Source organism: Salarchaeum japonicum (assembly GCF_020614395.1).
GTDB lineage: Archaea > Halobacteriota > Halobacteria > Halobacteriales > Halobacteriaceae > Salarchaeum > Salarchaeum japonicum.
The window spans coordinates 433,047-484,718 of record NZ_CP085324.1; the positions used below are offsets into that span (position 1 = coordinate 433,047).

63 protein-coding genes and 3 tRNA genes (2 of these 66 running past the window's edge) are annotated in these 51,672 nt (G+C 67.8%); 35 read left to right on the forward strand and 31 right to left on the reverse strand.

Annotation, left to right across the window (positions count from 1 at the left end; all coding sequences use genetic code 11):
* The 7 genes from LI334_RS02425 to cofG form a co-directional block, all read left to right on the forward strand.
* Positions 1-661 carry the 3' portion of a complex I NDUFA9 subunit family protein gene (locus LI334_RS02425; RefSeq protein ID WP_227261583.1) on the forward strand. The gene continues 218 nt to the left of window position 1, outside the view, so the window shows 661 of its 879 coding nt (coding positions 219-879); the start codon falls outside the window, past its left edge; the stop codon is at positions 659-661.
* The gene (locus tag LI334_RS02430; RefSeq protein WP_227261584.1) at positions 658-855 is read left to right on the forward strand and encodes a hypothetical protein; all 198 of its coding nucleotides are present in this window, start codon (positions 658-660) and stop codon (positions 853-855) included. Before LI334_RS02425 ends, LI334_RS02430 begins: the two co-directional genes overlap by 4 nt.
* Before the next feature lie 132 nt (positions 856-987).
* On the forward strand, positions 988-2,172 hold the full coding sequence (locus LI334_RS02435; protein ID WP_227261585.1) for a tubulin/FtsZ family protein: 1,185 nt from the start codon (positions 988-990) through the stop codon (positions 2,170-2,172).
* Positions 2,150-2,959 (forward strand): hypothetical protein, encoded by an 810-nt coding sequence (locus LI334_RS02440; RefSeq protein WP_227261586.1) that lies wholly within the window; start codon positions 2,150-2,152, stop codon positions 2,957-2,959. Before LI334_RS02435 ends, LI334_RS02440 begins: the two co-directional genes overlap by 23 nt.
* Positions 2,959-3,573 carry a 2-phospho-L-lactate guanylyltransferase gene (cofC, locus tag LI334_RS02445; protein ID WP_227261587.1) on the forward strand — a complete coding sequence of 205 codons (615 nt, stop codon included), beginning with the start codon at positions 2,959-2,961 and terminating at the stop codon, positions 3,571-3,573. The genes LI334_RS02440 and cofC overlap by 1 nt, the downstream gene beginning before the upstream one ends.
* Positions 3,574-3,598: 25 nt before the next feature.
* On the forward strand, positions 3,599-3,997 hold the full coding sequence (locus tag LI334_RS02450; RefSeq protein ID WP_227261588.1) for a hypothetical protein: 399 nt from the start codon (positions 3,599-3,601) through the stop codon (positions 3,995-3,997).
* Positions 3,998-4,036: 39 nt separating this feature from the next.
* The gene (gene cofG / locus LI334_RS02455; RefSeq protein ID WP_227261589.1) at positions 4,037-5,119 is read left to right on the forward strand and encodes a 7,8-didemethyl-8-hydroxy-5-deazariboflavin synthase subunit CofG; all 1,083 of its coding nucleotides are present in this window, start codon (positions 4,037-4,039) and stop codon (positions 5,117-5,119) included.
* Here the strand turns inward: cofG and LI334_RS02460 are convergent.
* Both LI334_RS02460 and cofH read right to left on the reverse strand, forming a co-directional pair.
* The gene (locus LI334_RS02460; RefSeq protein ID WP_227261590.1) at positions 5,116-5,652 is read right to left on the reverse strand and encodes a metal-dependent hydrolase; all 537 of its coding nucleotides are present in this window, start codon (positions 5,650-5,652) and stop codon (positions 5,116-5,118) included. The two genes, cofG and LI334_RS02460, sit on opposite strands and share 4 nt — an antisense overlap.
* A 4-nt stretch (positions 5,653-5,656) precedes the next feature.
* Positions 5,657-6,991 (reverse strand): 7,8-didemethyl-8-hydroxy-5-deazariboflavin synthase subunit CofH, encoded by a 1,335-nt coding sequence (cofH, locus tag LI334_RS02465; RefSeq protein ID WP_343749995.1) that lies wholly within the window; start codon positions 6,989-6,991, stop codon positions 5,657-5,659.
* A 137-nt stretch (positions 6,992-7,128) separates the two neighbouring features.
* Between cofH and LI334_RS02470 the strand changes: the two genes are divergently transcribed.
* Positions 7,129-8,157, forward strand: a complete 1,029-nt coding sequence (locus LI334_RS02470; RefSeq protein WP_227261592.1) for a phosphoribosylaminoimidazolesuccinocarboxamide synthase — start codon at positions 7,129-7,131, stop codon at positions 8,155-8,157.
* On the opposite strand, the gene LI334_RS02475 is transcribed toward LI334_RS02470, so the two are convergent.
* Complete coding sequence (locus LI334_RS02475; protein ID WP_343750112.1) at positions 8,154-9,089, reverse strand: formyltetrahydrofolate deformylase; 936 nt, start codon at positions 9,087-9,089, stop codon at positions 8,154-8,156. The genes LI334_RS02470 and LI334_RS02475 overlap by 4 nt on opposite strands.
* 142 nt (positions 9,090-9,231) lie before the next feature.
* Between LI334_RS02475 and LI334_RS02480 the strand changes: the two genes are divergently transcribed.
* The 3 genes from LI334_RS02480 (at position 9,232) to purQ (ending at position 10,771) form a co-directional block, all read left to right on the forward strand.
* Positions 9,232-9,780, forward strand: a complete 549-nt coding sequence (locus LI334_RS02480; RefSeq protein ID WP_227261594.1) for a hypothetical protein — start codon at positions 9,232-9,234, stop codon at positions 9,778-9,780.
* A gap of 65 nt (positions 9,781-9,845) precedes the next feature.
* Positions 9,846-10,100: a phosphoribosylformylglycinamidine synthase subunit PurS gene (purS, locus tag LI334_RS02485; protein WP_227261595.1), complete on the forward strand. Its 255-nt coding sequence runs from the start codon at positions 9,846-9,848 to the stop codon at positions 10,098-10,100.
* Positions 10,097-10,771, forward strand: coding sequence for a phosphoribosylformylglycinamidine synthase I (gene purQ, locus LI334_RS02490; protein ID WP_227261596.1), 675 nt, complete (start codon positions 10,097-10,099; stop codon positions 10,769-10,771). The genes purS and purQ overlap by 4 nt, the downstream gene beginning before the upstream one ends.
* Here purQ and LI334_RS02495 read toward each other — a convergent pair whose 3' ends face one another.
* The 7 genes from LI334_RS02495 to LI334_RS02525 form a co-directional block, all read right to left on the reverse strand.
* Positions 10,772-11,095, reverse strand: a complete 324-nt coding sequence (locus tag LI334_RS02495) for a hypothetical protein (protein WP_227261597.1) — start codon at positions 11,093-11,095, stop codon at positions 10,772-10,774.
* Between the two features lie 40 nt (positions 11,096-11,135).
* Positions 11,136-12,203, reverse strand: a complete 1,068-nt coding sequence (locus tag LI334_RS02500) for an archaeosine biosynthesis radical SAM protein RaSEA (RefSeq protein WP_227261598.1) — start codon at positions 12,201-12,203, stop codon at positions 11,136-11,138.
* Positions 12,203-12,637 carry a VanZ family protein gene (locus LI334_RS13120; RefSeq protein WP_406675865.1) on the reverse strand — a complete coding sequence of 145 codons (435 nt, stop codon included), beginning with the start codon at positions 12,635-12,637 and terminating at the stop codon, positions 12,203-12,205. The genes LI334_RS02500 and LI334_RS13120 overlap by 1 nt, the downstream gene beginning before the upstream one ends.
* Positions 12,541-13,002, reverse strand: coding sequence for a DUF5813 family protein (locus LI334_RS02510; RefSeq protein WP_227261600.1), 462 nt, complete (start codon positions 13,000-13,002; stop codon positions 12,541-12,543). Before LI334_RS02510 ends, LI334_RS13120 begins: the two co-directional genes overlap by 97 nt.
* Before the next feature lie 260 nt (positions 13,003-13,262).
* Positions 13,263-13,347 (reverse strand) — tRNA-Leu (locus LI334_RS02515).
* A gap of 40 nt (positions 13,348-13,387) precedes the next feature.
* Positions 13,388-13,726 carry a ferredoxin gene (locus tag LI334_RS02520; RefSeq protein WP_227261601.1) on the reverse strand — a complete coding sequence of 113 codons (339 nt, stop codon included), beginning with the start codon at positions 13,724-13,726 and terminating at the stop codon, positions 13,388-13,390.
* A gap of 156 nt (positions 13,727-13,882) precedes the next feature.
* Positions 13,883-14,398, reverse strand: coding sequence for a peptidylprolyl isomerase (locus tag LI334_RS02525; RefSeq protein WP_227261602.1), 516 nt, complete (start codon positions 14,396-14,398; stop codon positions 13,883-13,885).
* Positions 14,399-14,476: 78 nt separating this feature from the next.
* On the opposite strand from LI334_RS02525, the gene LI334_RS02530 reads away from it, so the two are divergent.
* Entirely contained in the window at positions 14,477-14,953 is a 477-nt protein-coding gene (locus LI334_RS02530) for an NUDIX domain-containing protein (RefSeq protein WP_227261603.1), read from the forward strand.
* 19 nt (positions 14,954-14,972) lie between these two features.
* Positions 14,973-15,155 (forward strand): hypothetical protein, encoded by a 183-nt coding sequence (locus LI334_RS02535; RefSeq protein ID WP_227261604.1) that lies wholly within the window; start codon positions 14,973-14,975, stop codon positions 15,153-15,155.
* Here LI334_RS02535 and LI334_RS02540 read toward each other — a convergent pair.
* Together LI334_RS02540 and LI334_RS02545 are read right to left on the reverse strand one after the other, a co-directional pair.
* Complete coding sequence (locus tag LI334_RS02540) at positions 15,152-16,189, reverse strand: PAS domain S-box protein (RefSeq protein ID WP_227261605.1); 1,038 nt, start codon at positions 16,187-16,189, stop codon at positions 15,152-15,154. The two genes, LI334_RS02535 and LI334_RS02540, sit on opposite strands and share 4 nt — an antisense overlap.
* Positions 16,190-16,374: 185 nt before the next feature.
* Positions 16,375-17,430 (reverse strand): anthranilate phosphoribosyltransferase, encoded by a 1,056-nt coding sequence (locus tag LI334_RS02545; protein WP_227261606.1) that lies wholly within the window; start codon positions 17,428-17,430, stop codon positions 16,375-16,377.
* An 81-nt stretch (positions 17,431-17,511) separates the two neighbouring features.
* Here LI334_RS02545 and ahbB point away from each other — a divergent pair, with 81 nt between their 5' ends.
* Positions 17,512-18,597 carry a siroheme decarboxylase subunit beta gene (gene ahbB / locus LI334_RS02550; protein ID WP_227261607.1) on the forward strand — a complete coding sequence of 362 codons (1,086 nt, stop codon included), beginning with the start codon at positions 17,512-17,514 and terminating at the stop codon, positions 18,595-18,597.
* On the opposite strand, the gene LI334_RS02555 is transcribed toward ahbB, so the two are convergent.
* Both LI334_RS02555 and LI334_RS02560 read right to left on the reverse strand, forming a co-directional pair.
* Positions 18,594-18,848 carry a hypothetical protein gene (locus tag LI334_RS02555; RefSeq protein WP_227261608.1) on the reverse strand — a complete coding sequence of 85 codons (255 nt, stop codon included), beginning with the start codon at positions 18,846-18,848 and terminating at the stop codon, positions 18,594-18,596. The two genes, ahbB and LI334_RS02555, sit on opposite strands and share 4 nt — an antisense overlap.
* 30 nt (positions 18,849-18,878) lie before the next feature.
* Entirely contained in the window at positions 18,879-19,469 is a 591-nt protein-coding gene (locus LI334_RS02560) for a DUF7504 family protein (protein WP_227261609.1), read from the reverse strand.
* A gap of 89 nt (positions 19,470-19,558) precedes the next feature.
* On the opposite strand from LI334_RS02560, the gene LI334_RS02565 reads away from it, so the two are divergent.
* The gene (locus tag LI334_RS02565) at positions 19,559-20,035 is read left to right on the forward strand and encodes a cupin domain-containing protein (protein ID WP_227261610.1); all 477 of its coding nucleotides are present in this window, start codon (positions 19,559-19,561) and stop codon (positions 20,033-20,035) included.
* Between the two features lie 27 nt (positions 20,036-20,062).
* Here LI334_RS02565 and LI334_RS02570 read toward each other — a convergent pair.
* Both LI334_RS02570 and LI334_RS02575 read right to left on the reverse strand, forming a co-directional pair.
* Positions 20,063-20,136, reverse strand: a tRNA-Ile gene (locus LI334_RS02570).
* Positions 20,137-20,206: 70 nt separating this feature from the next.
* Positions 20,207-20,737, reverse strand: coding sequence for an FxsA family protein (locus LI334_RS02575; protein ID WP_227261611.1), 531 nt, complete (start codon positions 20,735-20,737; stop codon positions 20,207-20,209).
* 89 nt (positions 20,738-20,826) lie between these two features.
* Here LI334_RS02575 and LI334_RS02580 point away from each other — a divergent pair, with 89 nt between their 5' ends.
* From LI334_RS02580 to LI334_RS02590, 3 genes are read left to right on the forward strand one after another with little or no spacing between them, the layout of a single operon-like run.
* The gene (locus LI334_RS02580) at positions 20,827-22,413 is read left to right on the forward strand and encodes a DUF255 domain-containing protein (RefSeq protein WP_227261612.1); all 1,587 of its coding nucleotides are present in this window, start codon (positions 20,827-20,829) and stop codon (positions 22,411-22,413) included.
* Between the two features lie 41 nt (positions 22,414-22,454).
* Complete coding sequence (locus LI334_RS02585) at positions 22,455-23,255, forward strand: TrmB family transcriptional regulator (protein ID WP_227261613.1); 801 nt, start codon at positions 22,455-22,457, stop codon at positions 23,253-23,255.
* A gap of 41 nt (positions 23,256-23,296) precedes the next feature.
* Complete coding sequence (locus LI334_RS02590; protein WP_227261614.1) at positions 23,297-23,572, forward strand: hypothetical protein; 276 nt, start codon at positions 23,297-23,299, stop codon at positions 23,570-23,572.
* A 20-nt stretch (positions 23,573-23,592) separates the two neighbouring features.
* Here LI334_RS02590 and LI334_RS02595 read toward each other — a convergent pair whose 3' ends face one another.
* The 3 genes from LI334_RS02595 to LI334_RS02605 all read right to left on the reverse strand — a co-directional run bounded on the left by LI334_RS02595 (position 23,593) and on the right by LI334_RS02605 (position 26,334).
* Positions 23,593-24,162 carry a hypothetical protein gene (locus LI334_RS02595; RefSeq protein WP_227261615.1) on the reverse strand — a complete coding sequence of 190 codons (570 nt, stop codon included), beginning with the start codon at positions 24,160-24,162 and terminating at the stop codon, positions 23,593-23,595.
* 371 nt (positions 24,163-24,533) lie between these two features.
* Complete coding sequence (gene mptA / locus LI334_RS02600; protein WP_227261616.1) at positions 24,534-25,463, reverse strand: GTP cyclohydrolase MptA; 930 nt, start codon at positions 25,461-25,463, stop codon at positions 24,534-24,536.
* 49 nt (positions 25,464-25,512) lie between these two features.
* Positions 25,513-26,334 (reverse strand): NAD(+)/NADH kinase, encoded by an 822-nt coding sequence (locus LI334_RS02605; protein ID WP_227261617.1) that lies wholly within the window; start codon positions 26,332-26,334, stop codon positions 25,513-25,515.
* An 87-nt stretch (positions 26,335-26,421) separates the two neighbouring features.
* On the opposite strand from LI334_RS02605, the gene LI334_RS02610 reads away from it, so the two are divergent.
* The 4 genes from LI334_RS02610 (at position 26,422) to LI334_RS02625 (ending at position 30,472) form a co-directional block, all read left to right on the forward strand.
* On the forward strand, positions 26,422-27,267 hold the full coding sequence (locus LI334_RS02610) for a helix-turn-helix transcriptional regulator (protein ID WP_227261618.1): 846 nt from the start codon (positions 26,422-26,424) through the stop codon (positions 27,265-27,267).
* 89 nt (positions 27,268-27,356) lie between these two features.
* Complete coding sequence (locus LI334_RS02615; RefSeq protein ID WP_227261619.1) at positions 27,357-28,526, forward strand: ABC transporter substrate-binding protein; 1,170 nt, start codon at positions 27,357-27,359, stop codon at positions 28,524-28,526.
* A 6-nt stretch (positions 28,527-28,532) separates the two neighbouring features.
* Positions 28,533-29,645, forward strand: coding sequence for a FecCD family ABC transporter permease (locus LI334_RS02620; protein ID WP_227261620.1), 1,113 nt, complete (start codon positions 28,533-28,535; stop codon positions 29,643-29,645).
* The gene (locus tag LI334_RS02625) at positions 29,642-30,472 is read left to right on the forward strand and encodes an ABC transporter ATP-binding protein (protein WP_227261621.1); all 831 of its coding nucleotides are present in this window, start codon (positions 29,642-29,644) and stop codon (positions 30,470-30,472) included. The genes LI334_RS02620 and LI334_RS02625 overlap by 4 nt, the downstream gene beginning before the upstream one ends.
* A 6-nt stretch (positions 30,473-30,478) precedes the next feature.
* Here the strand turns inward: LI334_RS02625 and LI334_RS02630 are convergent, their stop codons facing one another.
* The 3 genes from LI334_RS02630 to LI334_RS02640 all read right to left on the reverse strand — a co-directional run bounded on the left by LI334_RS02630 (position 30,479) and on the right by LI334_RS02640 (position 31,756).
* On the reverse strand, positions 30,479-30,850 hold the full coding sequence (locus tag LI334_RS02630; RefSeq protein WP_227261622.1) for a metal-dependent transcriptional regulator: 372 nt from the start codon (positions 30,848-30,850) through the stop codon (positions 30,479-30,481).
* Between the two features lie 97 nt (positions 30,851-30,947).
* Positions 30,948-31,316 (reverse strand): hypothetical protein, encoded by a 369-nt coding sequence (locus LI334_RS02635; RefSeq protein ID WP_227261623.1) that lies wholly within the window; start codon positions 31,314-31,316, stop codon positions 30,948-30,950.
* Positions 31,316-31,756, reverse strand: a complete 441-nt coding sequence (locus tag LI334_RS02640; RefSeq protein ID WP_227261624.1) for a DUF2240 family protein — start codon at positions 31,754-31,756, stop codon at positions 31,316-31,318. Before LI334_RS02640 ends, LI334_RS02635 begins: the two co-directional genes overlap by 1 nt.
* A 95-nt stretch (positions 31,757-31,851) precedes the next feature.
* On the opposite strand from LI334_RS02640, the gene LI334_RS02645 reads away from it, so the two are divergent.
* Positions 31,852-32,226 carry a 30S ribosomal protein S8e gene (locus tag LI334_RS02645; protein ID WP_227261625.1) on the forward strand — a complete coding sequence of 125 codons (375 nt, stop codon included), beginning with the start codon at positions 31,852-31,854 and terminating at the stop codon, positions 32,224-32,226.
* Between the two features lie 217 nt (positions 32,227-32,443).
* On the opposite strand, the gene LI334_RS02650 is transcribed toward LI334_RS02645, so the two are convergent.
* Complete coding sequence (locus LI334_RS02650; RefSeq protein ID WP_227261626.1) at positions 32,444-34,666, reverse strand: CDC48 family AAA ATPase; 2,223 nt, start codon at positions 34,664-34,666, stop codon at positions 32,444-32,446.
* 111 nt (positions 34,667-34,777) lie between these two features.
* Entirely contained in the window at positions 34,778-35,506 is a 729-nt protein-coding gene (locus LI334_RS02655; protein ID WP_227261627.1) for a hypothetical protein, read from the reverse strand.
* A gap of 80 nt (positions 35,507-35,586) precedes the next feature.
* Between LI334_RS02655 and radB the strand changes: the two genes are divergently transcribed.
* Entirely contained in the window at positions 35,587-36,273 is a 687-nt protein-coding gene (radB, locus tag LI334_RS02660; protein ID WP_227261628.1) for a DNA repair and recombination protein RadB, read from the forward strand.
* Positions 36,274-36,545: 272 nt separating this feature from the next.
* Positions 36,546-37,058, forward strand: a complete 513-nt coding sequence (locus tag LI334_RS02665) for a GNAT family N-acetyltransferase (RefSeq protein ID WP_227261629.1) — start codon at positions 36,546-36,548, stop codon at positions 37,056-37,058.
* A gap of 197 nt (positions 37,059-37,255) precedes the next feature.
* Here the strand turns inward: LI334_RS02665 and LI334_RS02670 are convergent, their stop codons facing one another.
* The gene (locus tag LI334_RS02670) at positions 37,256-38,416 is read right to left on the reverse strand and encodes a CBS domain-containing protein (RefSeq protein ID WP_227261630.1); all 1,161 of its coding nucleotides are present in this window, start codon (positions 38,414-38,416) and stop codon (positions 37,256-37,258) included.
* 173 nt (positions 38,417-38,589) lie between these two features.
* On the opposite strand from LI334_RS02670, the gene LI334_RS02675 reads away from it, so the two are divergent.
* Both LI334_RS02675 and LI334_RS02680 read left to right on the forward strand, forming a co-directional pair.
* Positions 38,590-39,462, forward strand: a complete 873-nt coding sequence (locus LI334_RS02675; RefSeq protein ID WP_406675866.1) for an FAD-dependent oxidoreductase — start codon at positions 38,590-38,592, stop codon at positions 39,460-39,462.
* A 35-nt stretch (positions 39,463-39,497) separates the two neighbouring features.
* Complete coding sequence (locus LI334_RS02680; RefSeq protein ID WP_227261632.1) at positions 39,498-40,031, forward strand: DUF1684 domain-containing protein; 534 nt, start codon at positions 39,498-39,500, stop codon at positions 40,029-40,031.
* A gap of 315 nt (positions 40,032-40,346) precedes the next feature.
* Here LI334_RS02680 and LI334_RS02685 read toward each other — a convergent pair.
* Positions 40,347-40,421, reverse strand: a tRNA-Val gene (locus LI334_RS02685).
* A gap of 130 nt (positions 40,422-40,551) precedes the next feature.
* Here LI334_RS02685 and trpD point away from each other — a divergent pair.
* Genes trpD through trpG form a run of 4 tightly spaced genes read left to right on the forward strand, consistent with a single transcriptional unit; the run spans position 40,552 to position 44,337 of the window.
* On the forward strand, positions 40,552-41,550 hold the full coding sequence (gene trpD, locus LI334_RS02690) for an anthranilate phosphoribosyltransferase (RefSeq protein ID WP_227261633.1): 999 nt from the start codon (positions 40,552-40,554) through the stop codon (positions 41,548-41,550).
* Positions 41,547-42,188: a phosphoribosylanthranilate isomerase gene (locus LI334_RS02695; RefSeq protein ID WP_227261634.1), complete on the forward strand. Its 642-nt coding sequence runs from the start codon at positions 41,547-41,549 to the stop codon at positions 42,186-42,188. Before trpD ends, LI334_RS02695 begins: the two co-directional genes overlap by 4 nt.
* A gap of 32 nt (positions 42,189-42,220) precedes the next feature.
* The gene (gene trpE / locus LI334_RS02700; protein ID WP_227262345.1) at positions 42,221-43,753 is read left to right on the forward strand and encodes an anthranilate synthase component I; all 1,533 of its coding nucleotides are present in this window, start codon (positions 42,221-42,223) and stop codon (positions 43,751-43,753) included.
* On the forward strand, positions 43,750-44,337 hold the full coding sequence (gene trpG / locus LI334_RS02705) for an anthranilate synthase component II (RefSeq protein WP_227261635.1): 588 nt from the start codon (positions 43,750-43,752) through the stop codon (positions 44,335-44,337). Before trpE ends, trpG begins: the two co-directional genes overlap by 4 nt.
* Here the strand turns inward: trpG and LI334_RS02710 are convergent.
* On the reverse strand, positions 44,315-44,506 hold the full coding sequence (locus tag LI334_RS02710; RefSeq protein ID WP_227261636.1) for a hypothetical protein: 192 nt from the start codon (positions 44,504-44,506) through the stop codon (positions 44,315-44,317). The two genes, trpG and LI334_RS02710, sit on opposite strands and share 23 nt — an antisense overlap.
* Positions 44,507-44,769: 263 nt before the next feature.
* On the opposite strand from LI334_RS02710, the gene LI334_RS02715 reads away from it, so the two are divergent.
* The 3 genes from LI334_RS02715 to LI334_RS02720 are packed head-to-tail and all read left to right on the forward strand — an operon-like array spanning position 44,770 to position 48,503.
* Entirely contained in the window at positions 44,770-47,937 is a 3,168-nt protein-coding gene (locus tag LI334_RS02715) for an adenosylcobalamin-dependent ribonucleoside-diphosphate reductase (RefSeq protein WP_227261637.1), read from the forward strand.
* A 42-nt stretch (positions 47,938-47,979) separates the two neighbouring features.
* A complete protein-coding gene (locus tag LI334_RS13095; RefSeq protein ID WP_319799820.1) occupies positions 47,980-48,096 on the forward strand; it encodes an HVO_2523 family zinc finger protein in 117 nt (38 codons plus the stop codon).
* 50 nt (positions 48,097-48,146) lie between these two features.
* Entirely contained in the window at positions 48,147-48,503 is a 357-nt protein-coding gene (locus LI334_RS02720; RefSeq protein WP_227261638.1) for a DUF7347 domain-containing protein, read from the forward strand.
* 84 nt (positions 48,504-48,587) lie between these two features.
* On the opposite strand, the gene LI334_RS02725 is transcribed toward LI334_RS02720, so the two are convergent.
* From LI334_RS02725 to LI334_RS02740, 4 genes are all read right to left on the reverse strand, one after another.
* On the reverse strand, positions 48,588-49,343 hold the full coding sequence (locus tag LI334_RS02725; RefSeq protein WP_227261639.1) for a glucose 1-dehydrogenase: 756 nt from the start codon (positions 49,341-49,343) through the stop codon (positions 48,588-48,590).
* A gap of 126 nt (positions 49,344-49,469) precedes the next feature.
* Positions 49,470-50,132, reverse strand: a complete 663-nt coding sequence (locus tag LI334_RS02730; RefSeq protein ID WP_227261640.1) for an archaeal proteasome endopeptidase complex subunit alpha — start codon at positions 50,130-50,132, stop codon at positions 49,470-49,472.
* Entirely contained in the window at positions 50,133-50,819 is a 687-nt protein-coding gene (locus LI334_RS02735) for an Ntn hydrolase family protein (protein WP_227261641.1), read from the reverse strand.
* A gap of 47 nt (positions 50,820-50,866) precedes the next feature.
* Positions 50,867-51,496: a TVP38/TMEM64 family protein gene (locus LI334_RS02740; protein WP_227261642.1), complete on the reverse strand. Its 630-nt coding sequence runs from the start codon at positions 51,494-51,496 to the stop codon at positions 50,867-50,869.
* A gap of 58 nt (positions 51,497-51,554) precedes the next feature.
* Here LI334_RS02740 and LI334_RS02745 point away from each other — a divergent pair, with 58 nt between their 5' ends.
* A protein-coding gene (locus LI334_RS02745; RefSeq protein ID WP_227261643.1) for a DUF5830 family protein crosses the window boundary here: on the forward strand, positions 51,555-51,672 show its beginning. Its footprint extends 233 nt past the window's final position; 118 of the gene's 351 nt are visible here — the first part of the coding sequence; the start codon lies at positions 51,555-51,557; the stop codon falls past the right edge of the window.

Consider the following 51,672-nt stretch of genomic DNA (forward strand, 5'->3'; position numbering starts at 1 on the left):
GCTGTTCAAGCCGTCGGGCGGCGACGAACGCCACCTCGAAGTCCACTACGGCGGCACGCAGAACGTCGTCGAGGCCGCCGAGGAACACGGCGTGGACAAACTCGTGCAGATGAGCGCGCTCGGCGCTGACCCGACCGGCCCGACCGCGTACATCCGCGCGAAGGGACTCGCCGAGGACGCCGTCCGGGACGCCGCCCTCGACGCCACCATCATCCGGCCGTCGGTGGTGTTCGGCGAGGGCGGGGAGTTCGTCTCCTTCACGAAACTCCTCACGACGCCGTACGTCACGGGCCTCCCGGGCGGCGGGAAGACGCGCTTCCAGCCCATCTGGGTGGACGACCTCGTGCCGATGCTCGCCGACTCCCTCGACGGCGAGCACGACGGCGAGACGTACGAACTCGGCGGCCCAGAGAAACTCACGCTCGCCGAGGTCACGAAACTCGTCTACCGCGCCGAGGGCAAGTCCACGAGCGTCCTCCCGATTCCGATGGCGCTCGCGAAAATCGGTCTCTCCGTCGCGGACGTGGTGCCGGGCGCGCCGATGGGGTCCGACCAGTACCGCTCGCTCCGGTTCGACAACACCGTCTCCGAGAACGACGTGGACGCGTTCGGCGTCTCCCCGGACGACCTCCGGACGTTCGCGGACTACCTCGGGGTGTGAGACCGCACGAACGCCGCGGCGTCGCGTTCGGCGCGAGTACGGTCGTCCTCTACGCGCTCCTCGTCGCCGCGCCCGCCCTCGGATTCGCCCTCCCGCTCGGGTTCTCCATCACCGTGGGGTTGTTCGCCACGGCGTGCGGTCTCTGTAGCGCGTACTTCCTCGCGCGCGCCCTCGGCGAACGCCTCGCGGCCTGAACACCCACCCGTAAACGACACGTTTAGACCCGTTCAGGACGCTGTATTCGGGCGTTTCAGCGCGTAATCCTCGTTGACCCCATCAAAAGGCTTATCTCCGCCTTTGCTCTCTTATTGGCAAAGGTAGCCACCATGAAACTCGCAATGATCGGGTTCGGCCAAGCCGGTGGGAAAGTACTCGATAAGTTCCTCGAGTACGACGAGAAACACGGCTCCAACATCGTTCGGGCCGCTGTTGCCGTCAACACCGCGAAGGCCGACCTGATGGGGCTCGACCACGTTCCGGAAGAGAATCGCGTCCTCATCGGGCAGTCCCGCGTGAAGGGTCACGGCGTCGGCGCGGACAACGAACTCGGCGCGGAAATCGCGGAGGAGGACATCGACGAAGTCCAGGGAGCCATCGACAGCATCCCCGTCCACGAAGTGGACGCCTTCCTCGTCATCGCCGGTCTCGGCGGCGGCACGGGGAGCGGCGGTGCGCCCGTGCTCGCGAAGCACATCAAGCGCATCTACACCGAACCCGTCTACGGCCTCGGCATCCTGCCGGGCGGCGACGAGGGAGGGATTTACACGCTCAACGCCGCACGGAGCTTCCAGACGTTCGTGCGCGAGGTGGACAACCTCCTCGTGTTCGACAACGACGCCTGGCGGAAGACCGGCGAGTCCGTGCAGGGCGGCTACGACGAGATTAACGACGAAATCGTCAAGCGATTCGGCGTCCTGTTCGGCGCGGGCGAAGTCGAGCAGGGCGGCGAGGTCGCGGAGTCCGTCGTGGACTCCTCGGAGATCATCAACACGCTCGCGGGCGGCGGCGTCTCCACCGTCGGATACGCCTCCGAGACCGTGGAGAACTCGGGAGGGTCGGGCGGCGGCCTGCTCTCCAAGTTCACGGGCGGGTCGAAGAGCCAGCCGGAGGACTCCGCGAACACCACGAACCGCATCACGAGTCTGGTTCGGAAGGCGGCGCTCGGCCGTCTCACGCTCCCCTGCGAGATCGACGGCGCGGAGCGCGCGCTCCTCGTCACCGCCGGCCCGCCCGCCTTCCTCAACCGGAAAGGCATCGAGCGCGGGAGGAAGTGGCTGGAGGAGCAGACCGGGTCGATGGAGGTTCGCGGCGGCGACTACCCCGTGCCGAACTCGGGGAACGTCGCCGCGGTCGTCCTGCTCGCGGGCGTGACGAACGTCCCCCGCATCAAGGAGCTCCAGCAGGTCGCCATCGAGGCCCAGGAGAACATCGACGAGATCCGGGACGAGAGCGAAGAAAACTTGCAGAACCTCGTCGAAGACGACGACGATGAACTCGAATCGCTCTTCTAGAGCGTTCGTCGCCGTCCTCGGTCTCGTGCTTCTCGTCGCGGCAGTCGCGCCCGCGGCGGCCGCAGTCCCGTCTATCGACGGGAGCGCGCCCGACACCGCGGAGGTCGGGACGACCGTCGACCAGACGTACGAACTCACCGACCTGTTCACGGAGTACAACGAGTGGACGCTCGCCGGGGAGACCGACCTCTCCGAGGTGACGTGGACGGTGACGACGTACGACAACACGGGTCAACAGATAGCCCAGGAGACGTACACGGGCCAGGCGTTCGAGCACGCGCTCGTCGCGAGTGATGGCGCGGTGCGCGCGACCGTTCGCCTGCAGGCGACCGTGACCGAGGTGTCGGACTCCCTCTGGAGTTACGACCCGCCCCAGCAGTACACGGTCGCTGAGTTCGCACAGACCCAGCAGGGCGGTTCCAGCACGACCATCAGCGAGTACCTGACGCGGCCGTACACGCAGGAGTCGAACGAGGCGCGTTCGGCTATCAACGACGCGCAGGCCGCGATTCAGGACGCCGAGTCGGAGGGCGTCGATGTCTCTGACGCGCAGTCGACGCTCGACAACGCGGTCTCGGCGTACGACAACGCGAACTTCCCGAACGCGCTCGACCTCGCCGAGCAGGCCGAGGAGAACGCCGAGTCCAGCCTGGAAGCGGCCGAGTCCTCGGAGCAGACGACCCAGTACCTGATGTACGGCGTCGCGGCGCTCGTGGTCGTCCTGCTCGCCGCGGGTGGCTACCTCCTCTACCGGCGGAACCAGGGCTCGCAGGACAAACTCGCGTAGTGCGCGTCCTCGTTCCGTTCGACGGCCGAACCCCTTGTTCTCGCCTCGCGCCGGTGCTCGATAGCGACGAGCGCCGCGTCCTCGCCGCACGCCTCCGCGACGACGTGCTGGACGCGGTGCGGCGGGCGGGCGGTCGTCCCGAACTCCTCGCCACCGCGCCCGTCGAGGCGGACGTTCCCGTGACGGTGGACGACCGCTCGCTCTCCACGGCCGTGAACGCCGCCCTCGACGACCACGGGGAGCCGACGGCGGTGGTGATGGCCGACCTCGGGTTGGCGACGCCGCGCGCGCTCTCCCGGCTGTTCGACGCGTCCGGCGATGTCGTCCTCGCGCCCGGTCGGGGCGGCGGGACGAACGCGCTCGTCGTCCGCCACCCCGCGTTCCGCGTGGACTACCACGGCGCGTCCTGCCGCGACCACCGCCGGCAGGCCCACGAGATAGGCGCGACCCTCCGCGAACTCGACTCCCACCGGCTCGCCACCGACATCGACGAACCCGGCGACCTCGCGGAACTCCTCCTGCACGGCGACGGTCGCGCCGCCCGCTGGCTCCGCGACGCCGGCTTCCGGCTCGCGACCGGCGACGGCCGGGTCGCCGTCGAGCGACACCCATAAGCCCGCGCCGCCGCGACTCTCGGGTATGTCGTCGTTCCTCTCGCGGTTCGCGCGCGCCGCCGCGGCGCTCGCGGGGGCCGTCGCGCTCGCGGTCGTCGTCTGGTTCGCCCTCCAGTCCGTGCTCGTGTTCGCCGTCGAGGGCGCGGTCGCGGCGACCGCCGCCTCCGCGGCCGCGGCCGCGCTCGTGCTCGTCATCTCCGACGTGTACCTCCCCATCGGCGGCGGCCCGCGAACCGACGTGTTGCGGAACCGGCCGCCCGTCGAGAACGCCGTGGACGCCGCGCTCGCCGGCGGGGTCGCGCTCGCCGCGGCGCTCGCGCTCGGCGTCGCCGGGTACACCGACTGGCTCGGCATCGGCGGCGGTCTCGCCGTCGGCTACCTCTCCTTCGTGATTCGACACCGCGAGGAGTACGCCGCCCGGTAGCGCAAGCGCTTTCCCCGCGTACCCGCAACCCCTTCTCGAATGATTCCGGGCGCTGACGAGTACGACGTCTCGCTCTCCATCCCCGACAGCGACATCGCGGACGCGCTCGCCGTCACGCCCGACGACGTCGAACCCGCGAGCGAGCTCACGTTCGCCCGGAACGTCTTTCTCCCGCTCACGACCGCCTGCCGGTACACCTGCACGTACTGCACGTTCTACGACCCGCCGGGGCAGGCCGACCTGATGAGTCCCGACGACGTCCGGGAGGCCGTGCGGCGCGGCGCGGACGCGGGCTGCACGGAGGCCCTGTTCACGTTCGGGGACGACCCCGACGACCGCTACACCGCGGTGCACGACCAGCTCGACGAGTGGGGGTTCGACTCCATCCACGACTACCTCCGGCGCGCCTGCGAAATCGCGCTGGACGAGGGTCTCCTCCCGCACGCGAACCCGGGCGACCAGACGCGCGAGCAGATGGAACTCGTCGCGGACGTGAACGCCTCGATGGGCGTGATGCTCGAAACCACCGCGGACGTGCAGGCCCACGGCGGCCCGCGCGCGAAAGCCCCGGGCCAGCGATTGAACACGCTCCGGAACGCGGGCGAACTCGGCATCCCGTTCACGACGGGCATCCTCGTCGGCATCGGCGAGGAGTGGCGCGACCGCGCGGAGTCCCTGCTCGCCATCCGCGAACTCCACGAGCGATACGGCCACATCCAGGAGGTCATCGTCCAGCCGGTGTCGAACAACGAGCGCTGGCGGGGCGGGTCGCCGGGCGTCGAGGCGCTGCGGCGCGCGGTGGCGATGGCGCGCGCGGTGCTCCCGGAGTCGGTGAGCGTGCAGGTGCCGCCGAACCTCGCGCCCGTCCGCGACGTGCTCGACTGCGGTATCGACGATTTGGGGGGCGTGTCGCCGGTGACGGACGACTACATCAATCCCGACTACGAGTGGCCGGCGGTCAGGGAACTCCAGTCCATCGCGGACGAGGCGGGCGTCCCGCTCCGCGAACGCCTCCCCGTCTACGAGCGCTACCTCGACGACGACTGGGTGTCCGACCGCGTCCGGGCGGCCATCCGAGCCGAGGACGCGGCGGGCGAGCGATACCGCGCGGTGCTCGACTAAACCCAGTCCGCGAGCCGTTTCCTGAAGACCGTGTAGAGCACGGAGATGCCGAGTCCGCCGAGCAACAGCCACCGGACGCGCACGTCGAAGACGAACAGGAGCGGGACGGTGACGATGACGCAGAGCGCGAGGTCGCGCGGGCTTCCGTCGTAGGGGATGACGCGGCGCGGCGGGAGCCAGCGCTGGCCGAGGTGGGAGTAGACGCCGCGGTGGTCGTCGGAAATCCAGGGTTTCCGGCCGAGTCCGCCGCCGAGAACTTCGGTGAGGCAGTGGAGCGCGGCCGAGACGAGGAAGCACGCAACGGCGACGCTCACGGGAGTCGGGTACGCGAGCGCAACGAGGGCGGCGAGGGTGGCGAGCGCGGGGTAGAGTTCGGGATGGTGGAGGGTCTTTCTGTGCTCCAGGTAGAGGTCGAGGTCGGGGAACACGCCGCCCGCGTAGCCCGCGTACGCGCTGGTGACGGCGAGCGCGGGGTCGAACGGCAGGACGACGAGCGCGGGGAGCACGCCGAGGGCGGCGTGCGTGGTCGCCATCACGCTAGAGGAGCGGCGTGCCGTCCGCCTCCGGCCCCAGTGTCGGGCCGTGCGGGCCGTCGCCCGTGACGCGGCGGCGTTCGGTGTAGTCGGTTGAGCGCTCGACGGGCACGCGGCCGATGGCCTCTATCATCTCGACGTAGTCGTCGAAACTCCGGAACTCGCCGTACTCGCCGCCCGCGCGCTTCGTGATCTCCTCGGAGAGGATGGTGCCCATGAAGTCGTCCGCGCCGCAGTTCAGGAGCTTCATCCCGTGCTCGTCGCCGTACTTCACCCACGACGACTGCACGTGCTCGACGTTGTCGAGGAAGAGCCGCGAAACCGCTATCATCAGTTCGTCTTCCTCCCTGCTCGCGCCGGTCTCGACGACGCCGTGCTCGTGCAGGGGCGTGTTCTGATGGACGAACGACAGGGGGACGAACTCCGTGATGTTCCCCGTCCGGTCCTGGAGGTCGCGCACGACCTGGAGGTGTTTCACGCGGTGCATCGCGTTCTCGACGTGGCCGTACATGATGGTCGCGGTCATCGGCAACCCAACGCTGGCGGCGGCCTCCATCGACTCGACCCACTCGCCCGTGTCGATTTTCCCGGGACAGATGACGTCTCGCACTTCGTCCACGAGTATTTCGGCGGCGGTTCCGGGGACGGTGTCCAGTCCGGCGTCGTGGAGTTCGCGATAGACGTGTTCGTAGTCCCAGTCCGCGCCGCGCTGGGCGTGCTCGACCTCCTCGGGCGTCATCGAGTGGACGTGCGCGCCCGTCTCCGCCATCCCCCGGATGTACTCCTCGTAGGTCGCGGGCGGCGTGTCGTACACTCCGGGCGGCTTGTAGTTGAGTTCGGGATTCTCCGGGTCGAGGAGTTCGTGGTGTTCCTCGTTCAGCGCGAGTCCCGGGTGGAGGCCGGAGACGGAGGTCACCTCGTACACGCCGCGCTCGACGGCGTCAGCGACGATTTCGCGTGACTCTTCGAGGGTCTTGGTGAACCCCGCGTGGTCGGCGTCGTGTTCGGTTTCGAACTGGTGGGCGGTGTCCTTGAAGTTGCAGAACAGACAGCCGGTGTTGCAGGCGGTGGTGACGTTGTTGTTCACGTTCGCGACGAACGTCACCTCCTCGCCGACGACCTCGGCGCGCCGGCGGTCTGCGGCCTCAAGCACGAGCTCCTTGCGCTCGGGGTCGATGCCGGGCGTGTCGGTGCCCGTGGTGATGAGTTCGACGCCGTCCGCGACCGAGAGGCGGCGGCCGTCGCGGGCGTTCGCGAGGGCGTTCTCGAAGGACTGGTCGGTCTCGGGGACGAACTCGTAGTCGAACTCGTCCGCCGAGAGTGAGGCGGCGCGCGACATACCCATAGATGTCGGTAGGACGTGAAAAACAGGCCGGTCGCGGAGATACACGAACGCGCATATTTCTCCACTGGAAACCAGGGGGTTTGGGCAGGGTAATGGAAACCGCTTTGTGAGTCGCGTCCGCCCACCCACCTATGACGAGCGTCAAGGACCTCCACGTCGACCGCGCCGCCACCGCCGACCGACTCGGCCGCGGGCGCTTCGCGTTCACGGACGACTACTCGGTCTTCGACTGGGGGAAGATGCCGGACGAGATTCCCGGGAAGGGCGCGAGCCTCTGCACGACGAGCGCGTTCAACTTCGAACGCCTCGAAGCCCGCGGGATTCCCACCCACTACCGGGGCGTGGTCGCCGACGGCGACACCACGAGTCTGGACGCGCTGGACGCCGACGCGGACGCACCCGCGGAGATGGCGGTCGACCTCGCGACCGTCCCCGAGTTGCCGCACGACGGCCGCGACTACGACTACGACGCCTACTACGCCGCCGCCCGCGACAACGTCCTCGTCCCCCTCGAAATCGTCTTCCGGAACTCCGTTCCCGTGGGGTCGAGTCTGCGGTCGCGCGCGACGCCCGCCGAGTGCGGCCTCGACTTCGATAGCTGGCCGGACGAACCCGTCACCCTCCCGAACCCCGTCGTGGAGTTCTCCACGAAACTCGAAGAGGGCGACCGCTACCTCGACATCGAGGAGGCCGAGCGCATCGCCGGCCCCGCCGACCTGAACGAACTCGAATCGGTCGCGCTCGACGTGAACGAACTCGTCACCGAGCGCGCCGAATCCGTCGGTCTCACCCACCAGGACGGCAAAATCGAGTGCGTGCTCGCGGACGGCGAGATACGGGTCGCGGACGCCGTCGGGACGTTCGACGAGAACCGCTTTTCCTACGACGGCCAGCAGGTGTCGAAGGAGGTCGTCCGCCAGTACTACAAGCGCACCCAGCCCGACTGGGTGGAGGACGTGGCCGCGGCGAAGGCGCGCGCCGACGCCGAGGACGTGGCGAACTGGAAACAGTTCTGCGAACGCACTCCGAATCAGCTCCCGGACTCGGTGGTTCGCGCGACGAGCGACCTCTACCGGGCGGGCGCGAACGCCTACACCGACACCGACTTCTTCGACGCGCCCGCGCTCGACGCCGCCGTGGACGCCGTGCGCGACCTCTAGTCGTCGAGCGCCTCGTCGACGGGCGCGTCGGGGTTCGCGTCGCTCGCGGGGTCGGGCAAGCCGAGCTGGTAGTCGTCCGCGCCGTCCCGCACGCGGGTGCGGCCGCGGTGGACGCTCACGTCGTCGTTCAGGTGGAGTGAGACGGCTTCGCGGAGCGCGTCCGCTTCGAGGGGCTGACCGCGCGCCTTCACCTCCTCGACGGTGGCGTCGTCGGGCACGTCGAACGCGCGCTGGGTGATGATGGGGCCCTGGTCGAGGTCGGTCGTCACGTAGTGCGCGGTCACGCCCGCCACCCGCACGCCCTCCTCGACGGCCTGCCGGTACGCCTGCGCGCCCGGGAACGCCGGCAGGAGGCTCGGGTGGATGTTGATGATGCGGCCCTCGTACCGGAACACCACGTCCGGGCTGAGGATGCGCATGTATCGCGCGAGCACGACGAGGTCGATGCCGTACTCGTCGAGGATGTCGAGCAGTTCGGACTCGTCGGGCGTCCCGCTCTCGTCCCCGATGTCGTGGAAGGGAACGCCGGCGGACTCCGCGACGGGTTCGAGGTCGTCGTGGTTCCCCACCACGACCCGGATTTCGCCGTCGAGGTTCCCCGACCCCGCGGCGGACAGCAAGTCCTCCAGGCAGTGCGACTCCCGGGTGACGAGCACCGCGATACCCCGGGTTTCGCGGGCGTCCGGGAACCGCACTCGGATGTCCACGCCGAGGTCGTCCGCGAGGTCGTCGAGGGCGTCCGTGAGCGTCTCGCGCGTGCACACCATCTCCCGGGTGTCCGCGCGCAGCGTCATCCGGAACACGCCCTCCCGCACGGCCTGGTCGATGTCCTCGATGTTGATTCCGCGCTCGAACAGCAGGCTGGTGACGTTCGCGACGAGTCCGGTCTTGTCGTCGCCGACGACCGTAATCTCCGTGTACTCCTCGGTCACGCGCACCACCGCCGTAGTCGAGTCATCACCCGTAGAAGGGCGGGGACGGCCAAAAGGGTAGCCTTCCGCGCAAACACTGGTCGCTCAAAGGGCCGTCGTGGTCTCCGGTAGGTAGTTACGGCGACCGGGCCACCCCTCGGGTATGCAGCGACGAACCTTCCTCGCCGGCGCGGGCGCGGCGGGCGCGACCGGTCTCGCCGGGTGTTCCGCGCTCGCGACGGACGCGTCGGCGGCGACGCTCTGGATGGACGACGGCCGCGAAGTGTACGCGTCGTTCTCCGTGGACGGCGACGAGGTCGCGGCCGCCGGCGTGCGGTTCTACGAGCCGACGGTCGGCGGAACCGTCCCGTTCCGCGCGTGGGTCGAACGAACCGCCGACGCGTCCTACGCGGACGTGCGCCTCGCAATCACCCACGGCGACCCCGCCGGCGCGCTCTACATGCGGCCGTCGAGCGCGACCGAACGCCCCTCGTTCTCCTACACGCACACCAGCAATCCCGCGGGCGCGGTCGTCGCGCTCGACGACCCGGACGACGCCGACACCCTCACCTACGGCTTCCGCTTCGACCCCGCGGACGGCGACACCGACCTCCGCCTCGACATCGACCTCACCCTCACCACGGGCGGCCTCCGCCCGACCCGCTGGCACTGCACGGCCACCCGAACCCTCGCCCCACACGCCCGAGTCTAACCACGTTCGTGTAACACGTCGCATAACCACAATCGTTTTTGGGCACGAACGCGCTTCTCCGCGTGATGACCGCCTACACCGCGACGGTGACCGTCCGCCTCAAGCGCGGCGTCCTCGACCCCGAAGCCGAGACCACCAAGCGCGCGCTCGAACGCCTCGGGTTCGACCTCGACGGCCTCCGGTCGGCCGACCGCTTCGAACTCGACCTCGACGCCGCCAGCGAGGACGACGCCGCCGAGCGCGCGGACGAGATGGCGGAACGCCTCCTCGCCAACCCCACCATCCACGACTACACCGTCGAGGTCACCGAACGCGAATGACCGTCGCTATCGTCCGCTTCGGCGGGTCGAACTGCGACCGCGACGCCCTGCGCGCGCTCCAGCACCTCGACGTGGACGCGGAAATCGTCTGGCACGAAGACGGCCTGCCCGCGGACACGTCCGGCGTCGTGCTCCCCGGCGGGTTCTCGTACGGGGACTACCTCCGCGCCGGCGCGATGGCCGCCCAGTCGCCCGTGATGGACGACGTGCGCGCGCTCGCCGCCGACGGTGTACCCGTGCTCGGCGTATGCAACGGCGCGCAAATCGGGAGCGAGTCCGGCCTCACGCCGGGCGCGTTCACGACGAACGCGAGCGCCCGATTCCAGTGCGAACACGTCCACCTCCGCGTCGAGAACGCGGACACGCCGTGGACGCGGGCGTACGACGAAGGCGACGTGCTCTCCATCCCAATCGCGCACGGCGAAGGCCGGTTCGAACTCGACGACGACCGACTCGACGACCTCGAAACCGAGAATCGAGTGCTGTTCCGGTACTGCGACGAAGACGGAACCGTCGGCGCGGAGTCGAACCCGAACGGCTCGAAGCACAGCGTCGCGGGCGTGCTCGGCGAGCGCGAGACGGTCGCGGTGATGATGCCCCACCCCGAACGCGCCACCCTCCCCGACATCGGCGGCACGGACGGCCAGGGCGTCCTCCAGGCCTTCGACTGACTACTGCTCGGTCAGCAGCACGACTTCCACGAGTTCGCCGTCGTACCGCACGAACCGGCCGTCGAGCGACTCGTAGGCGTCACGCACCCGCTCGTATTCGCCGTCGAGTTCGACCGTCGCCTCCCCCGCGACTGCGGCGTCCCGCACCACCCGCTTGATTTCCTCGGTCTCCACGTCGTCGTAGGCCACGACGGTCGCGTTCGCGGGCGCGTCCGCGACCGTGCTGGCTTCGAGGTAGCCGCTCTGTGCGTTCCCGAGACAGCCAGCAGTGAGGAAGAGGGCACAACACACGACGGCGAGCGCGAGGACGCGAGTGCGACGCATCGCCGCGAACTCCTCACCGAGCGAATAAATTTTTTGGTGGCTACTCCGCGAGCGGGAGGTTGTAACTCGTCTCGCGCGCCACGACCTCTTCCCAGGTGTGCTCGCACTCACAGCTCACTTCGCTGAACACCGAGGGGTCTTGGCGGAGGTCGAAGTCCTTGATGGCTTCCTGCACCAGGTCGTCGCACTCCCCGCAGTTGTGCGGCCCCCTGTCGCTGCCGTGGCCGACGGGGTCGCTGACGACGATAGCGTCGGCGTCCGCGGTCGATTCGAGCACGTCGCAGATGCTCCACATCCACGGCGGTCGGTAGCCGCCGCGGAAGTGGAGCTGGTCGACCATCGTGTACCGCTGGACGTTACACGGATTCATCGAGACGGTGTGACAGCCCTCCACGTCCGCGCACGCCCGAATCGAGTCCTTCATGTCCTGGACGGCCTCGCCCTCCGAGAGGAACGGCGGTTTCATCAACAGGTAGGCTTTCACGCCCGCGCCCGCCTCCTTCGCTTCGAGCGCGGCGTCCTCGAAGTCCGCGAAGTCGAAGTACTTGTTCACGCAGTCGTGGCGCACGCGGTCGTTCGCCGTTTCGAGGCCGACCGCCACGTCCGTCTCCAACCCCACGTCCACGAAGTCACGCACGCGGTCTTCCTGCACGAAGTCCGGCAGGCTCTCGACGACGATGCGCTCCCGGTCGCTGAACGTCTCCGCGATGGCCTTCCGGGTTTCGGCGGGCACCTCGCGCTCGTCGAGGAAACTCCCGCTCGTGTAAATCTTGATGAGGCCGGACTTCTCCTCGGCCTCGTGGTCGAGACACACCTGAATCTGATCCATCAGCGCCTCGTGCTCGACGCTCCCGTCCTCGACCGATTCGGCGACGTACCCGCACATCGTACACCCGCCGGCGCGCGCCCACCGACACCCGCCCGTGTTCAGGATGATGGTGAGGCTCTGGTAGACGCCGCTCGGCGTGTTGTCCTCGTCTATCCACACGCGCGTCGGCTCGTGGGGGTCGTACGTCTCGTCGCGCTCGCCCCGCAACTCCCGCATCACCTTGTTGTGGGCGTCCATCCCCCGACCCGACTCGTACACCTCGGGGCTCGGCTGACTCATTACTCGCCGTAGCCGTCCGGCGCGTAAAGCCGCTTCGTCACCGCCGCGACCGCACCCCCGGCGAGCGCGCCCGTGAGGTTCGCCGCCGCGTCCAGCACGCTCGCGGTTCGCCACGCCACCAGCGCCTGCACGCCCTCCACGCACAACCCGAACGCGACCGCCACCGCGACCGCCACCGGAAGCGACGACTCGCGCGCCACCAGCCACGCCAGCACCGCGTACCCAGCCACGTGCAGGAGCTTATCCACCGGCAGCCCCCCGCCACTCGGCGGCCCCGCCGGAAGGAGCGACGCCACCAACACCACGACCGCCCACAGTATCGCCCAGCGACGCACGACTACAGCGGCGTGTCCTCCGCCTGCCGCTGCGCGCGCTCCCGCATCTCCTGGACTTCCTCCACGTACTCGTACCCCGGCACGATCCCCTCGAACCACGTCCCCTCCACGTAGTTCACCACCGCAAGCGCGTCATCCGCGACATTCCCCTCTCGCGCCTCCACTTCCGCCTCCACCGTCACACGCCCGCCCTCCCGAACCACCACCGGCTCAGCCGTCAACTCCGCGTACGTCACCCCACCCACGTCCTCGATACGCAGCGAGAACGTCTCGAACCACCCCTCAGACACCGTCCCACCGACCTCCCCCTCCACCACCGAATCCAACGTCGGGACCTCCACCCGCACCCGATACTCCGACTCGCCCGGCACCACCGACGCATCCCAATCACTCCCCACAACCTCGAACACGCCGTCCGCGCGCTCGAACCGCTCACTCGCCTCGAACTCAGACTCGACACTCATACCCCACCAAAAGAGACTCACCGAAAAGGGCGTTTCGCGTCACCGACCACGGGAGAGATTTGAACCACGCCCAGACAGTCGCCCTTCGGGCGCTGCGTCGGTCTACTTCAGAATCCCTCTCTACGCAGTTATCCTCGGTTCCCTCGGAAAACTGCGAGGGGAGGGATTTGAACCCCAGTCGGACGTGCTCACTTCGTTGCGCGCGCCCTCCCTGATTCAAATCCCTCTACCGCATCGTTCTTCACTTCGTTCAGAACCGATGCGAGGGGAGGGATTTGAACCCACGAACCCCTTCGGGAGCGGATCTTAAGTCCGCCGCCTTTGGCCTGGCTCAGCCACCCTCGCGCACCCCTACCGAATCGGTCGGTCTACCTGAATCTGACGACTACCAATCGACGGAGACGGTGCCGTCGCCGTGCGGGTCGGGCGCGATTTCCTCGTTCGTCCGGCGGTCGATGACGTGAATCACGCCCGTGTCCTTCTTCGCGGGGCACACCTCCGCGGCTTCGACGTTGTGGTCGAGTTCGGACTCGTCGAAGAAGTACGAGACGGGTTTTCCCATCCCGGAATCGAGATCCATCTCCCAGTTCGCGGAGACGTTCGCGCACTTCCCCGCGCCGATGCACTTGTTCGCCTCGAAAATCAGCTTGTAGGGCTTCTCCGCCACCGGCGGGGCGTCCGTCTCCCCGACGCTGCTCGGGTCGAACCCCTCGTCGTCGCTCATACCTAGACAACGCTCCCCCGGGGACTAACGCGTATCGCTCTCCGCGCGCGAAACCCCTCCTCGTGGATTCAGTCAGACCGCGCGGTCTGACCCGCGACTCGCTTTACTCGTCGTGAACGACGCCAGCGTGCGGCGCTGGCTGGCTCACGACTCGCTTTACTCGTCGTGAATCTCGACGGATTCGAGGACGATATCCTTCATCGGTTCGTCGTTGCGGTCGGTGGGCGTGCTCCCGATGTCCTCCACGACGTCCATCCCATCCGTCACTTTCCCGAAGACGGCGTGTCGGCCGTCGAGGTGGGGCTGGGGGGCGAGCGTGATGAAGAACTGACTGCCGTTCGTGTTCGGGCCGGAGTTCGCCATCGAGAGGATGCCGGCGTCGTCGTGGTTCAGGTCTTCGTGGAACTCGTCGTCGAACTCGTAGCCGGGGCCGCCCCGTCCGGTGCCGGTGCGGTCGCCGGTCTGAACCATGAAGTCGTCGATGACGCGGTGGACGGGCACGTCCTCGTAGTAGGGTTCGCCCTCGACTTTTTCGTTCGTCTCGGGGTCTGTCCAGGCTTTCTCGCCCGTCGCCAACCCAACGAAATTCTCGACGGTGGTCGGGACTTTCTCGTCGTAGAGTTCGACGTCGATGTCGCCCTCGCTCGTGTGCAGGGTCGCTTCGATGGTCATAGGTACGCGAAGGCGACTGTTCGGGAAAACGCTGCTGGTGTGCGGTGGGCTTATCGGGCGACAGCGGGGATTCGGTGTATGGACGCGCCGCGCGAACCCCAGGAACTCGTCCTCCCGGAGTCGCGCCTCGACCGGTTCCGCGAGTGGGCGACCGAGGGGACGGCGACGACCGCGGCGGCGCGCGTCCGCGACCCCGAGGGCCGTGTCGCGTTCGTGCGGAACCGCTGGTCTGACGGCTGGGTGCTCCCCGGCGGCGCGGTCGAACCCGGCGAGTCCTCGGCGGCGGCGGCGCGGCGCGAAGTCCGCGAGGAGACCGGTCTCGACCCGGTTCTCGGCGACGCGCTCGTCGTGCTCGACCAGACGTACGTCTCGGCGGCGACCGGTGAGACGGCGTTCACGGCCGAGTACGTCGTGTACGACGCGCACGCTCGCGGCGGGATTCCGAACGGGGACGCGCTCGGCGTGGATGCCGGCGAAATCAGGGCCGCTCGGTGGTTCGACCGTGTCCCCGACGCGTTCGCCGACGACGCGCTCCGCCCGTACATTGAAGCGTGACGCCGACAGACCTCTCGGTATGTCGGCCCGCAGAAACCTCTACGTCGCCGCGTTCGTCGCCGCGTCGCTCGCGTACGTCTTCGTCTCGCTCGCGTACACGGGCGCGTTCCACCTGCTCCGCTGGGTGACGTTCGCCGTCTTCTTCCTCGTCGTCACCTACGGCTTCGAGCGGTTCGTGAACTGGGCGGAGACCCTGGACTAGGCTCGGGAGAGCGACACGTCCCGGAACTCGACGCGCGCGCCGCCGTCCGCTCCGTTCGTGAATCGAACCGTCCAGCCGTGCGCGTCCGCGACGCGTTCGACGACGTGCAGGCCGTAGTGGCCCTCCTCGGGGCCGGGCGCGCCCCGCCGGAGCACGTCCGTCGGGAACCCCGGGCCGTCGTCCGCGACGAAGAACCCGGACTCGTCGTCCAGCACGCCGACCGTCACCGTGCCGTCCGCGCCCGCGTGCTCGACCGCGTTCCGAACGAGGTTCTCAAGCGCCTGTCGGAGTCGGCCCTCGTCGGCCTCCACGCGCCACGCGCGACTCGGCAACACCACGGACGCGTCCTCGGTGACGACGCTCCCCCACGCGTCCTCCACGACACGCTGGAGCGAACACGGCTCCACGTCGGCGTCCCGGCCCTCCCGCGCCTGCGCGAGCAAATCGTCCACGAGACCGTCGATGCGCGCGAGAGCGTCCTCCACGTTCTCGAAGTACTCCTCCTCCCCGAACTCGCGAGCGAGCGAAATCTGGGCCTGCGCGACCGACAGGGGGTTCCGGAGGTCGTGACTCAGCACGCTCGCGAACTCCTCTAAGTCCTCGTTTCGCTCCCGTAACTCCTTCTCCCGGCGCTTGCGCTCGCTGATGTCCGTGAAGATACCCGTGAACAGCTGGCGGCCGTCGTACTCGTGTTCCTGCAGGCTCACCGACACCGGTACCTCGTGGCCGTCCTTGTGCTGGGCGGGGAGTTCGACGCCCGTCCAGTCGATGTGCTTCTCGCCCGTCTCCACGTACTGACTAATTCCCTCCAAGTGGGCGTCCTGCAAGCGCTCCGGGATGATGGTGAGTTTCGAACTCCCCAGCAACTCCTCCGGTTCGTACCCGAGTATCCGCTCGATGGCGGGGTTCACCGCGAGCACCGTGCTGTCCGCGTCTATCGTCAACATCCCCTCCGAGGTGTGCGCCAACAGCGCCCGGAGGAACTCCGGGTCTCCCTCCAACGACTCGGCGACGACGACGTCGCGCTCGTCCATACTCCCCCCTCACAGTCCCGAGCGTTAACAGTTTGGACTGTCCGAGGACGACGCGAAAACACCACCACCAGCAACCCCTGCGGAACCGATACCCACCGCGAACGCGGAGCGTTCGCGGCCTTTTTAGTGGAGGTTTTTGCGGTGAGCGGGTCGCCTCCGGCGACCCCGAACCGTAAAAAAGTCCGTTAGAAGGCGCGGAGGTCGTGGAGGGTTTCCGCGGCCTGCCCGCTCGCGATGGTGTCGCGCGCGGTCTCCAGGCCCTCCCGGAGCGTGTCGGCGTCCCGGCGGGCGTACATGCGGAACGCGGCGTTGAGCGCGATGGCGTCCGCGAAGTCGTCGTCGCGGTCGCCCGCGAGAACCTCCTCGGTGATGGCGGCGGAGTCGTCGGTCACGTCCTCGACCTGGAGCGTCTCGTTCGAGAAGTCCATCCCGTACTCGTCGGTCTCGATGGTGAAGTCGTCCAGGTCGCCGCCGTCCCACTCGGCGACGGTGGTGGAACCGGGCCGGATGTCGTCGTAGCCCTCCATCCCCTGGAACATGATGACGCGCTCCACCGAACTCTCCTCGCTCTCCTGGAAGGTGTTCACGACTTTCTTCGCGAACGCGAGGTGGTAGAAGCTCCCGAGGTGGACGCTCGCGTTCGCGGGGTTCGCGAGCGTCTCCACCGTGTTCACGAACGTCCGGACGCCCATCTGGTCGCGACGCCCCTCGATGGCGTCGATGCCGGGGTTGAAGTTCGGCTGGTAGTAGAACCCGAACCCGGTCGAGTCCGTCATCTCCGCGGACTCCGCCGGCGTGAGGTCGGTCTCGACGCCGAGTTCGTCCAGCACGTGCTTGTACGCGGTGCCCTTCTGGGTGGGCACGCGGTCGCCCGAGTGCGCGACGACGGGCGTCCCCGCGGCGGCGGCGACGATGCCCGCGCCCACGCCTAGGAGGGCGGTGCGGAGCTTCCCGTCGTAGTTCGCGCCGCAGTCCACGGGATCCACGTCGGGTTCCGCGACCGCGACGGACTCCCGACGCATCACGTCCGTGTACGCGCCGAGTTCCTCCGCGCTGTTGCGCTTCCAGCGGTTCGCCAGCCAGAACGCGCCCAGCGTCGTCGGGTCGGGTTCGTCCGCGAGAATGCGCTCGAACGCCTCGGTCGCCTGCGCCCGCGTCATGTCCTCCGCGGACTTGTGCCCGGAGCCGACGACCTCGGTCATCAGCCGCTTCAACGGCCACTCGCCGAAACTCTCGCTCATATTTTTGAATAGGGACGGACGTGCCCTAAATCCACGCGATTCAATCCAACGACTGATAATCGTCCGCGCCCTTCTTCCGGTATGGCACTCGACGGCGACTGGCGCGACCGCCTCGACGACACCGACGCCCGCCTCGTGGACGGCTTCCAGAGCGGCTTCCCCGTCGAAGAACGCCCGTTCCGCGCCGTCGCGAGCGCGCTCGACACCACGGAAGACGACGCCCTCGAACGCGTCCAGCGACTCCGCGAGATGGGCGTGTTCCGGCGGTTCGGCGCGGTTCTCAACCCGCCCGTCATCGGGAGTTCCACGCTCGCCGCCGTCCGCGCGCCCGACGACCGCTTCGACGAGATAGCCGCGACCATCAACGCCCACCGCCAGGTGAACCACAACTACCGCCGCGACCACGCGTACAACATGTGGTTCGTCGTCACCGCCGCCTCCAAGGAGGTACGCGACCGCATCCTCGCCGACATCGAAGCCGAGACCGGCTGCGAGGTTCTCGACCTCCCGATGCTCACGGACTACTACATCGACCTCGAATTCCCCGTCGTCAACGCGGATCGGTTCGCGCGGGAGGCGCTGCAAGCGCCTCCGAACGAACGAGCGGGGAGTGACGACCCGCGAGTACGGGAGACCGTGGACGCGACCGACGCGACCGCAACCCGGCTCAGCGAGACTGCGCGCGGCGACCTCTCCGCGCTCGAACGCCGCGTCATCCTCGAAATCCAGGACGGCTTCCCGCTCACGAAAACGCCGTACGCGGACATCGCCGCGGCGGTCGGCGCGGACACGGACGCCGTGCTCGCCGCCATCGACCGCCTCCTCGACGACAACTGCATCAAGCGCGTCGGCTGCGTCGTCAACCACGTCGTCACCGGGTTCACGAACAACTGCATGGTCGTCTGGGACGTCCCCGACGACGAACTCGACGCGTACGGCGAACGCGTCGGCGAACTTCCCTACGTCACGCTCTGCTACCACCGTCCTCGCCGCCCCGACCAGGACTGGCCGTACAACCTCTTCACGATGGTACACGGCCGCCAACCCGACGCCGTTGACGAGAAAATCGACGAACTCGCCGCGGACTACCTCCCCGTCCCCCACGAACGACTCTACTCCACGGAGAAACTGAAACAGACCGGCGCGCAGTACGAAGAACTCGTCTAACTCTCCTCTTCTTCGCCGGTCGCGCCCTGCAGGTCGAGCGGGCGGAGCCAGCCGTACCAGAGCACGAACAGCGCGGAGCCGTAGCCGACGACCCAGACGAGCATTCCGACGGTAAAGGTGTTCCCGCCGAGCGACACGAGTCCGGTTTCGCCGATGGCGGTGCCGGCGAGGATGCCGCGCGTGATGCCGGGGAGGACGACGCCGGCGGCGACGACGAGCAGGAACACCGGCCACGGTGGCGTGTCAGCCATACCCGACGGTTGGGTGGCGAGCCACCTGAATCACTCGGTGTGGCGCTTCCAGACGAGCTCCCAGTCGCTGCCGTCCGCGCGCACCACCGCGTCGAACACCGTCGTGATGGCGTCGAGCGTCTGGCGGTCGTTCGCCGCGGGGTCGAAGTGGAAGTGCGCAGTCACGTCGCGCTCGCGGAGCTCCGGCATCAGCCGATGGACGAACCGGAACGTCCGCGTCAGCCCGATATCCGCGATGAGCGGGGAGAGCGCGTCGAAACACACGACTCCCGGGTCGCCCTCGATGTCACGCACGCGCTCTCGAACGCTCGACAGCAGTCGCGCGCCGTCGCCCGCCGGCACGCACTCGACCGACCCGGATTCCCCGCACTCGCCGGGCGTGAGGATGGTTCGCGTCGCGTCCGCCGCGCCCTGGTCGGCGATGCGCTCTCGGAACTCCGCGTCCGCGTCGTACGTCACGCCGACGACGTGCTCCGCGTGCTCGCTCGGCGTCGCCAACAACTGCCGGCACCCCGACGCGGTCACTCCGTCCCCGTCCGGCCCCAACACGAGGACGCTCGACACTCCCGCCACCGACTCGAAGACGTGCCCGTCCGTCCCTGACGCGTGCGCCTGGCTCATCGTCGTCCAACTGTCTCCGTCTACCGCCGCTCCTCGTATCAACGTTGTGGCACCCCCACGGTTTTCACACCACCCGTCGAAGCCCCACCATGAAGCACGTCGCAATCGACGACGTCGACACCGAAGTCAACCCCCTCCAGGTTCACGACGTCCGCAAACCCGTTTCGCGTGCGCTCGGAACCACCGACTTCGCGATGAACTACTTCGAACTCGCGCCCGGCGACAGCTTCTCCGGCGGCCTCCACACCCACCACGACCAGGAAGAAGTGTTCTACGTCGAATCCGGCACCGCCACCTTCGCCGTCGGCAAAGACCGGAACGAAATCGAAGTCGCCGCGGGCGAACTCGTCCGATTCGAACCCGGCGAGTTCCAGACCGGCTACAACGACACCGACGAACGCGTCGTCGGCTGGGCGCTCGGCGCACCCGACAACCAACACGACTGGGACGCCATCCGCTCCTACGTCTACTGCCCCGACTGCGACGACGAACGCGAACACACCCTCGCGCTCGCCGACGGCCGCTTCGAACTCACCTGCACCGAATGCGGGAACACGCAGGGCTGACGGACTGAGAACACGGAGAAATGATAGTGGGTCAGTGCGGATTTGAACCGCAAGCCTCCACCTTATCAGAGTGGCGCTCTACCTAGTTGAGCTACTGACCCGCTCATGTTCCTCTATACTGCGTGGTTTGTTTAAGGGTTTCCTTTCGGCTGGCGTGGCGCTGTCGGGTGGTTACTTCTCGTCTTCGTCGTCGAACTCCACGTCGTAGGCGTCCTCGCTGAGGTCGTAGGTGTTCTCGGTGTCGTTCGCGTTCGCGCCGGGCGTGTTCTGGCCGGTGTTGCCGTCGTCGGGGAAGCCGAACGTGTACACCTGGCCGGTGGCGAACCCGCCGGTGCGTTCGTCGAGTTTGGGGGTGATGACGTACTTCTTGAGCGCCCAGCGGATGGGGGCGCGAGTCACGGGAACGACGAACAGGAGGCCGATGGCGTCCGTGACGAGGCCGGGCGTGAGGAGGAACGCGCCGGCGACGAGCAGGAGGCCGCCGTCCACGAGTTCGTCCGTGGGCGGGCGGCCTTCGGCGAGCGCTTGCTGGATGCGACGCATCGTGTGGCGGCCTTCGGCGCGCACGAACAGCGTGCCGAGGAGGGCGGTGAGGACGACGAGCGCGACGAGTACCTCCCACGAGAACTGCGTGGAGAGGAACACGAGGAAGAGCATGTCGAGCAAGGGCACGAGGAGGAGTGCCGCGAGCAGCCGTTTCATCACGCTCTCCTACCCACTGGGTGGGTTTAACGGTTGGGTCGGGTCGCCGGGTTCGAAGCGTTTTCCCGAACACGGCGTCTCTCCCGGGTATGGACGAGTCCGCGGACGCGACGAAAGTGGAGTGGCGCGAGTGGGGCGAGGCGGCGTTCGAGGAGGCGGAATCCGAGGGCAAACCCCTCCTGTTGTCGCTGGTGACGCGGTGGAGTCGGCGGTGTCGCGAGATGGACGAGGGCGCGTACGCCGACCCCCGGGTCGCGGCGAATCTGAACGAGGAGTTCGTGCCGGTGCGCGCGGACGCCGACCGCCACCCCCGCGTCCGGGAGCGCTACAACATGGGCGGGTTCCCCTCGACGGTGTTCCTGACGCCGTCCGGCGCGCACATCGCGGGCGCGACCTACCTCGACACGGACGGGTTCCGGCAGGTCATCGAGCGCGTGCACCGCGTCTGGGAGGACAAGGGCGCTGACGCCGCCCGGGTGCCGCGCGCGCTCCGGGACGCGGAACCGCCCGCGGGCGAGGTCACCGCGGAAATCGAACGCCTCGTCGCGGGCCAGCTGGACGAGAAGTTCGACTCCGACTTCGCGGGCTGGGGGTCGAGCGAGAAGTTCCCGCTCCCCGACACCGTGGAGTTCGCGCTGAAGCGCGAGCGCTACCAGGCGACGCAGACGCTCGACGCCATCGAGCGAAACCTCCGCGCGGACTCCGGCGCGTTCGGCCGGTTCGCGCACGGCCGCGACTGGAGCGACCCACAGCGCGAGTACCTCCTCGAAACGAACGCCGCGCTCCTCCGCGCGTACAGCCACGCCTACCTCGTCACGGGCGACGAGTCCTACGAGGGAATCGCGTCCGACCTCGTGGACTACCTCACGGGCACGCTCTGGACGGGCGACGCGTTCGGGAACGCGGAACTCGCGGAGGCGGGCGCGAGAACGCCCGTGGACGACACAGCGTTCGCCACCGGGAACGCCCGCGCCGCCGACGCGCTCGCGTGGTACGCCGCGTACGCGGACGACGACACCGCGCGCCGGTACGCCGAACGCGCGCTCGACTTCCTCGACACGCTCGTCGCGGACGGCACCGTGATGCACTTCGACGACCCGAGCAGCGAGTCCGGACTGCTCGCCGACCACGCCGCCGCCGTCCGCGCGTACGCCACCGCCGCCCAGGTGCTCGACCGCGACTACCTCGACAGCGCGGAAGCCGTCGCGTCGGACGCCATCGACCGCCTCCAGTCCGAGAGCGGCGCGTTCGACGACGGCCCCCGCGCGGGCGTCGGCCTCCTCGATAAACCCCTCCACCCCATCGACGACAACGCCCTGTTCGCGAACGCGCTCGTCGACCTCCGCTATCTCGCGGACGACCCCGCGTACCGGGAGGTCGCGACCGACGCCGTCGGCGCGTTCGCCGGCGCGGCCGAACGCATGGGCGTCCAGGTCGCCGCGTACGCCACCGCCGCGTCCCGTCTCACCACGCGCCCGCTCACCATCGAACTCGGCGCGAGCGCGGGCAGCGACCTCCACCGGGCCGCCGTCCGCCTCGCCGACCACGAGAAGGTCGTCGTCCCCGACGCGCCCGACGTGGACGCCGGCACCGCGCGCGTCGTCACCGCGGACGCCACCCGGGAGGGCGCGACCACCCCCGAAGAACTCGCCGACCTCGTCCAGCAGTCGCTGTAAACTGACCCAGGGTTTTTGCGAGCGCGCCCCGAACCCGGGGTATGGCCAGCCTGAAAGACCTCGGACTCTCCGACTACGAGGCGAGCGCGTACCGCGCGCTCCTCGAAACCGGCCCGGCAACCGCGAAGGAGTTGTCCGAGGCGAGCGGCGTCCCCATGGGTCGCATCTACGACGTGCTCGCGAGCATCGAATCCCAGCACCTCGTCCGCAGCCAGGCCGCGAGCCGGCCGAAGAAGTACGCCGCCGTCGACCCCGAGGACGCCCTCGACCGCCTCCTCGACGACCGGAAACGCGAACTCCAGGAGAAAGCCGACCAGTACGAGGCGGTCGTGAACGAACTCACGGGCGACCTCGCCGCCCCCACCGCGCCCGACACCGGCTTCTGGACCGCCGCGCTCGGCCCCGACGAGACCGTCGAACTCCTCCTCGAACGCCTCGACACCGCCGACGACCGCGTCGTCCTGTTCTCCGCCACGCCCTCCTCCGGCCTCGACATCGGGGACGTGTCCAGCCGCATCACCGACCACCTCCTCGACGCCCTCGACCGCGGCGTCACCGTCTCCGTCCTCCTCGCCCGCGACCTCTCCCACGAACTCCCCGACGAAGTCAACGCCATCTACGTCTCCGAACTCGCCGAACACGACGACTTCAGCGTCCGCATCGGCGACACCGTCGATAGCAACGTCGTCGTCGTGGACGGCGAGGAAGTCTGCATCGAGATGCCGAACCCCGTTCAGCCGGACGAGTCCTTCGCGCTCGTCACCCTCAAAGACCCCGAGTTCGCGGACGACGTGACCGCAGAGTTCGCGGAGAGCTGGGAGGACGCCACCGCCCTCGAATAAGTGGACAAGGCTTATTGTCGTCTCCCCGGCAGTCTCGGGGTATGCAGCCCTCCAAACCGTTCTTCACCCCCGACGGGGAACTCGACGCGTCCAGCGTCCTCGACGAAGCCGTCCCGCTCGCGAAACTCGTCGTCGCGGTCGCCGCCGTCGCCGCGATACCGTTCTTCCTCCAGTACCTCCTCGTCGAACTCGTCGCGGTCACCCCGCTGTTCATCGTCCCGCTCACGCTCGTCACCCAGTTCGTCCTCGCGGTCGGCACCGCGTTCGTCCTCCTCTACGTCGTCGTCCGCGCCAACCAACTCGCCACCGACGCCTGACATTACACGAATAAGCCGCGTCAAAATCGTTCGTAATCCACCGATTCTGGCAGCAACCACACGAGCCCTGAGACAAACAGTCCGATATAGCTGATAATCCCCGCAGATAACCCTGCAGCAATAAGGTTTGATGCAGAAAACGGTAATTGATATGCTCCCGTTGTTTGGAACGTTCCAACGAGAGTTACTGCCGTCCCTATGATTGCGAGAAAGACTGACCCAGCCGCGAAGCGTACATATGGTCTCTTCTGCCATTCTTCGACAGTCAGTTTGTTCCTTTTCGGTTCGACCTCTACATCCGGAGGAATGGGCCACTCTGACTTTGGATGCTTTAACCAGTAGACATCCCCATTATTGATCTCTTCATGACCCAGAACACCTCGCTCATGGAGCTCTCCCGCACGTGAACGGACTGTATCCTTGCTAACTTCCTTCTTTATCTCTGCCTGCAATCGAGTAATTGAATAAAAAGGCCGAGCATCTCGTAGAAACTCTTTAACAACCCCTCTCTGTGTCAGGCTTCGCTCGTTGTTTGGTGAATCAATTCTTGACTCAATCCAGTCAGGTATCTCAATATCGTGTTCAGCCATTTTATTCGTGTTCTGTATTCGCCGAACCCGGTTCTACGTTTGTGGAACGCTGTACGAGAATCGTTGAACCCCTATTTCTGCTCTCGGATTAAGTAATTATCTCCCGACAACTCTGGTGATGCACTCACCAAAACTGCATCATGGCCGTATCGGCGTACAGGGCGGTGATACCTATGAGTAAGAGTTCAGTGTTCCTCTCCATAATCGTCTTCGCGTTAACACTCGCTGTTTGGAATTGGGTCACTAATGCTATGCCGGGGAGTATTAGCGGGAGTTTGGATTGGATTATGCTCCTCTTCGCGCTCCTACTTGGTGTAGTCTCGTACCTTTGGGCTGAGACTCTGTAGAAACGGCTTTAGCTACTGTCGTCTTTATTTTCTGACTTCCGCGCGCAGGTCGCCGAGCGTGGCGACGCGTTCGGCGTGCGCGTTGTGCTGGTGGATGGACTCGTCGTTCGACTGCTTCATCGTCACGACGGCGTCGTCCGCGAGGTGGTCGTACTCGGAGACGACGCCCTCGGCCATCGCGCGCACGCAGTCCTCGACGAACCGGGCGTTCGCGTGCGCCTCGTACGTCATGTGGTCTTCGTCGGGGCGTTTCGCGGTGTTGTAGATGCGGGCGCTCATCGAGTCCTTCGCGAGTTCGGAGAGTTCGATGAGGTCCACGTCGGGTTCGCCCGTCGTCTCGATGGTGAGCGTCGCGTGCCCGCGCTGGCTGTGCCCGGCCTGCGGCACCTCCCGCAGGAACTCCTTCACGTCGTCGCTCTCGACGCCGAGCTCCCGGAGTTTCTCGCGAGCGCGGGCGCTCATCATCTGCTGGCTGCACGGACACACGGTCATCCCGGTGACGCGGACGCCGACCTCCTCGCGCGTGCGCTCGCCCTCCTGCGCGGTCGCGGACGCGAGGAAGTCCATCGTGCCCTGCGTCGGCTTCCCAGACTCGGGCGTCTCGTCCTGCGTGACGTACTGCGCTTCCATCTGCACGATGGCCTGCGACGTGTACTCGTGTTTCTCCAGGAGGCGGTCGGCGGCGTCCCCACACACGTCCTCGATGCGGTACGCGGGCTCGCTCACCGCGGCTTCGAGGGTTTCGTCGATGACCTCCATGTTCCGGCTCATGTCGATGCCCTTGCGTTCCTTCGGGAGGTCGACGTACACCTCAAACTCGGCGGAGAGGACGATGGGGCGCTTCTCGGGGCGCGCTATCTTCACGAGTTTCTCCACGCCCGTCACGCCCACCTGACTCAACCCCACAGACACGTCGGGGGTCGACGCCTGCACGTCCGGCAGTTGCTCGGTCATTACCCAGTGTTTCCCGTGGTAGCAGGGAACTACTTTCGGTATCGGAAGGCTACTCCAGTTTTCCGAGCGCCTGGAAGAAGTCGCTCGCGGGGCCGGCGACCCGCGCGGGTTCGTCGGCCTCGCGGAGCGTCACCTCGCTCGGCGTCTCGATTTCGCGCGTGTTCGACCCGTCGCTCGACACGACCGCGTGCTCGGCGTCGTCAACGCGAACGGTGACCTCGCTTCCGGTCTGCGTGACGAGCGGCGGCATCGCGTCCTCCGCGCACATCCCGGTGACGACGAACCCGTGCACGCCCGGCTGGACGAGCGGCCCGCCCTCGCTGAGGTTGTACGCCGTGCTCCCGGTGGGCGTGGAGACGAGCACGCCGTCCGCGTGACTCGCCGTGTAGAGCGAGCCGTCCACCCGGACTTCGACGGTCACGCCCTGGCCGTGTCCGCGCTGTGGCCCCTGCACCACTACTTCGTTCAGCGCGGGCGTGAGCACCCAGTCCGCGCCCGACGCCTCGATGCGCGGCACGTCCCGCGAGCGCACCGCGCCCGTTTCGAGGTAGCGCTCGACCTCCTGTTTTACCGCCGCGACCGCGTCGTCGGGCGCGACCGCGTTCAGGAACCCGACCTCGCCGAGGTTCACGCCGAGAATCGGCACGCTCCCCGCGCCCCGCGCCGCGAACAGGAACGTGCCGTCGCCGCCGATGCTCACCACGAGGTCGCACGTCGAGAACGCCGAGACCTCGTGGCCGTCCAGTCCGGCGGCGTCAGCGCTCGCCGCGTCCACCCACACCTCGACCTCGTCGGGGAGCGCGTCCGCGATGTCCGCCGCGAGGTAGGCCGCGCGCGCGTTCCCGCGCTGTGCGACGATTCCCACACGCATACCCGCCCCGAGAACGCCCGCGGATAAAAACCCAGTCACCACAACACCAGCTTGATTTAGGCTGGCCTAAATAGATGATAGTAGAGAATGACGACCGACGCCATAACCGGCGACGATCTACCGCTCGACGAGGGATTCGTCGACGCCGTCGCCTTCCTCGCGCGCTCGGAGCACCGGATGCGCGTCCTCGACGTGCTCGCTGAGGGCCCCCACCCTCGGGAGGATCTCCTCGACGCCACGGGCGTAACCCGCGTAACGCTCAGCCGTATCCTCGGCGACCTCGAGGATCGCGCCTGGATCGTCCACGAGTACGACCCCGACCGGTACGCGCTCACAGACCTCGGCCACCTCGTCCACGAAGACCTCACGCGGCTCCTCCGAACCGTCTCGGTCGGCCAACGCCTCGACGGCGTCTTCGAACAACTCCCGACGGACTGGTTCGGGTTCGACCCGCGGTGCCTCGCGGACGCCCGCCTCCTCTGTTCCGACAGCGCGGATCCGTCCGCCCCCGCACGCGCCGTCGCGGACGCGGTCGTGGACGCGAACCGGGTGCGCGCGCTCGTCGGGTCGTTTACCGCGCTCCCCCTGTACGCGTACGCGGCTACCTCGCACGACGGGCCGGCACCGGACGCGACCGTCGTCTACGATCCGAGCGCGGCCGCAGTCGTCGCCGAGAACGACGACCTCGCGCACCGCCGCCGTTCGATAGAAGCCGACTACGACGCCCCCGTCTACTATCGAACCGGCGCGTCGCTTCCGTGCAACGTCGACATCATCGATGACACCGTCTACCTCTCCATCGGGAACGGTAGCGGCGGCTTTCGGGTCGTCGAGACCGATCATCCGGCGGTTCTCTCGTGGGCGCGCGAGGAGTTCGCGGCCGTCAGAGAGGACGCGGTTCCGCTCCGCGACTGGACGGACGAACACGCGTAGATACGCGTAATGAGCTGTGTTACGTGATACACGGCGCGTTCGCTGTCGATCCGCGAGCTACTAAGATTGTTTAGGCATGCCTAAACTGTATGCCTCGACGGCGAAAGATACTCGCAGGCACCGCAAGTCTCATCGCAGCAGGTATCGCCGGCTGTTCCAGCGACAGCGGCGACTCGACGACCCAGGACTCGACTACCAGCACGGCGAGCGACACCACCGAAGAGGGCCCGACGCCATACACCGTTCACGTCGAACCGAACGACCCCTACACGTTCGACGAAGTGCCCGAATCGTACGGTGTCGTCTCCGGGCCCTTGCTCGACCTCGGTATGTCACTCGGTATCCACCCGTCCGCGACCACGGGCCTCGAACGCGCCCCGCTGAAGTTCTACGATCTTCTCGATCTCGGGTTCGACGAGAGCGAGGTCGTTAAACTCGCGAGCGGAGCCGAATCCGGCTACGACAAGGAGAACTTCTACGCCGCCGACGCGGACGTCTGGCTCATCCCGGAGAGCACGCTCGACCGATTCACTGAGTGGAGCGAGTCGGACTACCAGGAAATCGAGTCCCAGACCGGCCCCTTCCTCGGTACACCGCTTCGGTTCGCGCCGACTGCCGCAGTCTCCGGCGACCCGAACCCCTACACGCTCTACGAGGCGTTCGAGAAGTACGCGAAAGTCTTCCAGCGCCAGGAACAGTTTCAGGCCTGGCAGTCCCTCCACGACGACCTCATGAGCACAATCGAGGACGGACTGCCGCCCGAGAGCGAACGCCCGACTGTCGCCGCCATCTGGCGCGGTGTCAGCCCGGACTCCGGCCGGTTCCGTATCGCCCCGCTCCACCGACTCGGGAACAACACGAAGTCCTACTATCGCGTCGGCATGAAGGACGCCTTCGAGGGACAGTACCCGGACGGCCCCATTGGGTACGAGGAACTCCTCCGAGTCGACCCGGACTACATCGGCGCGGTCGGCGCGCTCACGTCTTCGACGCACGAGCAGTTCGTGAACAACGTCGTCGAGCCGTTCGAGAACAACGAGAACGGCCAGAGCCTCAGCGCCGTCCAGAACGGCAACGTCATCCGGAGCGCCGGCCAGTACATGGGGCCGATTGTCGATATGTTCTCCACTGAAGCCGTCGCGAAACAGGTGTATCCCGACACCTTCGGAGAGTGGCCGGGCCCCGTCGGTGAACTCTCGGAGAGCGAACAACTCTTCGACCGGCAACGCCTCCTCGACATCGTCAACCGCGACTTCTAGCGTTCGATGAGCAAGGTTTCTGATTCGCTCGCGGAGGGCCGCGCACGCTGGAACGACTGGTACGCGACCTCCCGGCTCGCCGTCATCGCGCTCGCCAGCGTGCTCGTCCTGATCGCAGCGACGATTCTCCAGGTGAGCTTCGGCGCGTTCCCCCTGACGCTCGCCGAAGCGTGGCACACCGTCTTCGACCCCGAGGTCGTGTTCAGCGTCGAAGTGTGGCGGTCGTTCCTCCTCACGGGCGGCGTGCCGGACTGGTTCAGTCAGCGACAGCTCATCGTCTGGAACATCCGCCTCCCGCGCATCATCGTCGGCGTCCTCGTCGGCGCGAACCTCGCGGTCTCCGGCGCGATCTTCCAGATAATCACGCGGAACGAACTCGCGAGCCCCTACGTGCTCGGCATCAGCGACGGCGCTGGGCTCGTCGTCCTCGTCACGCTGACGTTCATGACGAGCCTCCTGCCCGTGATGCCGGTGCTCGCCGCCGTCGGCGGCACCGTCGCGTTCCTCATCGTCTACCTCATCGCGTGGAAGAACGGCACCAGCCCCGTCCGCCTCGTCCTCGCCGGTGTCGTCGTCGGCACCGTCTTCGGTTCCGTCCAGCGCGCGCTCTTCTTCTTCATCGACGACCTCAGCGTCGTGATGTCCGCGCAGGCGTGGCTCGCCGGCTCACTCCTCGGCACCGACTGGGAGCAAGTCCGCATCGCGCTCCCGTTCACCGTCGTCGCGCTCGTGCTCGCGTTCGCCGTCTCACGCCAGCTCGACGTCCTCCTGCTCGGCGAGGACACCGCGAGCGCGCTCGGAATGCCCGTCGAACGCGTCCGGTTCGCGGTCGCCGGCATCGCAATCCTCTCCACCGCGGCCGCAATCGCCGTGGCGGGTCTCGTCGGATTCGTCGGCCTCATCGTCCCTCACATGGTTCGGAACCTCGTCGGAAACGACTCGAAACGCCTTCTCGCGGGCTGTCTGTTCCTCGGGCCGGCGCTCCTCGTCGGCGCGGACGTCGGCGCGCGACTCGCACTGAGTCCCGTCCAACTCCCCGTCGGCATCATCACCGGCCTCGTCGGCGGCCCCTACTTCCTCTACCTCATGCGGAAGAAGGAAGACCTCGGGTCAGTATGACCGGGAACGACGACTCGGCCGAGTTCCGCGCGACCGACCTCGTCATCGGCTATCCCGGTCTCGACGACCCCGTCATCGACGGCGAGACCATCGAAGTCCCTCCCGGCGAGATAACCGCGCTTATCGGCCCCAACGGTAGCGGGAAGAGCACGCTCCTCGGCGGTCTCGCGAACCAGATACCGCCCGACGACGGCACCGTCCTCGTGGACGGTCGCGAGGTCGCGTCGATGGAGTCGAAAGAACTCGCGCGCCACCTCGGACTGCTCGCCCAGCAGAACACGTCGCCGGACGGAATCAGCGTCGAGAACCTCGTAGAACGCGGCCGGTACCCGCATCAGGGGTTCTTCGGGTCGTCCACGCCCGAAGACGAGCAGGCCGTCGACGACGCTATCGAACTCGCCGGTATCGAACACCTCCGCGAGCGCGCACTCGACAGCCTGAGCGGTGGACAGCGCCAGCTCGTCTGGATTGCGATGGTGCTCGCGCAGGACACCGACGTGCTCTTGCTGGACGAACCGACGACGTTCCTCGACCTCCACCACCAGCTCGACGTGATGACCATCGTGGAGTCGCTCCGGGACGACAGCGAGATGACCGTCGTCGTCGTGCTGCACGACGTGGAACAGGCCGCGCGATACGCCGATAACGTCGTCGCGCTCCGCGACGGCCGCGTCCACGCGCACGGTTCGCCCGCCGATGTCGTTACGGCGGACTTGCTCGCGGACGTGTTCGGTGTGGATGCTGCAGTACTCGACACCGAATACGGCCGCAAAATCGTCCCACTCGACCCGCTCGATTCGAGAGAGTCCGAGGAGGCGGGGGAGTAGGACGGCCTACGACCCTTCGGTCGGGTCGTATGGGAGCATCGTGGCGAGTCGGTCGGCCACGTCGGGGCTGAGGAGGCTCGCGACCTCCATCGCGTCGGCCTCCCGGGAGTCGAGGTCGAGGACGCTCCGGTAGAACCAGGAGACGGTGACGTAGGCCTCGTGGAGCGCGGCCGCGCGCTCCCGACCCTCCTCGGTGAGGGTCGCGCCCGCGTAGGGTTCGTGGTGGACGAGGCCGTCCCGGTCGAGGTGTTTGAACTGTTCCGTGACGGTGGACGGCGAGCGGTCGAGCAACTCCGCGACGGCGCTCGTCCCGACCGGCGGGCCGTGCTGTTCCGAGAGGATGTAGACGGCGAGCAGGTAGGGCGCGTCCCCGTTCATCGCCGCCCCTCGTTCACGCGCTCGCCGCGGTCTGCCGTTCCACCACCCATGCCGTTTAGGCTCGCCTAAAAGTTATTAGGCGTTCCGGTTCGCCGGACTACAGCGCCGCGTCGAAGGCGTCCACCACTCGCTTCACCTCCGCCGCGTCCTCCACGAACACCAGGAGTCGCGGCGGCTCGACGGCTTTCGGCCGCGTCCGCAACCCCCGCTCCGTCGCCGCCGCCCGCGCCGCGTCCAGTCCGGTCTCGAACTCCACGTGCGCGCGCTCCGAGTGCACGAACACCCGCGCCACCCGCTCGTCCGCGCGCTCCACGTCGTAGGCGCGCGCGCCGTCAGCCGTCGGCTCCACGTCCAGGTCGGCGTTCTCCACCGACACGTCCGCGAACGCGCCGACCTGCCGGCCCGTCAACTCCGACGCCAGGAGCTCCGCGATGCGCACGCCGTCGTTCAGGGACTCGGCGACCATCAGAGTCCCTCCCGGGCCTTCGCGGCCGCGTCGTCCACGTCCACGCCCTCGCGTCGCGCGTACACCACCGCCGCCGCGTCCGCCGTGATACCGAGTTCCTGCTGGAGTTCGTTCACGCCAGCGACGACCGCCTGCTTCTCCATGCCCTCCGCCTCCAGCGCCTCCACCGCGCGCTCGAACGCCGAGCGCTCCCGGAACACCGACTCGTCCGGCGAGAACTCCTCCGGCACCTCGACCGAATCGAGGTCGAAATCCGCGATGAGGTCGCCGTCGTCCCGCGACACCAGCCCCTCGCCCGTCGCGATGTCGATGACGCGCTTCGCCTGGTCGGGCGACAGCCAGTCCCGGTCGAGCGAGAGCGCCACCACGAACTCGTGCTCGCCGATACGGGCCTTCCCCCGCTGTTTGAACGGGGCCGCCACCGTCACGCGCAGACTCATCACCCGTAGTCCACGCCCGTCGGGCGTAAATCGCGTGGTTTCCCCGCGAGTCCGGTTCCGAGCCTTTTTAGTACGCGCTGAGCCACAATACGGGTATGCAATACCAGGGCCGCTCCAAGCGCACCAAAACGGGTGGGCGAACCCGACCGCACAGCAAGAAGAAGAAGAACGAACTCGGCCGCACCCCCACCGAGACCACCGTCGGCGAACCCAAGTTCCGCACCGTGGACTCCCGCGGCGGCGACGAGAAGGTTCGCACGCTCTCCACGAACGTCGCGAACGTCACCGAGGGCGGCGAGACCACGCACGCCACCATCGAGGACGTCGTCGAGAACCAGGCGAACCCGAACTACGTCCGCCGGAACATCATCACCAAGGGCGCGCTCATCGAGACGGACGCCGGCACCGCCCGCGTCACCTCCCGCCCCGGCCAGGAAGGCCAGGTCAACGCCGTCGTCGTCGAAGACTAAGGCCGCACCGACACGACGTTCTTACTCTTCCGTTTCTCACTACTCGACAACTGCCGGACTCGTCCGGCGACCGAGCGGGTCGAAGACCCCGGAGGGTCGCCGGTTCACTGCGCGAGTGAAACGAGCGCAGGCCGACGAGCGACCATCGGGAGCGAGGAGTGCTTTTGGTGCAGCTTTTACCGAGGCGCGCGAAGCGCGCCGCAGAGTAAAAGGTGCGTTATTGGAAGCCGATGTGGCCGCCTTCCCGGCGCTGTTCGGCGGTCTGACCGCCCTTGAACTGCTCTTCGACGTCCTCGTAGTAGGCGAGGAGGTCGTCGGTGATGGTGGGGCGGACGTTCTCCATGGCTTTCCGGAAGTGCCGCATGCCGACGTCGGTGGCGTCGTCGTCCTCGCGGAGCGCTTCGATGGCGGCTTCGCGCGCGATGTTCGCGAGGTCCGAGCCGACGTACCCATCAGTTATCTCGGCGAGTTCGCGGAGGCTCACGTCGGGCGCGAGCGGGGTGTCGTCGGTGTGGATGCGGAGGATGCGTTCGCGGCCCTCGATGTCGGGCTGGCCGACCATCACCATGCGGTCGAAGCGCCCGGAGCGGATGAGCGCGGGGTCGATGATGTCGGGGCGGTTGGTCGCGCCGATGACCATCACGTCCTCCATGTCTTCGAGGCCGTCGAGTTCGGTGAGGAGTTGGTTGACGACGCGCTCTGAGACGTTGTTCCCGGCGTTCTGGCCGCGGCCGGGCGCGAGGCTGTCGAGTTCGTCGAAGAAGATGATGGTCGGGCTGACCTGCCGGGCCTTCCGGAAGGTCTGCCGAATCGCCTTCTCCGACTCGCCCACCCACTTCGAGAGGAGCTGGGGTCCCCTGACGCTGATGAAGTTCGCGTTCGTCTCGTTCGCGACGGCTTTCGCCATCAGGGTCTTCCCCGTGCCGGGCGGGCCGTAGAGGAGGACGCCGCTCGGCGGTTCGACGCCCATCCGCCCGAACTTCTCGGGGGAGTTGAGCGGCCACTCGATGGACTCCTGCACCTGCTGTTTCGCGTCGGTGAGGCCGCCCACGTCGTCCCACGATATCTTCGGGAGTTCGACGAGGACTTCCCGCATCGCGGAGGGCTCGACCTCGTTGAGCGCGCCGCGGAAGTCCTGGCGCTTCACGATCATGCGGTCGATGAGGCTCGGCGGGATGTCCTCCTCGTCGAGGTCGATTTCGGGGAGGTAGCGCCGGAGCGCGCGCATCGCGGCTTCCTTCGTGAGGCTCTCGATGTCCGCGCCGACGAAGCCGTGCGTGTCGTCCGCGAGGTTCCCGAGGTTCACGTCGTCGGACAGCGGCATGCCGCGCGTGTGGATTTTCAGGATTTCCTCGCGGCCGACCTCGTCGGGGACGCCGATTTCGATTTCGCGGTCGAACCGGCCGGGCCGGCGGAGCGCGGGGTCGACGGCGTCAACGCGGTTGGTGGCCGCGATGACGATGACCTGGCCGCGGCCTTCGAGCCCGTCCATCATCGTCAACAGCTGGGCGACGACGCGGCGCTCGACTTCGCCCGTCACGTCCTCGCGCTTCGGCGCGATGGAGTCGAGTTCGTCGATGAAGATGATGGACGGCGAGTCGTCCTTCGCGTCCTCGAATATCTCCCGCAACTGCTGTTCGGACTCCCCGTAGTACTTCGAGATGATTTCGGGGCCGGCGATGGAGAAGAACGAGGCGCTCGTCTCGTTCGCCACCGCCTTCGCGAGCAGGGTCTTCCCCGTTCCGGGCGGGCCGTGCAGGAGCACGCCCTGCGGCGGCTCGATGCCGAGCTTCTGGAATATCTGGGGGTGCTTCATCGGGAGTTCGACCATCTCCCGGACGCGCTGAATCTCGTTCTGGAGGCCGCCGATGTCCTCGTACGTGATGCCGCCGCCGGTGCGCTCGAACCCGCTGATGGGTTCCTCGCGGAGTTCCACCTCTGTGTCCTCGGTGACAAGGCAGACGCCCTCGGGTTCGGTCTCGACGGCGATGAGCGGAATCGCCTGGCCCGGCGAGCGCATGAACGGGTGGTTCGTCGACGACATGACGGGGACGATGTCGCGGGCGACGACCGGCCGCTTCAGAATCTGGCGTTTGACCATGCCGGCGGCGTCCGACCCGAACTGGACGGAGGCCTCCTCGGGCGGCGCGAGCACGAGCTTGTCCGCCTTCTCCGCCTCGGCCTTCCGAATCTTGACGCGTTCGCCGATGCCGACGTCCGCGTTCTGCCGGGTGAATCCGTCGATGCGGACGGTGTCGGTGTTCCAGTCCTGGCGGTCGGCGCGCCAGACCTTCGCGGCCGTGGTCTCCGCGCCCTCGATCTCGATGATGTCGCCCGGGCTGAGCTTCAGGTGGAGTAGCGTGTCGGGGTCGAGGCGCGCGATGCCCCGGCCCGAGTCGTTCGGGTAGGCTTTCGCGACCTCGAGTTGGACTTCGTTCATCGTTAGTTGGGTGAAGGTGTGACCTGTCGCCCGAAGAACCTTCCGACGACAGACGTATGCCAACGTATGGCATGGACACACATAGCGGTGACGGTGCCCCCCGTTCGTCGCCTACTCTCCGTGCTCCTCGATGGCCTCGTCCAGCGTCAACTCCCCGCGCGCCACCCGCCGCGCGAGCGACTCCGGAATCGTCTGGTTCTCCGCGGAGCGCTCCCGAGACCGGTTCTTGATGACCTGTAACTCGCCTGGCGTCGGCTCGAACGACCGCGACGTGACGACCTCGCCCTCCAGGCGCGCGATGTTCGCCGCCGCGAGCACGTCGTCCAACCCCCGCACGCCCGCGCCGAGGTAGGGCGTCGTCCCCGTCTCGTCCACGAGTTCGACCGTCACCCCGGCCTCCGCGAGTCCGTCCACGACGCGCGCGCCGTGCAGACGCGCGCCGTCGCCCACTCGAACCAGGGGGTCGAGCGCGCCCTCGATTTCGTCCAGCACCACGTCCACGGTGTCCTCAACGGGCACGCGGAACGCCGCGACCACGAGGTCGCCCGAGAGGACGGCGATGCCGGGGTTCGGCCCCGGGTCGACGCCGACGATGGTTCGCCCCGTCCCGCCGCGGAGGACGGCGAGCGCCTCGTCTACCGCCTTCCGCGCGTCGTCGGCGTCCGCGACCACGGTGTCGAGGGCGGCGTCCACGTCGTCGGACTCGCCGGTCACGAGCACCGCCGCCTCCTCGGGAATCGGGTCGCCGGGTTCGATGGTCGTGAACGCGACGTCCCGGTCTCTGAGCTCCGCGAGGAGTTCGTGGTAGAGCTCGAAGTCCTCGGTCGCGACGACTATCACGCCCACGACTCGGACGGCGGCGAGTAAAAGCACTCCGCCGTTCGGTGTGTTTTTCCCCGATAGCGCGCAACGTAGGGGTAGTGACCGACTCCGCTCTCACCACGGGGTGCGGCGCGCTCGACGACCTGCTCGGCGGCGGGTTCGAGCGCGGCACCGTCACCCAACTCTACGGCCCGCCGGGTGCCGGGAAGACGAACGTCGCGCTCTCCGCCGCGGTCGAGGCCGCCGCCGACGGCGACACCGTCGTCTACGTGGACACGGAAGGCCTCTCCGTCGACCGCTTCCGGGACGTGCTGGAGGCGAACGCGAGCGACCCGGACGCCGCGTCCTCGCGCATCGTCGTCTCCGAAGCCCACGACTTCGACGAACAGGCGGAGGCGGTGCGGGACGCGAGCGAGTTCGCGCCCGACGCCAGCCTCATCGTCCTGGACTCCGCGACCGGGTTCTACCGGCTCCGCCGCGCCGACGACGAGGAGGCCGGGGACGCGCTCCGACAGGTCGCGAAACAGGTGACGCACCTGCTGTCGCTCGCGCGCAAGCACGACCTCGCCGTCGTCCTCACGAACCAGGTGTACACCGACCCCGACTCCGACACCAGTCGCCCGCTCGGCGGCCACACCCTCCAGCACTGGACGGGAACCGTGGTTCGCCTCGACCGATTCAAGGGCGACCGCCGCCGCGCCACGTTAGAGAAGCACCGCGCGAAACCCGAGGGCGACCGCGCACAGTTCCGCATCACGAACGACGGCATCGAGAGCGTCACATGATGTACCGCACGCATCGCGCGACGGGGTCGCGCGAGCTTTTTAGTGGAGGGTTTTGCGTGGAGCGGGTCGCGGACGCGACCCCGACACGGAAAAACGTCCGCGCGCAGTTCCGAATCACGAACGACGGCATCGAGGGGGTCACATGAACGCGAACTTCTGGGTGCTCGCGGGCGCGGCGGGCTGTTCCGTCCTGTTCGTGGTGTTCGCGTATCTCTGGCTCCAGCTCAAGGCGTAGCGCAACGGTTTTTCTCGCTGGGCGGCCAGGACGGCGTATGGAGGTTCGACGCCTCGCGTCCCCCGACGACCTCGCCGGACTCCAGCGCGTGAACGCGCTCGCGTGGCGGGCCGCCTACAGCGGTCTCGTCCCGGAGTCGGTTCTCGACTCGCTCTCCACTGACGTTTCCGACGACACTGCGGAACGGCGCTTCGAGGAACTCAGAGACGCCGACGGACGGGTGTTCGTCGCGGAGCGGAACGACGCCATCGTCGGGTACGCCCGCGTCCGCTGGACGGACACCGAGCGGTTCGTCAATCCCGGGGAAGCCGGCCTGACGGAACTCTACGTCCACCCCGACCACTGGCAGGAGGGCATCGGAACGGCGCTCCTCGACCGCGTCCTCGACAGCCTCCCCGACGACACGGACGCGCTCGTGCTGGAAGCCCTCGCGGGCAACGAACGCGCCCAGGCCTTCTCCACCCGCCGCGGGTTCGTCCACGCCGGCAGCCGCACCGCCGAATTCGCGGGCGACGAACTCGAAACCGCAATCTACCGACGAGACCTGTAACGTCTCGCCGTAGTGCGGCGCGGTACTGGGTGGCGCGGCGCGGTGGCTGTGCAGTGCGGCGGCTGTGCGGTGCGGATGCGGTCGCGGAAGAACGGCCCGCGGGTAGTACCGAGCGCGCCGGCGGCGCGCTCGGCCTTTTTAGTGGAGGTTTTTACGGTGAGCGGGTCGCGTTCGCGACCCCGACACGGAAAAAAGTCCTAGAGCTCGTTCAGTTTGCGGAGGAGCTGTCCCTTGTACTCTTCGTCGGCCTGGATGCCTTTGAGTTCGAGGACGTTGCGTTCGAGGTGGTCGAGGGCGAGGTTGAGGGCGTTGTCCGCGCCGTAGCCTTCGCCGGTGCCGGCGGCCTGGCCTTTGTTGGTGCGGAGGCGGATCTGGCAGTAGATGAGGGGCGTGCCGCGGAGGCGTTCTTTGTGCTCGTGGAAGCGCACGTGGGCGTGCTGGACGTGCATGTCGCTGTACTTCTGGGTGATGTCCTCGATGCCTTCGCGGACGTCCTCGCGTCCGATGGTGTCGAGGAGGTCGATGTTCGTGATCTGGACGTCCATGCGTTCTTCTTCGGTGTAGGAGAGCGCGCGGAGGACGTCGGTCTTGGTGAGGATGCCGCCGACGACGCGCTCGTCGTCTTCGGGGGTGACGACGAGGCCGGCGATGTCGTCGTCGAGCATGGTGCGGACGGCGTCCTCGACGCTGTCACCGGGATGGATGGTGGTGACGGGGCTGGACATCACGTCGTAGACGGGGAGGTCGAGGAGGCGTTCCATCTCGCCGCGGCGGTCGCCGCGCGTGGTCTTGTCGACGTCGCGGACGATGAAGTCCACGAGGTCGTGGACGGTGACGATGCCGGTGAGGAAGCCGTCTTCGTCGAGGACGGGGAGGCGGCTGATGGAGTTCTCGCGGAGGCGGTTGATGACAGTGCCGATGTTGGCGTCCTCGTCGATGGTGACGATGTCCTCGCTGAAGATCTGGTCGACGGTGAGCGCGTCGAGGTTGTCGAGGACGGCTTCGAGGATGAGGTCTTCGGTGACGACGCCCCAGAGCTGGTCGGCTTCGAAGACGGGCGCGACTTTCGTGTTCCCCTCAACGAGTTTGCGCGCGACGTCCCGGACGTTCTCGGTGCGGTCGAGTTTGGGGACGCTGTGGCTGGAGGGGTTGGTGAGCGAGGAGACGCGGGTGTCGTCCTCGATGTGGGAGGAGAGGAGTTGTTTCTGGGTGATAACGCCCTCGAATTCAGCGCCGCCGGCGTGCGTGACGATGATGCCCTTGGGGTTCTCCTCCTCGAAGAGCGAGCGCACTTTCCCCATTCGTTTTTCGGCGTCGACCGAGACGTAGTCCTGCGTCGCGATGTCGGAGATATCCATGTCTGTCGGAGAGTGCACCGGGAAACTCTTGAAGGTTGTTGCAGAACGGTTCGCACCCGAAGGCTCAACAGGCTGAGTGTGGTAGGCGTGGGCATGGGCGAGCGAGCGTGCTACCTGGCGTTCTGTCCCGAGTGCGACCTCTCTGTGTCCGTCGCGGCCGACGAGTGCCCGGCGTGCGGCGCGTCGCTGTAGTCCGAAACACCCATACTTGTTTAGGCAGACCTAAAATTATGAGTGGCTCCACGCCCAGCGTCGTGGTGGTCGGCGGCGGCCCCGCCGGCTGCGCGACCGGCGTCTTCACCGCCCGCTACGGCCTCGAAACGACGATACTCGACCGCGGAAGCTCCTCCCTCCGTCGCGCCGCGTTCGTCGAGAACTACCTCGGCTTCCCCGCCGGCATCGACCCCGAGACCTTCTACGACCTCGCGCACGACCACGCGCGCGAAGCGGGCTGCGACCTCGTCGAGGACATGGTGGTCGAGGTGACGGACGCGAGCGAGGGCTTCCGCGTCGAGACGCAGGACGACCGCGTCCTCGACGCCGACTTCGTCGTCGCCGCGACGAAGTACGACTGGCAGTACCTCGACGCCCTCCCCGTGGACTTCGTCGATGACGGCGAGTACGAGCAGTTCGACTCCTCGCTCGTCGAACAGGACGGCGCGACCCCCCTCGACGGCCTGTACGTCGCCGGGCCGAACGCCGGCGTCCCCGACCAGGTTCTCGTCGCCGCCGGCCACGGCGCGCACGTCGGCCGCGCCATCATCGCGGACGTCCGCCGCGCCGACGGCTACGAGGGAACGTTCGCCGAGCACTACGACTGGCTCCGCCGCGAGGAGAACCTCACCGGCGAGTGGGCGACCCGCGAACGCTGGCAGGAGTACCTCGACGACGCCCCCGACGCGCCCGACGACGACGAACTCCGCGAGCGCTACATCGACGACCGCTTCGCGAAGTACCTCGACGAGGACGAACGCGAAGAACGCAAACGGAACGCGCACCGCCGCCTCGCAGACCACCTCGACCTCGGGGAGGAACTCACGGACTGACGAGGGCTTTTCACGCCACACACCCACCCTAGGGTATGGACTACACGGAGCGAATCGAGCGCGAGCGCGCCGAGAAGGACGAGTACTTCGCGGAACACCCGCGCTCGCCGATTCCGATGGGCGAACGCGAGGACTTTGACGGCCTCGACTACTACGACCCCGACCCGACCTATCGCTTCGAACTCGAACTCCGCGAGTTCGACGACCACGACACCATCCATGTCGAAACCACGCAGGACGGCGAACAGACCTACCACCGCTGGGGCGAGTTCGAATTCGACCTCGACGGCGACACCCACACTCTCACCGCCTACCGCCGCGACCCCGGCGAAAAACAGCTCTGGGTGCCCTTCCGTGACGAGACGAACGGCGACACCACCTATCCCGCCGGCCGCTACCTCGACCTCGACAGCGACTTCGAGAACGAGGGCGTCTGGCTCCTCGACTTCAACCGCGCCTACAGCCCCTTCTGCGCGTACTCGGACGCCTACGAATGCCCGCTTGTCCCCTTCGAGAACCACCTCGACACCCGCATCGAAGCCGGCGAACGCTACGAAAACACCGACTAACGCTCCTCACGAATTCGTCGCTCGCCAGTTAACTCGCGACAGAATGTGTGGGCTGGGGCGGCTTGTGAACTTCAGTCGTTCCACTCTCTCACGCTCGTTTCACTCCCTGGTTCAAATCCGCCGAACACCATTCACTCCGCCACAACGCACGCAGCGACACAGTCGTCGCTGCGTGGCGTTGGTTTGTAGAGAAGTGGGTTGGGGCGGATTTGAACCTCAGTCACTCCGCCCCGCTTCGTTCCTTGGTTCAAATCCGTCTGTCCACTTCGACGAACGGACTCTTCACTATCGTTCATCGTTGCGGTTCGTCAGAAGTGGGTTGGGGCGGATTTGAACCGCCGGCCTCCTCCATGTCAAGGAGGTGTCATAGCCTGACTAGACCACCAACCCGCCTGCGATTTTCCGTATGCCGGCGCTACACTTGACGGTTTCGACTCGGCATCGACTCCCGGCCGCGACAGGCTTAAGTCGACGTACACACTTGTACATCGTAACCCACAATCGAACATTGGTGGCCACTATGCAGGACTACATTCGACGCGTGACGGACGGCGACGACCTCTCACTGGACGACGCTCGGAGCGCCGCGTCCGCGGTGTTCGAGGACGCCACGGACGCCCAGATCGGCGCGCTGCTCGCCGGACTCCGCGCGAAGGGCGAGACCGAGGACGAAATCGCGGGGTTCGCGCAGGGCATGCGGGACGCCGCGCGCACCATCGACCCCGACCGAAGCCCGCTCGTGGACACCTGCGGCACCGGCGGCGACGACTACGACACCATCAACGTCTCCACCACCACGGCGCTCGTCGTCGCGGGAGCGGGCGTCCCCGTCGCCAAACACGGCAACTACTCTGTCTCCTCCTCCTCCGGCAGTTCGGACGTGCTGGAGGAGGTCGGCGTCGACCTCGACGCCAGCCCCGCCGCCGTCGAAGACCGCATCGAGGACGACGGCATCGGCTACATGCACGCGCCCGCGTTCCACCCCGCGATGAAGGCCGTCATCGGCCCCCGCCGCGAACTCGGGATGCGCACCATCTTCAACGTCCTCGGCCCGCTCACGAACCCCGCGGGCGCGGACGCCCAACTGATGGGCGTCTACGACCCCGACCTCGTCCCCCTGCTCGCGAACGCGCTCACCCGGATGCCGACCGAGCGCGCGCTCGTCGTCTACGGGAACGGCCTCGACGAAATCGCGATTCACGACGAAACCGTCGTCGCGGAAGTCCGGGACGGAACCGTGGAGGAGTACACGCTCACGCCCGCCGACATGGGGCTCGACCGCGCCCCCATCGAGGCGATTGAGGGCGGGACGCCCGCGGAGAACGCCGACGACCTCCGGGGAATCGTCGAGGGCGTCGTCACCGGCCCGAAGCGCGACGTGATTCTCGCGAACGCGGGCGCGGCCATCTACGTCGCCGGCGAAGCCGACAGCATCGAGGCGGGCGTCGACCGCGCGCGCGAGGCCATCGACTCCGGCGCGGCCGCCGAGACGCTCGCGACACTCCGGGCGTCGAAATGACGCGCGTGAAAGTCTGCGGCATCACGAACGAGGACGACGCCGCCGCGGCGGTCGGCGCGGGCGCGGACGCTCTCGGGTTCATCGCGGACGTGCCCGTGGACACGCCCCGCGAACTCGACGCCGAGCGCGCGACCGACCTCGTCGCGGCCGTTCCGCCGTTCGTCACCACGGTTCTCGTGACGATGCCCGAGTCGCCCGCGGACGCCGCCGACCTCGCCGCCCGCGTGCGGCCGGACGTCCTCCAGGTGCACGGCGACCTCCCTGCGGACGACCTCGCCGCGCTCGCGGACGACGTGGACGCGAAGCTCGTGAAGACCGTGGACGCCGACAGCCCGGAGGACGCCGCGCGCTACGACGGCGTCGCGGACGCGCTCCTCGTGGACTCGACGGACGCCTCGGGCGCGGGCGGCACGGGTCGCACGCACGACTGGACCGTCACCCGCGACCTCGCCGCGCGCCTCGACTCGCCGGTCGTGCTCGCGGGCGGTCTCACCCCCGACAACGTCGCCGAGGCGGTCGAGACCGTCCGGCCGTTCGCGGTGGACGTGGCGTCCGGCGTCGAACAGTCGGGCGGCGTGAAAGACCACGACGCCGTCGCGGCGTTCGTCGCCGCCGCGAAACACGAGGTGGTCGCGTGAACGTCGAGCGCGCCGACTTCGTGGAGCGCTGCATGGGCGACGACCCCGTGGTCGCGTACGCGAGCGCCACCCTCGACACCGACGCGTCGCCGCTCGCCGCGTACGCCGCGCTCGCCGACGGCGACCACTCCTTCCTCCTCGAATCCGCGAGCAAGACCGCCGCGAGCGACCCCGACGGGGCGTTCCAGCACGAGTCCGACGACCGGCACGCCCGCTACTCGTTCGTCGGCTACGACCCGGACGCGCTCGTCACCGTCGACCCCGACGGCGCGACCGTCGAACCCCTCGCCGGCACCGGCTCCGCCGAGTACGTCACGCCCGAGCAGGGCGACGACGTGCTCGACACGCTCCGCACCGCGCTCCCCGACGCGACTCGGCGGGGGTTCCCGGACGCCGACCGCCAACTCCTCGACGGTGGCCTCGTGGGCTTCCTCGCCTACGACGCCGTCTACGACCTCTGGCTCGACGAGGTCGGCGTGGAACGCCCGGAGACGCCGCTCCCGGACGCCCAGTTCGTCCTCACCACGCAGACGCTCGTCTTCGACAACACGACGGATGAGGTCTCGCTCGTGTTCACGCCCGTCGTCGGCCCGGACGACGACCCGGGCGACGTGTACGACGCGCTCGCGGCGGAAGCCGACCGCGTCGCCGCCGAACTCGCGGACGCCTCGCACCCGGAGACGGGCGGGTTCCGGAAGACCGGCGAGTCCGCGGGCCCGCGCGACGAGTACACGAACGCCGTCGAACGCGCGAAGGACGCCGTCCTGGACGGCGAAATCTACCAGGGCGTCATCTCCCGCACGCGCGAACTCCACGGGGACATCGACCCGCTCGGGTTCTACGAGCGCCTCCGGGACGTGAACCCCTCGCCCTACATGTACGTCGTCCGCACCGGCGACCGCACCGTCGTCGGCGCGAGCCCCGAAACTCTCGTCTCCGTCCGCGGCCGCACCGTGTTGAACAACCCAATCGCCGGCACGTGTCCGCGGGGCACGAGCCCCGTCGAAGACCGCCGGCTCGCCGGCGAGATGCTCGCGGACGAGAAGGAGCGCGCCGAACACACGATGCTCGTCGACCTCGCGCGCAACGACGTGCGCCGCGTCAGCGACCCCGGGTCGGTCTCCGTCCCCGAGTTCATGCGCGTCCTCAAGTACAGCCACGTCCAGCACATCGAGTCCACCGTCACCGGCCACCTCGCCGACGAGTACGACGCGTTCGACGCCGTGCGCGCGTCGTTCCCCGCGGGCACGCTCTCCGGCGCGCCCAAGGTGCGGGCGATGGAACTCATCCACGACCTCGAAAACGGCCCGCGGGGCGCGTACGGCGGCGGCGTCGGCTACGTCTCCTGGACGGGCGACGCCGACTTCGCCATCGTCATCCGCACCGCCACAATCGAACACGGCGAGCGCCGCGAGCAACACGACCGCGGGGCGGATACGATTCGGGTGCGGGCGGGCGCGGGCGTGGTCGCGGACTCCGACCCCGACAGCGAGTTCGAGGAGACGGAGAAGAAGATGGGCGGCGTGCTCGACGCGCTCGCCGAGCTCACGGAGGTGGTCGAATGAACGTCCTGTTCGTGGACAACTTCGACTCCTTCACGTACAACCTCGTGGAGTACGTCTCCGAGCGCGGCCACGACACCACGGTGCTGAAGAACACCGCGTCGCTCGACGAGGTGCGGGCCGCCGACCCGGATGCCGTCGTCATCAGCCCGGGGCCGGGCCATCCGGCGACGGAGCGCGACGTGGGCGTGACGATGCCCGTCCTGCGCGAGGTCTCCCCCGAGGTGCCGACGCTCGGCGTCTGCCTCGGCATGGAGGCCGCCGTCTACGAGTTCGGCGGCACCGTCGGGCACGCGCCCGAACCCGTCCACGGGAAAGCCTACCCGATCAGTCACGACGGCGACGGCGTCTACCGCGGCCTCGAACAGGGGTTTCACGCGGGACGCTACCACTCGCTCGTCTGCACCGAGATACCCGAGTGCTTCGACGTGACCGCGACCACCGACCACGCCGGCGAGACGCTCGCGATGGGCGTCCGCCACGAGACCTATCCGCTCGAAGGCGTGCAGTTCCACCCGGAGAGCGTGCTCACCGGGGTCGGCCACGACATCGTCGGGAACTTCCTCACGACAGCCCGAGAATACTGAGCACGTAGAGCGCGGCGACGACGACGCCCGCGACGAGCAGGAGTTTCCACGCGACGCTCAACAGGAAGCGGCCGACGAGTACGATGACGAGGAGCGCGACGATGGCGACGAGGAGGTTCCCGAGCGGCGACCCGACGCCCATCGCCGCGAGCAGTGCTGGCGCGAACATACTCCGAGAACGGACGACCACGGCCAAAAGCGTGTGGGCCCCACCACGCCCGTTTTACTTTCACTCCCCTTTGGGTAGGGTTATACTCGTCCCGGTGCTACCGACGTGACAGCACGCCGGGTGCCGTGACGACACCCGGTCACCGAATCCACTAGGTATATGGTTCGGGCTACAGTAATACATCGTCGTCACCTGACTCCCGGAGATCTACACATGAAACGAGACCCGACTTCCCTACACGCCGAATCCCGGAGGTACAGACTATGAGTTCGCACGACCTGTCCGCGGGCGACCTCACGCTCCCGATCAAGCGCGTCACCGGCGACACGCTGGAAGACCGCCTGACCGCGAACGCGTACAACAACATCCTGCCCGCGCGCTACCTGAAGAAGAACGCCGAGGGAGACCTCGTCGAGACGCAGGAAGACCTCTTCGACCGCGTCGCGAAGAACATCGCGCTCGCCGAGGCCGTCTACGAGTCCGAGAAGCAGGATGTCGAAGTGCTCGTCACGCCCGACCAGCTCAAGCCCGACCACCCGCGCCGCGACGAACTCGCGGCCGAGGTGTTCGGTGAGGGCGTCACCGCGGACGACGACGCGGAGACCGAACTGACGGCGGAGAACGTCAACAAGTTCGCGTACGACACCGTCGTCCCCGACCTCCCCGAGGAGATCCGCGCGCACGTCGAGGACACCGCGGCGGAGTTCCAGGACTTGATGGAGTCCCTCTCCTTCATGCCGAACAGCCCGACCCTGATGAACGCGGGCGACGAACTCCAGCAGCTCTCCGCGTGCTTCGTGGACTCGCCCGGCGACGACATCACGGACATCCACGAGACCGCGAAGGAGGCCGCGGAAGTGTTCCAGTCCGGCGGCGGCATGGGGTACGCGTTCTGGCAGCTCCGACCGTACGGCGACCCCGTCGGCAGCACGGGCGGCATCGCGTCCGGCCCGATGACGTTCATGGAGACGTTCGACCAGATGTGCGAGACCATCGCGCAGGGCGGCGCGCGCCGCGGCGCGCAGATGGGCGTCATGCGCATCAGCCACCCGGACGTCATCGAGTTCATCCACTCGAAGAACAAGGACGTCAGCCTCGCGCACTGCCTGAAGCTCAACGACCCCGACGACTACACGTACACGACGTTCAACGAGGCCCTCGAAGAGGCGCGGAGCCTCATCGACGAGGACGGGAAGGTGCCGAAGCACCTCCGGAACGCCGTCGAAGGCCACCTCTCGAACTTCAACATCAGCGTCGGCGTGACGGACGACTTCATGGAGGCGCTGGAGAACGGCGAGGAGTTCACGTTCACGAACCCCCGGACGGGCGAACCCCACATCGCCACCGAGGAGACGAAGGAGATGTACGCCCGGTACGGCCTCGAAGAGTACGTCGAGGTCGGCGAACCGCTCTCGATGCCCGCCGACGTGGTCTGGGATCCCATCGTCGAGGGCGCGCACGAGAACGGCGAACCCGGCGTCATCTACCTCGAACGCGTCAACAAACAGCACTCCTTCGACGTGGAGGAGCACCCCGACCACCGCATCCTCGCGACCAACCCGTGCGGCGAGCAGCCGCTCGAAGAGTACGAGGCGTGCAACCTCGGGCACATCAACCTCTCCACGCTCGCCGCGCAGGACGCGCCCGACTGGCGCGTCTGGAGCGAGGAACACGAGTACGACACGCTCGAAGAGGGCATCAGTCGGTTCCTCGACGACGCGCTCGACCACGAGGAGTTCGACCACCGCATCGAACAGGGCACGCGCTTCCTGGAGAACGTCGTCACGATGTCGGACTTCCCCGTCGAGGAGATCGAGGAGAAGGTTCGGGAGATGCGGAAGATCGGCCTCGGCGTGATGGGGCTTGCCCAGCTCTACGTCCAGCTCGGCGTCGAGTACGGCACCGAGCCCGCGAACGAGATCGCGAGCCAGGTCATGACCCACATCAACCACGGGTCGAAGGACGCGAGCCACGAACTCGCGAAGGAACGCGGAAGCTTCGACGAGTGGGATAAGTCGAAGTACGCGAACCCGACCGAGTACCGCGAGTGGTTCGAACACCACACGGGCGAGTCCGCCGACGACTGGGCGGACGGCTACCCGATTCGGAACCACAACACGACCACCATCGCGCCGACGGGCACGACGTCGATGGTCGGGAACACCACGGGCGGCTGTGAACCCATCTACAACGTCGCGTACTACAAGAACGTCAGCGACGACGTGCAGGGCGACGAGATGCTCGTGGAGTTCGACGATTACTTCCTCCGCACGCTGGAGGCGAACGACATCGACGTGGACGCCGTCAAGGAGGAGGCCCAAGAGCAGATGGCGAACAACGAGTTCGACGGCGTCACCGGGCTCTCCACGGTGCCGGACGCCATCGGCGAACTGTTCGTCGTGACGGAAGACCTCTCCGGGAAGCAGCACGCGGCCGTCCAGACCGCCTGCCAGAACGGCGTGGACTCCGCCATCTCGAAGACGTGTAACTTCCCGAACTCCGCGAGCGTGGAGGACATGGACGAAGTCTACCGCTACATCTACGAGCACGGCGGGAAGGGCGTCACCGTCTACCGCGACGGCACGCGCTCGAAGCAGGTGCTCACCACGCGCGCCGACAACGCTGAGTTCGCGGACGAGGACGAGGCCGCGGAAGTCCTCCTCGAACAGATTCAGGACGCCTTCGGCGACCTCGAAAGCTTCCTCGACAACGAGGACGTCCGGGAGGCCATCGGCGGCGACACGGACGACCTCATCGACGTCGAAGTCGACGGCGCGCAGAAGCGCCCGCGCCCCGACGTGCTGTACGGCGTCACCCAGCGCATCGACACGGGCTACGGGAAGCTCTACGTGAACATCAACGAGGACGAGCAGGGCCGGCCGTTCGAACTGTTCGCGAACATCGGGAACAGCGGCGGGTTCACGGCCTCCTTCACGGAGTCCCTCGCGAAGACCGTCTCGACGGCGCTCCGCGCGGGCGTCGACCCCGAGGAGATAGCGAGCGAACTCCAGGGCATCCGCAGTCCGAAGGTCGCCTGGGACAAGGGCGAGCAGATCAACTCCATCCCGGACGCCATCGGCACGGCGATGCGGCGCTACCTCGACGGCGACATCGACAAGCAGGTGCCGAAACAGCAGAACCTCACCGAACTCGCCGAGGACGAGGAGAACGCCGACGCCGATACGGACGCCGACGTCGCGAAGCTCGACGGCGGCGCGACCTCGGAGAGTCCGAACGCGGACACCGAACCCGTCGGCACCGCGACGCCGGACACCGAGCAGGCGAAACCCGGCGACGACGCGAACGAGGACATGACGAAGAAGCTCATCGAGGCCGGCGAGATGCCGGAATGTCCCGACTGCGGGACGATGGATCTCTACTACTCCGAAGGCTGCAAGACCTGTCAGAACTGCGGCTGGAGCGAGTGCTGAGCTGACCTAGCGGTTTTTCTCCCTCCCGGTCTTCCTCCCCGTATGAGCGGTGGGCCGACGTGTCCGATGTGCGAGTCCGAACTCCTGAAGCGCCACTGCAAGTACGTCTGCCCGCAGCACGGCGTGCTCGCGGACTGTAGCGACCCGTTCACGCCCTGACTTCTGCCGGCACCCGACTGCTTTTGCGGGCGAGACGCGAACCCGCGGGTATGGACGAGTGGAGCGAGTCGTGGACGGCGGAGGCGGCCGTCGAAGGCGAGCGGTCGCCCGACCCGGGTGCGTCGAGCGAGGCGTTCGGCACGCTCGCGAACGAGGTTCGCGTCACCGTGCTCGTGCGGTTGGTGCGCGCGGAACGCGATGGCGAGACCCCCGTCTCGTTCTCCGACCTGCACGCGGCGGCCGACACCGAGAGTTCGGCGGGGTTCGCGTACCACCTCCGACAGCTGACGGGGCGGTTCGTGGAGAAGACCCCCGACGGATACGTACTGACTGACGCGGGCCGGCGCGCGGCCGACGCGGTGCTCTCCGGCGCGTTCCTCGACGACGGTCAGCGGCGTGCGAGCTAGCGAACCGACTACTGGGATTCTCCGCGGCCAACGCCCGGCGTCGCGTGTGCGGTCTCGAAAAAGTGTCGTGGGTTCGTGGGGAGTTTACTGCGCGAGGAGTCCGCCGTCGACGATGATCGGCTGTCCCATCACGTACGAGGCGTCCTCGGAGCACAGCCAGACGACGGTGTCGGCTATCTCCTTGGGGTCGCCGAGGCGTCCCGCGGGGATTCCCGCGGTGATGCGTTCCAGTTCCTCCGCGTTGTCCTCGCCCGCCTGTTGCACCATCGGCGTGTCGATGACGCCCGGGCAGACGGCGTTGAATCGGATGCCGTCGTCGGCGTAGTCGACCGTCGCGCGCCGGGTCAGTCCGATGACGCCGTGCTTGCTGGCGGCGTAGTGTGCGCTCCCGTTCGCGCTCACGCCGGCGACCGACGAGGTGTTGACGATAGCGCCGCCGCCGCGTTCGACCATCTCCGGTATCTCGGCTTTCAGGCACCGCCAGACGCCCTTCAGGTTCACGTCGATCATCTGATCCCACTCCTCCTCGTCGAAGTCGGCGAGGCGCGCGCCCTCCTCCGCGATGCCGGCGTTGTTGTGCGCGAAGTCCAGGCCGCCGTACTCGTCGAGCGCGGTCTGTACCATCGCGGCCACGTCGTCGGAGTCGGTGACGTCGGTTCTGACGAACGTCGCGTCGCCGCCGTCGTTCTCGATCATCTCGACGGTCTCGCGGCCGCCGTCCTCGTCGACGTCAGCGACGACGACCTTCGCGCCTTCCTCGGCGAACCGAATCGACGACTGTCGGCCGATTCCCGAGCCACCGCCAGTAACGACCGCGACGCCGCCTTGTATTCCCTTCATAGTATCACTCGCCGCGTCTGGGGACGCGACAGTTAGTAGTTCGCTCGCTAATGTGAAGTAGGTACCGCAGATTCCGAGTCGGTGGTAGTGGTGGCCGATACGCTCCGGCTGGACGCCCCCGGGTCGCTACTGTTCGGCGAACGTCGCACCGTCGGCGGTGACGGTGACGGTCTCCGTGGGGTGGTCGTCGCCGGCCGCGGCGTCGAGCGCGTCCCGCGCGAGCGCGTCGGCGTCCGCCGCGCTGAGGTCGGCTTCGTAGGCGTTTTCGAGGTAGTCCTGTGCGTCGGGCGCGCCGTCCCCGAGGGCGTTCGCGCGCCACTCGCGGGTCGCGCCCGACGGGTCGACCTCCACGAGCGTCGGGCCGTCCGCGTCGCCGGCGACGAGGAGCGCGGTGCCGTACGGCCGCGCGCCCCCGGTCTGGGTGCGCTCCTGGACGTGGTCGGCGAGCGCGGTGGCGAGCGCGTCCGCCGGCATCGGTTCCTCGTACCGCACGCGCTCCTCCTGGGCGGTCTGGCGGGCGATGTCCACGAGGCGGCGGGCGTCCGCGGCGTGCCCGGCGGTGGCGACGGCGAGGTGGTCGTCCACGCGGTGGAGTTTCTCGATGCTGTCCGTCTCGACGAGCGGCGACCCGCCGTCGGGCGCGGCGGCGAGCACGACCGCGTCGTCGCCCCGGACGCCGACGACGGGCGCGCCCTGTCCGACGGCCTCCCGGGCGTACTCGACCTGGTAGAGCCGGCCGTCCGGCGAGAAGATGGTGGTGCCGCGGTCGTACGCCTGCTGGTTCTCCATCTACGCCACCTCCCCGGCGTCGGCGTACTCCTCGACCTGCACGCCCTCGCGGGTGACGGTGGCGACGGTGACGCCGTTCCCGCTCGCGGTGTCGCGCTCGCTCGCGCTCCCGACGGCGGACGCGGCGACCGCTCGCGCGTCCGCGGTGGTGAGGTCGTCGCGGTAGGCGTCTTCGAGCGCGCCGTACGCGAGTTGCATCCCGCTCCCGCCGGCGGCGTACGTGTCGCGGAGCACGCCGCCCGCGCCGTCCACCTCGAAGACGTGGCCGCCGGTGTCGTCCACGCCGCCGAGCAGGGGGCTGACCTGCAGGCCGGAGGTTCGGAGGACGTTCCCGGCGAGCGTGGAGAGCGCGGTCATCGAGGGGTCGGTGCCGCGGCGGTCGGCGTACAGCCGGGTTTCGGCGCGGAGGACGCGCACGAACTGCTGGAGGTGGCCGACGGTGCCGGAGAGCGCCGCGGCGGCGGTCGGGTGGACGGGTTCGACCTTCCGCACGTGCTTGTTGGTGACGACGCGGCCGCCGACGCTGGCACGCCGGTCCGCGGCGAGCACGACGCTCTCGTCGGCGACGACGCCGACGACGGTGGTTCCGGTCTCCGCGCCCTCGCCGGGTTCGGGCGAGACGAGGCCGGGGTTCGATTCGTGGAGCGCGCGCCGACCGGCGGGGTCGGACTCGGCTGGTGTTTCCATACTCCCGCTTGGGCCGACCCACGCAAATATGTTAGCTAAAATATATTTTAGCGGCGGCGCGAACGATACAGCGGCCCCGCGAGCAGGAGGACGGCGATCAGGACGCACGCGCCGACGAGCACCGGATCGAACGCGCTCTTCGGACTGAACGAATCGAGCGACGACCCGATGCCCACCGCGGCTATCGTCCACGGGAGTTCCCCCACCAGCGTCCCGGCGACGAACGCCCGCGCGGGGACGCCGGCGATACCCGCGCCCGCCGACACGACTTCCGCCGGGGTCGGCGCGAGCCGCGCCGCGACGACGCCACGGGTGTCCCCCGCGGCCGCGAAGTACCGCTCGCCGCTCTCGCGAACCGGACCGAGCACGCGCCCCGCCGTCGGCAACCGGTCGCCGACGTAGTACGGAATCAGGCTCGTCCCCACCGCGCCCACGAGCGCTATCGGCACGCCGAGAACGAGACCGTACTTGTACCCGACGAGCACCGAGAGCGCGGACACCGGCCACGCGAGAAACGGCCGCACGACGTACAGACCCACGAGAATCAGGGGGAACCACGGGCTCGCCACGACCCCGCGCACCCGCGCCAGCACGCCCTCCGGCACGAGCAGGGCGAGCGCCACCACTAGCGCGGCCGCCAGCGCCACGAGCACTACCCGCCGCGACACCGACACCATACCCGGAATCCGACACCGAACGCTAAATGTCTTGTACTCCGCGGTCGGGTTCTCCCGTATGGACGCGGTCGAAGCGGGCGTCGAACTCCTCGCCGCGATGGACGACGACACGCTCTCCGTCGCCGACGCCGTAGACCGACTCGAAGCCGTCACCACCCACCCCGAGAAGACCCGGC

What these genes read in the sequence shown, in the direction of transcription:
- LI334_RS02540 (WP_227261605.1), bottom strand. Translation starts at nt 16,189, where the DNA reads ATGGACGAGCGCGACGTCGTCGTCGCCGAGTCGTTGGAGGGAGACCCG.
- LI334_RS02605 (WP_227261617.1), bottom strand. Translation starts at nt 26,334, where the DNA reads ATGCGTGTGGGAATCGTCGCACAGCGCGGGAACGCGCGCGCGGCCTAC.
- LI334_RS02630 (WP_227261622.1), bottom strand. Translation starts at nt 30,850, where the DNA reads ATGAACGGGGACGCGCCCTACCTGCTCGCCGTCTACATCCTCTCGGAA.
- LI334_RS02555 (WP_227261608.1), bottom strand. Translation starts at nt 18,848, where the DNA reads ATGGCTGACACGCCACCGTGGCCGGTGTTCCTGCTCGTCGTCGCCGCC.
- LI334_RS02535 (WP_227261604.1), top strand. Translation starts at nt 14,973, where the DNA reads ATGTCGGCCCGCAGAAACCTCTACGTCGCCGCGTTCGTCGCCGCGTCG.
- LI334_RS02640 (WP_227261624.1), bottom strand. Translation starts at nt 31,756, where the DNA reads ATGAGTCTGCGCGTGACGGTGGCGGCCCCGTTCAAACAGCGGGGGAAG.
- LI334_RS02650 (WP_227261626.1), bottom strand. Translation starts at nt 34,666, where the DNA reads ATGAACGAAGTCCAACTCGAGGTCGCGAAAGCCTACCCGAACGACTCG.
- LI334_RS02695 (WP_227261634.1), top strand. Translation starts at nt 41,547, where the DNA reads ATGACGCGCGTGAAAGTCTGCGGCATCACGAACGAGGACGACGCCGCC.
- purS (WP_227261595.1), top strand. Translation starts at nt 9,846, where the DNA reads ATGACCGCCTACACCGCGACGGTGACCGTCCGCCTCAAGCGCGGCGTC.
- LI334_RS02645 (WP_227261625.1), top strand. Translation starts at nt 31,852, where the DNA reads ATGCAATACCAGGGCCGCTCCAAGCGCACCAAAACGGGTGGGCGAACC.
- LI334_RS02440 (WP_227261586.1), top strand. Translation starts at nt 2,150, where the DNA reads ATGAACTCGAATCGCTCTTCTAGAGCGTTCGTCGCCGTCCTCGGTCTC.
- LI334_RS02580 (WP_227261612.1), top strand. Translation starts at nt 20,827, where the DNA reads ATGGACGAGTCCGCGGACGCGACGAAAGTGGAGTGGCGCGAGTGGGGC.
- LI334_RS02525 (WP_227261602.1), bottom strand. Translation starts at nt 14,398, where the DNA reads ATGACCATCGAAGCGACCCTGCACACGAGCGAGGGCGACATCGACGTC.
- LI334_RS02510 (WP_227261600.1), bottom strand. Translation starts at nt 13,002, where the DNA reads ATGAGTGTCGAGTCTGAGTTCGAGGCGAGTGAGCGGTTCGAGCGCGCG.
- LI334_RS02680 (WP_227261632.1), top strand. Translation starts at nt 39,498, where the DNA reads ATGGACTACACGGAGCGAATCGAGCGCGAGCGCGCCGAGAAGGACGAG.
- LI334_RS02480 (WP_227261594.1), top strand. Translation starts at nt 9,232, where the DNA reads ATGCAGCGACGAACCTTCCTCGCCGGCGCGGGCGCGGCGGGCGCGACC.
- LI334_RS02450 (WP_227261588.1), top strand. Translation starts at nt 3,599, where the DNA reads ATGTCGTCGTTCCTCTCGCGGTTCGCGCGCGCCGCCGCGGCGCTCGCG.
- LI334_RS02470 (WP_227261592.1), top strand. Translation starts at nt 7,129, where the DNA reads ATGACGAGCGTCAAGGACCTCCACGTCGACCGCGCCGCCACCGCCGAC.
- LI334_RS02500 (WP_227261598.1), bottom strand. Translation starts at nt 12,203, where the DNA reads ATGAGTCAGCCGAGCCCCGAGGTGTACGAGTCGGGTCGGGGGATGGAC.
- trpD (WP_227261633.1), top strand. Translation starts at nt 40,552, where the DNA reads ATGCAGGACTACATTCGACGCGTGACGGACGGCGACGACCTCTCACTG.
- LI334_RS02520 (WP_227261601.1), bottom strand. Translation starts at nt 13,726, where the DNA reads ATGAGCGACGACGAGGGGTTCGACCCGAGCAGCGTCGGGGAGACGGAC.
- LI334_RS02710 (WP_227261636.1), bottom strand. Translation starts at nt 44,506, where the DNA reads ATGTTCGCGCCAGCACTGCTCGCGGCGATGGGCGTCGGGTCGCCGCTC.
- mptA (WP_227261616.1), bottom strand. Translation starts at nt 25,463, where the DNA reads ATGACCGAGCAACTGCCGGACGTGCAGGCGTCGACCCCCGACGTGTCT.
- cofH (WP_343749995.1), bottom strand. Translation starts at nt 6,991, where the DNA reads ATGTCGCGCGCCGCCTCACTCTCGGCGGACGAGTTCGACTACGAGTTC.
- LI334_RS02740 (WP_227261642.1), bottom strand. Translation starts at nt 51,496, where the DNA reads ATGGTGTCGGTGTCGCGGCGGGTAGTGCTCGTGGCGCTGGCGGCCGCG.
- LI334_RS02715 (WP_227261637.1), top strand. Translation starts at nt 44,770, where the DNA reads ATGAGTTCGCACGACCTGTCCGCGGGCGACCTCACGCTCCCGATCAAG.
- LI334_RS02585 (WP_227261613.1), top strand. Translation starts at nt 22,455, where the DNA reads ATGGCCAGCCTGAAAGACCTCGGACTCTCCGACTACGAGGCGAGCGCG.
- LI334_RS02610 (WP_227261618.1), top strand. Translation starts at nt 26,422, where the DNA reads ATGACGACCGACGCCATAACCGGCGACGATCTACCGCTCGACGAGGGA.
- LI334_RS02720 (WP_227261638.1), top strand. Translation starts at nt 48,147, where the DNA reads ATGGACGAGTGGAGCGAGTCGTGGACGGCGGAGGCGGCCGTCGAAGGC.
- LI334_RS02730 (WP_227261640.1), bottom strand. Translation starts at nt 50,132, where the DNA reads ATGGAGAACCAGCAGGCGTACGACCGCGGCACCACCATCTTCTCGCCG.
- LI334_RS02620 (WP_227261620.1), top strand. Translation starts at nt 28,533, where the DNA reads ATGAGCAAGGTTTCTGATTCGCTCGCGGAGGGCCGCGCACGCTGGAAC.
- ahbB (WP_227261607.1), top strand. Translation starts at nt 17,512, where the DNA reads ATGGCACTCGACGGCGACTGGCGCGACCGCCTCGACGACACCGACGCC.
- trpE (WP_227262345.1), top strand. Translation starts at nt 42,221, where the DNA reads ATGGGCGACGACCCCGTGGTCGCGTACGCGAGCGCCACCCTCGACACC.
- LI334_RS02635 (WP_227261623.1), bottom strand. Translation starts at nt 31,316, where the DNA reads ATGGTCGCCGAGTCCCTGAACGACGGCGTGCGCATCGCGGAGCTCCTG.
- LI334_RS02590 (WP_227261614.1), top strand. Translation starts at nt 23,297, where the DNA reads ATGCAGCCCTCCAAACCGTTCTTCACCCCCGACGGGGAACTCGACGCG.
- LI334_RS02625 (WP_227261621.1), top strand. Translation starts at nt 29,642, where the DNA reads ATGACCGGGAACGACGACTCGGCCGAGTTCCGCGCGACCGACCTCGTC.
- LI334_RS02735 (WP_227261641.1), bottom strand. Translation starts at nt 50,819, where the DNA reads ATGGAAACACCAGCCGAGTCCGACCCCGCCGGTCGGCGCGCGCTCCAC.
- LI334_RS02460 (WP_227261590.1), bottom strand. Translation starts at nt 5,652, where the DNA reads ATGGCGACCACGCACGCCGCCCTCGGCGTGCTCCCCGCGCTCGTCGTC.
- LI334_RS02575 (WP_227261611.1), bottom strand. Translation starts at nt 20,737, where the DNA reads ATGAAACGGCTGCTCGCGGCACTCCTCCTCGTGCCCTTGCTCGACATG.
- purQ (WP_227261596.1), top strand. Translation starts at nt 10,097, where the DNA reads ATGACCGTCGCTATCGTCCGCTTCGGCGGGTCGAACTGCGACCGCGAC.
- LI334_RS02530 (WP_227261603.1), top strand. Translation starts at nt 14,477, where the DNA reads ATGGACGCGCCGCGCGAACCCCAGGAACTCGTCCTCCCGGAGTCGCGC.
- LI334_RS02595 (WP_227261615.1), bottom strand. Translation starts at nt 24,162, where the DNA reads ATGGCTGAACACGATATTGAGATACCTGACTGGATTGAGTCAAGAATT.
- LI334_RS02670 (WP_227261630.1), bottom strand. Translation starts at nt 38,416, where the DNA reads ATGGATATCTCCGACATCGCGACGCAGGACTACGTCTCGGTCGACGCC.
- LI334_RS02615 (WP_227261619.1), top strand. Translation starts at nt 27,357, where the DNA reads ATGCCTCGACGGCGAAAGATACTCGCAGGCACCGCAAGTCTCATCGCA.
- LI334_RS02495 (WP_227261597.1), bottom strand. Translation starts at nt 11,095, where the DNA reads ATGCGTCGCACTCGCGTCCTCGCGCTCGCCGTCGTGTGTTGTGCCCTC.
- cofG (WP_227261589.1), top strand. Translation starts at nt 4,037, where the DNA reads ATGATTCCGGGCGCTGACGAGTACGACGTCTCGCTCTCCATCCCCGAC.
- LI334_RS02665 (WP_227261629.1), top strand. Translation starts at nt 36,546, where the DNA reads ATGGAGGTTCGACGCCTCGCGTCCCCCGACGACCTCGCCGGACTCCAG.
- LI334_RS13095 (WP_319799820.1), top strand. Translation starts at nt 47,980, where the DNA reads ATGAGCGGTGGGCCGACGTGTCCGATGTGCGAGTCCGAACTCCTGAAG.
- LI334_RS02565 (WP_227261610.1), top strand. Translation starts at nt 19,559, where the DNA reads ATGAAGCACGTCGCAATCGACGACGTCGACACCGAAGTCAACCCCCTC.
- LI334_RS02725 (WP_227261639.1), bottom strand. Translation starts at nt 49,343, where the DNA reads ATGAAGGGAATACAAGGCGGCGTCGCGGTCGTTACTGGCGGTGGCTCG.
- LI334_RS02435 (WP_227261585.1), top strand. Translation starts at nt 988, where the DNA reads ATGAAACTCGCAATGATCGGGTTCGGCCAAGCCGGTGGGAAAGTACTC.
- trpG (WP_227261635.1), top strand. Translation starts at nt 43,750, where the DNA reads ATGAACGTCCTGTTCGTGGACAACTTCGACTCCTTCACGTACAACCTC.
- LI334_RS02545 (WP_227261606.1), bottom strand. Translation starts at nt 17,430, where the DNA reads ATGAGCGAGAGTTTCGGCGAGTGGCCGTTGAAGCGGCTGATGACCGAG.
- LI334_RS02560 (WP_227261609.1), bottom strand. Translation starts at nt 19,469, where the DNA reads ATGAGCCAGGCGCACGCGTCAGGGACGGACGGGCACGTCTTCGAGTCG.